Below are 57,671 nucleotides of genomic sequence, written 5' to 3'. Positions count from 1 at the left end.
CTGCCAGGGATTGGGCGACTGCGACGACACTCGGATGCAGCGCATCTACGAGTACCTCGACGGTGCCCTGACGCGCGACGACATCGCCGAGATCAAGGACCATCTGGACCAGTGCCCGGAGTGCCACGAGCAGTACGACCTCGAATGCGTCATCCGCGTTATGGTCAAACGCTCCTGCACGGAGGCCGCGCCGGAGAACCTCAAGAACTCCATCCTGGACCGGATCCACTCGGTCCGTCCGGTCGAGGCCGACGCCGGAGCGTAAGTACCGGCGCGGACGCGCCGCCACAAAGCGAAAGACCCCGGGAACCGTGAGGTTCCCGGGGTCTTCTGCTTAAAGCTGTCTATCCTAGCCGTGGCTTAGGTGTTGGGGCGCTTACCGTGGTTCGCGCCGCCACGCTTACGGTCACGACGTTTACGTGCACGCTTGCTCATAGCTGGCCTCCTTAATCTTGGTACTCAAAAGAGCTGCCCTCAAGTCTCCCACATCAGCGGGGCCGCCGCGAACCGAGACAGGGGTAGGGCCGGCTCAATCGCCCAGTGAGTTCCGGATGGAAATCCGGGCCTGGTCGAGGACCGTCTTGACGGTCTCCAGGGTGACGGGGGTGACGGGCTTGGCGCCGGCATGCCGGCGCAGTTCCACCCGGATATCGTCCCGGAAGGACTGCACCAGCATTTCGGCCTCCCTCAGCCTGCCGTCGCTTTCCTTGGAGTAACGCGCCGTGGCGGGGGACGCGGCGTTGCGGGCGGTGGAGCGGGCGGCTTCCGCCGTGGCTGCCAGGTCCGCGCGGAGCCCCTGCATGTTGACCCGGATGTCCTGGCGCAGCTTGTCCGCGAGGCGCCGGACGGAGGCGGAAATGTCGTCCTCCACCGTGGCCAGCTCCCCGCGCCGCCGGTCCAGTTCCACCAGGCCGGCAGCGGTGATGCTGTAGTTGGTGCGCCGGCCTTCGGTGTGGGTGGCCACGAGCCCTTCGTCCTCCAGCTTGGCGAGCCGCGGGTAGATGGTTCCGGCACTGGGGGAGTAGGTGCCGCCGAAGCGGTCGCTGAGGGCCTTGATCAGCTCGTAGCCGTGTTTGGGGCCGGATTCCAGCAGTGCCAGCAGGTACAGCCGCAGGGCGCCGTGGGCGAAGACCGGGGGCATCAGAGTCCCGCTTCGGTGTCCGTGCCCGGCTGGCTGTGGAAGATCGAGGTCTTGCCGGAGACCGAGTTGGTGCGCACCAGCATCAGCTTCGCGTCGGGCCCGGCGATGGTCTGCAGGGTTCCTCCGGGCTGCATGTACCGCTGGTCGTCAATGACCACAGCGCCGCTGGCCGACTTCGCGATGATGTCCACCCCGACGTCGTGCGGGAGCCGGATGGTGACGTCGCCGGAGACGGAGTTGGCGCCGAAGTCCTGCGTGAACCCGTGCAGGTCGAAGCTGAGGTCTCCGCTGACCGTGTTGGCGCGGATGTTGCTGAACTCGCCGGAGGCCGTGACCTCGCCGGAGACGCTCTTGGCAGTCAGGACGCCGTTGTGGTTGCGGGCGATCACCTCACCGCTGACGGTGCTGACACCCAGTTCGCCCTGGGTGCCGTCGGCCAAGACGGACCCGGAGACCGTGTTCAGCCGCGTGTGTCCGGTGAGGCCGGAGACCATCCCGTCGCCGCTGACCGTGCCCGCCTCGACGTCGACGCCGGCCGGAAGGGCGATGCTGATGACCACGGAGTTGCTTGAGTTGTTGTTCACCGTGCCCATGAGGTTCTTGAACCAGCCCTGCGCGCCGTGGAGCTGGTGGCGCACCTCAAGCCGGCCGTCGGTGAGGCTGACCGCCAGCGGATCGCCGTCGACCTCCGAGACCTCGATGCGCGCCACCGCCTCCTCGTGGGTGACGATGTCAAAGCGGCCGCGGACGATGCCGAGTTTGAGCGAGCGGACGCCGTCGACGTCGATCGTCTGGGGACCTGTTACGGTCCAGGAATTCTGTTCCATACTTCCTCCGGATGCGGACGGGTGCGATCTGGCGAGCCTCGTTGCTTGCGATATATCGCGACTATGGAAACACGATATATCGCGCTTTGGGCGCGGTCAAGATATATCGCGACAGAATTATGGCGGGCCTACTCCGGGGCGTCGATGCCCAGCCACTGGAACCAGCCGCGGTGCAGTACCAGCCAGGCCATCAGTCCGTATCCGGCCTGGCCGGGGGTTCCGCCGTTGGCCGCGAGGTCCTGGCGCCACTGTTCGTGGCTGAGCAACGGGGAGAAGGTGTCCACGTAAAGGTGCTTGCGGCGCGTCGTGACGTCGGCGAAAGCGGTGTTCAGCTCCCCGAGCCGGCGGTTCTGGATCGGGTCAAGTGTCGGCGGCGGCCCAACGACAAAGACCTCGATCTTGTTCTGCGACGCCGAGTCGAGGATGTTGGCGAGGTTAAGCCGGCTGCGCGCGGTGGAGAGCCCGAATTCGATGTCGCGGCCGGACAACCCGATGACCAGGCGGTTCTCGTGCTGCGGGCCGAAGCGCCGTCCGGCCTCGTCGAGCCAGCGCTCCGCCAGGCCTTCCGTGCCCTCCTGGGGGCAGGGCAGCGAATAGCTTTCGAGCGTCAACCCGTCATCCGGGGTGCGGGCGAGCACCCGTCCCAGCCAGCCCAGTGCCCGGGGGTCGCCCAGTCCGGCCAGCAGTTCGTCTCCTACGGCCGCGATCCGCAGCTTCCGATCTTCCACGACTACCTCATCATTCCCTGTGCAGGTGCCGGCTTTGGTCCGTGCCCGGCGGCTGCATTAAACGAAGCTGCCCGGCCGGAGTCGTGGGGTTCCACTTCCGGCCGGGCAGCCTGGGTTTACTTACGTGCGAATGCCTGCTTGAGCAGGGCGTCCTGCTCGGCTGCGTGGCGCTTCATCGATCCTGCCGCGGTGGATGCCGAGGCGGGCCGGGAAACGAGTCGCACGCGGCGGTCGAGGGCGTCCGGCAGGTTCAGGCCGATGAACGGCCACGGGCCCTGGTTCGCCGGCTCGTCCTGCGCCCAGACGACGTCGGCGTTCGGGTACTTGGCGAGCTCGGCGGCGATGTCCGCAGCGGGCAGCGGGTAGAGCTGCTCGACCCGGATGATCGCCGTCGTGGTGTCGCCGGTCTTCTGCCGGGTGGACAGGAGGTCGTAATAAAGCCGGCCGGAGACCAGCAGTACCCGTTCGACGGCGTCCGCCTGCAGCTGCTCGTGCTCGGGGATGACCGGGCGGAAGGCGCCGGTGGTGAAGTCTTCCACCGAGGACGCCGCTGCCTTGAGGCGCAGGAGCTGCTTCGGGGTGAAGATGATCAGCGGCTTGCGGGGCCTGCTGTATGCCTGGCGGCGGAGCAGGTGGAAGTGCGAGGCCGGGGTCGTGGGGTTGGCCACGATCATGTTCTCCTCGGCGCACATCTGCAGGAAGCGTTCGATCCGGGCGGAGGAGTGGTCCGGGCCCTGGCCCTCGTAGCCGTGCGGCAGCATCAGTACCAGCGAGGAGCGCTGGCCCCATTTCTGCTCGGCCGAGGAGATGAACTCGTCGATGATGGTCTGCGCGCCGTTGACGAAGTCACCGAACTGCGCTTCCCACAGCACCAGGGCGTCCGGGCGCTCGACGGAGTAGCCGTACTCGAAGCCCATGGCCGCGTATTCGGACAGCAGGGAATCGTAGATCCACAGCTTGGCCTGGTCGTCGGAGAGCTGGGACAGCGGCATCCACTCGTCGCCGTTGACGCGGTCGTGGAACACGGCGTGGCGCTGCACGAAGGTGCCGCGGCGGGAGTCCTGGCCGGCGAGCCGGACCGGGATGCCCTCCATGCTGAGCGAGCCGAAGGCGGCGAGCTCACCGAAGCCCCAGTCGATGCCGCCCTCGCGGGACATCTGCTCGCGCTTCTCCAGCAGCTGCTTGAGCTTCGCGTGGACCGTGAAGCCCTCGGGGAAGTCCACGTGTGCCTTGCCGATCCGGGCCAGCGTCTCGGCGGAGATCGCGGTGGATTCCGGGGCGCTGATCCCCGAGTCGGACTGCTGGGCGGAGGGCCGTTCCAGATCGGACACCGCGGCGGAATCGGCGGTGATGATCGGAATCGGGGAGGTCTGCGCGGCGTGCGTTTCGGCGAAGACCCGCTCGAGGCGTTCCTGGTAGTCGCGGAGCAGCTGCTCTGCTTCTTCCTCGGTGATGTCCCCGCGGCCGATCAGCGACTCGGTGTACAGTTTGCGGACCGAGCGCTTGGCCTCGATCAGGTTGTACATCAGCGGCTGCGTCATCGAGGGATCGTCGCCCTCGTTGTGGCCGCGGCGGCGGTAGCAGACCATGTCGATGACAACGTCCTTGTGGAACCGCTGGCGGAACTCGTAGGCGAGCTGTCCGATGCGGACCACGGCCTCCGGGTCGTCGCCGTTCACGTGGAACACCGGCGCCTGGATCATCTTGGCGACGTCCGTGGAGTAGGTCGAGGAGCGTGAGGAAGACGGCGCGGTGGTGAAGCCCACCTGGTTGTTGACCACCACGTGGATGGTGCCGCCGGTGCGGTAGCCGCGCAGCTGAGACAGGTTCAGCGTTTCCGCCACGACGCCCTGGCCCGCGAACGCCGCGTCGCCGTGCACCATGATCGGCAGCACGGGGAACGCTTCGCCCTGGTCCAGGCGGTCCTGCTTGGCGCGGACGATGCCTTCAAGGACAGAGTCCACGGCTTCGAGGTGGGACGGGTTGGCGGCGAGGTAGACCTTGGTCTCCTTGCCGTTGTCCGAGGTGAAGGTGCCTTCGGTGCCGAGGTGGTACTTCACGTCGCCGGAACCCTGCACGGAGCGCGGGTCCTGGGTGCCCTCGAATTCGCGGAAGACCTGGGCGTAGGTCTTGCCGGCGATGTTGGTGAGCACGTTCAGGCGTCCGCGGTGGGCCATGCCGATCGCTACCTCGTCGAGCTCGTCGTCGGCCGCGTCGGAAATGATGGCGTCCAGCAGCGGGATCAGCGACTCGCCGCCCTCAAGCGAGAAGCGCTTCTGCCCGACGAACTTGGTCTGCAGGAACGTCTCGAATGCCTCGGCGGCGTTGAGCTTGGAGACGATGCGGAGCTGTTCGTCACGGCTCGGCTTGGAGTAGGGGTGCTCCAGCTGGTCCTGGAACCATTTGCGCTCGGCCGGGTCCTGGATGTGCATGTATTCAATGCCGGTGGTGCGGCAGTAGGCATCTCGGAGGACGCCAAGGATGTCGCGGAACTTCAGCATCGGCTTGCCGCCGAAGCCGCCGGTGGGCCACTCGCGGTCCAGGTCCCACAGGGTCAGGCCGTAGGTCAGGACGTCGAGGTCCGGGTGCTTGCGCTGGACGTACTCGAGCGGGTCGGTGTCCGCCATCAGGTGGCCGCGGACGCGGTAGGAGTGGATCAGCTGCTGGATCCGGGCGACCTTGTTGATCTCGTCGGCCGGGTCAACCTGCAGGTCCGGGCTCCAGCGCACGGGCTCGTAGGGGATGCGCAGGGATTCGAAGATCTCGTCGTAGAAGTTCTGCGCACCGAGGAGGAGCTGGTGCACAAGCTTCAGGAACTCGCCGCTGCCGGCACCCTGGATGACGCGGTGGTCATAGGTGGAGGTCAGCGTCAGGACCTTGCTGATGGCGTTGTGCGCGATGATCTTCTCGCTGGCGCCCTGGAACTCTGCCGGGTAATCAAGGGCACCGACGCCGATGATCGCTGCCTGCCCCTTGGACAGGCGGGGAACCGAGTGCACGGTCCCGATGCCGCCCGGGTTGGTCAGCGAGACGGTGGTGCCGGAGTGGTCATCGGCCGTCAGCTTGCCGTTGCGGGCGCGCTTGATCAGGTCCTCGTAGGTGTGCCAGAACTCGGAGAAGTTGAGCGTCTCCGCCTTCTTGATGTTCGGGACCATCAGCAGGCGGGTGCCGTCCGGCTTGGGCATGTCGATGGCGATGCCGAAGTTCACGTGCGCGGGCTGCACGGCGACCGGCTTGCCGTCGACGACGTCGTAGTAGACGTTCATCGAGGGGAACTGGGCCAGGGCCCGGATCACGGCGTAGCCGATGAGGTGCGTGAAGGAGACCTTCCCGCCGCGGGCGCGGGCAAGGTTGGAGTTGATGACGACGCGGTTGTCGATCAGCAGCTTGGCGGGGATGGCCCGGACGCTGGTCGCGGTAGGCACCTCCAGGCTGGTCACCATGTTCGCGGCGATGGCCTTGGCCGGCCCGCGGAGGACGGAGACGACGTCTTCCTCCGGCGCCGTGGGGGCCTTGACGTTCTTGGGCAGCTGGGCCGGGATCGGCTGCGTGCCGGCGCCGGGTTCGGCGGTCTTGGAACCGTCGCGGGCAACCGTGGCCGGTGCCTTCTGGGCGGCGGCCGGTGCGGGGGCGACTGCAGGAGCCGGGGCCGCGGCGGGTGCCGGGGCGGCCGGTGCAGCAGCGGCGGCCGGAGCCGCGGGCGCGGCGGCCTGCGTTGCCGGGGCCTGGGCTACGACGGGAAGCTCACGGGTGGAGGGGTTGGCGACGGCCGCTGCCGAGGCGCCGTTGGTCGAGGAACCGTCGCTGGCATCGAAGGATTCGAAGAGCGGCCACCACTTGGCGTCCACCGTGTTCTTGTCCTGCTGGTACCGCTCGTACAGTTCGTCAACGAGCCACTCGTTTCCGCCAAATTCCTCGGGTAGACGGTGGCTAGGCTGCTCTGGCACTTGAAATACGCCTCTTCCATGAGTTTGATTCCCGCTGGTTTCCACGGTGCCGCAGCACGTCAATCGAACCAGTTCTCCGCGTCCAGTGAACCCAGACCTTTGCCAGTCTAGTGACGATTCCGGCCAAACCGCCAATAAGGGTGACTCAAATCATTCATGAGCCGCAAAGGCGTCCGGCCGGGCCCGCGGGACCCGTCACGCGGCCCGGGTCAGGCCCGTTGCCCGGGGTCACCTAGAATCGCACTGAGACCCTTCCTGAAGGAGCAGCCGTGCGTTTTTTGAGTGAGCCGACCACCGACCTGACCTACTCGGACATCTTCCTGGTGCCGTCCCGCTCGGACGTCACCTCCCGGCTGGACGTGGATCTCTCGGCCGACGACGGAACCGGTTCCACCATCCCGCTGGTGGTCGCGAACATGACGGCGGTGACCGGGAAGCGGATGGCTGAGACGATGGCCCGCCGCGGCGGCCTGGCCGTCCTGCCGCAGGACGTCCCGCTGGAGGTTCTCCGCAATGTCACCGCCTGGGTCAAGGCCCGCCACACGGTCTTTGAGACCCCGGTCAGCTTGAAGTCCTCCAACACGGTGATCGATGCCCTGCACCTGATGGGCAAGCGTCCGCACGGCGCGGTGGTGGTGGTGGACGACGCCGGGGCCGTGGCCGGGGTGGTCCGCGCAGCCGACTTCGAAGGCCAGGACCGTTTCGCCTCCCTTGCCTCGGTGATGCGCCACCAGCCCCTGGTGCTCGACGCGGCCGAGTTCGACGCCGGTGCGGACGCTGCCGCCGCCGCTGCCTCGCTCCGCCGGGCCTTCGATGCCATGGACGCCGCGGGGACTGACTTCGCCCCGGTGCAGCAGGCCGGAGGCCTCGCCGGCGTCCTGACCCGTAAAGGTGCCCTCCGCTCAACCCTCTACCGTCCGTCCCTGGACGGCGCCGGCGCCCTCAAGGTGGCGGCCGCCGTCGGCATCAACGGCGACGTCGCCGGCCGGGCCGCTGAGCTGCTCGCCGCCGGGGTCAATGTCCTGGTGCTGGACACCGCCCACGGCCACCAGCAGAAGATGTTCGATGCCCTGGCCGCCGTGCGGGGCCTGGATCCGGCCGTGCCGGTTGTGGCAGGGAACGTGGTCACCGCCGATGCCACCCGCGAGCTGATCCGGGCCGGTGCGGACATCGTCAAGGTCGGGGTCGGGCCCGGTGCCATGTGCACCACCCGGATGATGACCGCCGTCGGCCGGCCGCAGTTCTCCGCCGTCCTGGAATGCTCGGCCGCTGCCCGCGCCGCGGGCGGACGGGTCTGGGCCGACGGCGGCGTCCGGTACCCCCGCGACGTGGCCCTCGCCCTCGCGGCCGGGGCAAGCCAGGTCATGATCGGCTCTTGGTTCGCCGGAACCCACGAAAGCCCGGGGGACCTGCAGCAGGACGCCAGCGGGCGGCAGTACAAGGAGAGCTTCGGCATGGCCTCGGCCCGTGCGGTGCAAAACCGCAACCAGCGCGAAGGCGCCTTCGAAAAGGACCGTAAGGCTCTCTTTGAGGAAGGTATTTCAACGTCCCGGATGTACCTTGACTCCGCACGCCCCGGCGTCGAGGACCTGCTGGACATGATCACCGCCGGGCTGCGCAGTTCCATGAGCTACGCGGGCGCCGCTGATCTGGAAGCGTTCCGGGAGCGGGCGGTGGCCGGCATCCAGTCCTCGGCCGGCTACGAGGAAGGCCGCCCGGTCCCGCAAAGCTGGTGACCCCCGCAGCGTGCCGGACGTTACGGCGCCGGGCGTCACGGCGGAGGCCCGCTGTTGCTGCTCCTGTAGACTGAAATCCTTATGGACAGTAAATCTAGGTGCCGGCCTGGGGGCTGTCAGCGAGGAACCTCATACGTTCCCGCGCAGTCCACCCACAGAGCCGGCAAACCCCGTTCACGCGCCCATCACTCCTCCGCCGCCCATCGGCCATCTCTACGCGGACACAGTGCCCTACAGGAAACAGCGTCGGCCCCGGCTGACCATCCTCCGCCGGGACGTTTCCCCCGGCAGGCATCCTTACGCTCCGAAGCGGGCCGCTAAATGGAGTGGCTACTGCTTGGAGCCGGAGTGCTCCTCATTCTCGGCACCGGCTTCTTCGTCGCCGTCGAGTTCTCCCTGGTCGCCCTTGACCAGGCGACCGTCCAGCGCGCCGTGGATAACGGCGACACCGCCGCCGCGCCGCTGCTCAAATGCCTCAAATCCCTCTCCACGCAGCTCTCCAGCTGCCAGCTCGGCATCACCCTCACCACGCTGCTGACCGGCTACGTGATGGAACCGTCGGTCGGCAAGCTGCTGGAAGGCCCGCTGACTGCCCTCGGCCTGCCGGAGGCCGCCTCGACGTCGGTCTCCCTGGTGCTGGCCATGGCGCTGGCCACACTGCTCTCCATGCTGATCGGCGAACTCGTCCCGAAGAACATGGCGATCGCCCTGTCCTTCCGGGTCGGCAAAGCCCTGGCCCGCCCGCAACTGGTCTTTACTGCCATCTTCAAGCCGGCCATCGTGGTGCTCAACGGCTTCTCCAACAAGGTCCTTAACGTCTTTGGCCTCGAGGCCAAGGAAGAGATCTCGGGGGCCCGCACGCCCGCTGAGCTCGCTTCCCTGGTACGCCGCTCCGCCGCCATGGGAACGCTGGACGAGCGCACCGCCAACTTCATCTCCCGGACCCTGAAGTTCTCCGGACGGACCGCCGCGGACGTGATGACGCCCCGGATCCGGGTGGAGACCATCGACGGGCACCAGCCCGTCTCGGACATTGTGGAGGCGGCCAAGCGCACCGGATACTCGCGCTTTCCCGTCATCGGGGAGTCCTCGGACGACATCCGGGGTGTGGTGCACGTCAAGAAGGCCATCGCCGTTCCGGTGGACCGGCGCGCCAACCTGGAGGCCGGCGCCATCATGACCGAGGTGCTCCGCGTCCCCGAAACCATCCACCTGGACGGACTGCTCGCCGAACTGCGCGAGGGCAACCTGCAGCTCGCCGTCGTCCTGGACGAGTACGGCGGAACCGCCGGAATCGCCACCCTCGAGGACCTCGTGGAAGAAATTGTCGGGGAAGTGGCCGACGAGCACGACAAGGTCCGGCCCGGACTGCTGCAGAGCGCCTCGGGGGACTGGTACTTCCCCGGCCTACTGCGGCCCGACGAACTCTCCGAGCAGATACCGGGCCTGACGGTTCCGGATGAGGCTGCGTACGAAACTGTCGGCGGCTACGTCATGAGCCAACTCGGCCGCATTGCGGCCGTGGGGGACACGGTGGACGTCGTCGGCGGGAAGCTCAGTGTCACCCGCATGGACGGGCGCCGGATCGACCGGATCTGCTTCAAGCCGGCACCCGCGGAGCACGAAGCTCACGGTGACCACAACGGGCGGATCGACGCTGCCGGAAAGGCCGGTGCCGCATGAGCGACTGGCTGGGAATTCTCTGGCTCGCCTTGCTGCTGGTGGGCAACGCTTTCTTCGTCGCGGCCGAATTCGCCGTAATGTCGGCCCGCCGCAGCCAGATCGAGCCCCTCGCCGAGTCCGGGTCCAAGCGGGCACAGACCACGCTTAAGGCCATGGAAAACGTCTCGCTGATGCTCGCCTGCGCGCAGTTGGGCATCACCGTCTGCTCGCTGCTGATCCTGCAGGTGGCCGAGCCCGCCATCCACCATCTGCTGGCCGTCCCGCTGGAGGCAGCCGGTGTCCCGACCGAAATGGCCGACGTCGTGGCCTTCGCCATCGCGTTGCTGGCGGTCACGTTCCTGCACGTGACCTTCGGCGAAATGGTTCCGAAGAACATCTCGGTGTCCGTGGCGGACAAAGCGGCGCTGCTGCTGGCCCCGCCGCTGATGTTCATCGCCAGGGCGGTCAAGCCGGTTATCGTGGCCCTGAACTGGTCCGCGAACCACATCCTGAGGCTCATGCGGATTGAGCCCAAGGACGAGGTCACGTCCTCGTTCACGCTGGAAGAGGTCCAGTCGATCGTGCAGGAATCCACCCGGCACGGCCTGGTGGACGACGACGCCGGACTGATTACCGGCGCCCTCGAGTTCTCCGAATACACGGCCTCCCAGATTATGGTCCCGCTGGAAAAGCTCGTGATGCTCAAGGACGCCACGACGCCGGAGGAGTTTGAGAAGGCGGTCAGCCGCACCGGGTTCTCCCGCTTCCCCATGCTCGACGACGAGGGCATGCTCTCGGGCTACCTCCACATCAAGGACGTCCTGTCCATCCCGGAGGCCGGCTACCAGCACCCGATTGCCGAAAGCCGTATCCGGTCCCTGGCCAACCTGGCCATGGAGGACGAGATCGAGAAGGCAATGTCCGTGATGCAGCGCACCGGTTCGCACCTGGCGCGCGTGATCGGTCCGGACGGGCACACCCAGGGAGTGCTGTTCCTCGAGGATGTGATCGAGCAGCTGGTCGGTGAGATCCGCGACGCCACGCAGGCCACCGGGTACCGCAGGCTCGGCCAGGACTAGCGGCTCAGCCAACACGGCCTGCCCCTAAATAGGAATGATTCCTATTTAGGGGTAGGCTGGCTGTATTGCTAACGCTTCTCAATAACAGATCCGAGGTCCTTCTGTGCGCCGTTCCGCCGCCGCTATCCTCCTTGCCGGTGTCGGCAGTCTCCTGCTGACCGCCTGCGGGCCGACGTCGGGCGGTGACCGGGCAGGCGCCGGCGACGGCGTGGTTGACGTGGTCGCCTCCACCAGCGTGTACGGAGACCTGGTCCACGCTGTGGGCGGCGACAACGTCCGGGTCACGTCCATCATCAACCGGACCAGCCAGGACCCGCATTCCTACGAGGCCACAACGCAGGACAAGCTGGCCGTCTCCAAAGCCGAACTGGTGGTGGAGAACGGCGGGGGCTACGACGACTTCCTGCACAAACTGGCCGACGACACGGGTCTGGGCGGAGCGGACCTGGTCAACGTCGTCGACGCCTCGGGGCTCAATCCGGCGTCGTCATCAGCGTCGGCGGCGGCAGCGCCGGACGCGGACGGACACGACCACTCGCCCTCGGGTTTCAACGAACACGTCTGGTACAGCCCGGCCGCCATGACGCGGCTGGCCGATGTGCTGGCAGAGAAACTCGGCGCCCTTGAACCGTCCAAGGCCGCGGACTTCCGCACCAACGCGGCGGCCCTGAAGAAGAGCCTGGGCGGGCTGGAGACCCGGCTGTCGGAGCTGAAGGCCTCGGCCAGGCACGGCGGCGCCGCTGTCACGGAACCTGTTCCGCTGTACATGCTGGAGGCCGCGGGGCTGGAAAACCGGACACCGGCCGCCTACACCTCTGCCATCGAATCAGGTTCGGATGTGCCGCCCGCCATCCTGCGGTCCGCCGTCGACGTCGTGAAGTCCGGTGGCATCCGGCTGCTGGCCTACAACCCGCAGACTGAGGGACCGCAAACCCGCGCCCTCAAGGACGCGGCGGTGGCGGCAGGGGTCCCCGTGGTGGAATTCAGCGAGACGCTGCCGGAGGGCCAAAGCTACCTGCAGTGGATGTCCGCCAACGTGGACAGCCTGGCCAAGGCACTCGCCCGGGGCTAGCCCCGCCTAAGATAATCGCAACGGCGTGGCCGTCCGGCCCTGCAGAAATCGAGGAAAATCCAGTTGACACCCGTAGTGAGCCTTCGCGGAGCGTCCCTTAAGTTTGGCGACCGGACTCTCTGGGAGAACCTCGACCTCGACATCAACCCGGGCGAATTCCTCGCCGTCCTGGGCCCGAACGGCAGCGGCAAGACCACGTTCCTCAAGGTCATGCTGGGACTGCAGGAACTGAGCTCCGGGACGGCGGTCCTGGAGGGCCAGCCCATTGCCCGGGGGAGCCGCCGGATCGGGTACGTGCCCCAGCAGGAATCCTTCGATCCGGACACCCCGCTCCGGGCCCGAGACCTCGTGGGCCTGGGCGTCGACGGGCACCGGTGGGGCATCAGGCTGGGCGGGGCCACGGTCCGCCGCAGGGTGGATAACCTGCTGGCCGAAGTGGGCGCCCAGGACTACGCCAAGGTTCCCGTCGGCAAGCTCTCCGGCGGCGAACAACAGCGTTTGCGTGTGGCGCAGGCCCTCGCCACCGAGCCGCGCGTGTTGCTGTGCGACGAGCCGCTCCTGTCCCTGGACCTGCACCACCAGCAGGCCGTCAGCGCGCTGATCAACAAGCAGTGCCACGAGCACCACAGCGCGGTCATTTTCGTCACCCACGAGATCAACCCGATCATGGACTACGTGGACCGCGTCCTGTACCTGGCCGGCGGCCGGTTCCGGCTCGGTACCCCGGAGGAAGTCATGACCACCGAAGTCCTGTCCGACCTTTACGGCAGCCGCGTGGAAGTGGTCCACGCCAACGGCCGGATGATCGTGGTGGGCCTTCCGGATGCCACCACGCACCACCACGAGGACGCGCACGCGATCGCCGGGGAGGTTGGCTAGTGGACCTGGACAGCGTGATTCACTCCATCTTCAACTTCGAGAACTACGGCGAGCTCCTCGCCCTGGTGCAGAACTCCATCTGGGCCGGCGCGGTGCTGGGCCTGCTCGGCGGCCTCGTCGGGACCTTCGTTGTGAAGCGCGACCTCGCCTTTGCCGTGCACGGCATTTCCGAGTTGTCCTTCGCCGGGGCCGCTTTTGCGCTGCTGGTGGGCGCCGACGTCGTATTGGGCTCGCTCGCGGGGTCGGTGGTAGCAGCCCTGCTGCTGGGACTGATGGGCGTCCGGGCGCGGGACAAGAACTCCACCATCGGGGTCCTGATGCCGTTCGGCCTGGGCCTTGGCATCTTGTTCCTGTCCCTCTATGAAGGCCGCGCGGCGAACAAGTTCGGTCTGTTGACCGGCCAGATCGTGTCCGTCGGCACCGTACAGCTGCAGGTCCTGGCGGTCGCCGCCGTCGTGGTGATGCTGGCCCTGATCGCCATCTGGCGGCCGCTGACCTTCGCCAGTGTGGACCCCCGGGTGGCCGCAGCGCGCGGCGTTCCGGTGCGGGGGCTGGCGCTGGGGTTCATGCTGCTGCTCGGTGTGAGCGTGGCGTTGTCCATCCAGATTGTGGGCGCCCTGCTGGTACTGGCCCTGCTAATTACCCCGGCCGCCGCGGCCCTGCGGGTCAGTTCTTCGCCGCGCCTGGTGGTGGTCCTGAGCGTGGTCTTCGCGGTGACGGCAACTGTGGGCGGGATCCTGTTGGCGCTCGGCGGACGCCTTCCGATCAGCCCCTACGTCACCACGCTGTCCTTCCTGATCTACGTGGTGTGCCGGGTAATCGGCGGCATCCGGGACAAACGCGGCAACAGCGGGCGCCTGGTACGTCCGGCGCCGTCTGCGGCCTAGTTCACTCCGGAGGTGCGGCCCTGGATTGACCGGTGGCAGTACGATGCACGCATGGGGGATGACCGGGGGAATCGGGCAGGAATGCCGCTGTTGCGGCGCCTGCGGGCCGTTGCGCTGTTGCTGCTGTTGCTGACGTCTGTTTCGGCCTGCCTGGAGGAGCCGCCGCAGCCGGATCTGTCCCTCCGGGAAGACTTCGCCCGCAGCGTTGTGACGGCGGCGGCGTCCGGCTCCGTGGAACGCGTCCAGGCGCTGGTGGGCCCGGCCCTGACCAATACGCGGCCCGAAGCCCAGCAGCTGGTCGACGCCACCCGGGGCTGGATGCCGGGGTCCTGGCAGCTGGATATCAGCAGTGATTTCCCGTCGGCGGCCAACGTCACGGCCATGCGGGATGGCCGCGGCGCTGCGGTCCACTTCGGGATCGCGTGGCGTGACGGGCGCTGGACCCTGCAGCTGGGGGAGGCCAAGGACCGGCCGACCGGCTCCGCAAGCCTCGGGGCCAAGCCCTACGGGCCGGGCTCCAACCCCAAAATCCTGCCGGGTGAGACCAGTCCGCCGCCGCAGCCGGTCGTCACCCCAACGACGCTTGGCCGGCCGCCCGCGGCCTGCCCGCGTTCTGCAGCCGCCGGGGTGGCCCCTGCGCCCTGGCAGGGAGCCGCGGCCCTGACCTGCCGGAAGTTCACCTCGACGTGGGGCTACGCCCGCGGCCACAACATGTACTGGCTGACGTCTGCGCCGCTGCACCTGGGCTTCGACACGATGAACGGAACGATGGTCCTGGTGGTCCGGATGCCGTGTGGCGTACTCAATGTCCCTGCGACGGTCGATGATTTCGGGATAGTGCCCGACCCGGCGCGTACGGCGGAGTCGGCGGACGGCTGTGTGGATGCGGACGCGGAACACCGGGGCTGGACGAGCGCCTTCTTCAAGGCACCAATGGTGTACCAGCTGGATTCCACGGAGCTCGTGCTTACCAGCGACGCCGGCCAGATCCGGTTCAAGCAGGGCTAAGGCTGGGGCTTCTTTTCCGTAGCCAGGAGAACCGTGCACTCGGGGCATAGCCCAAAAATTTCCACGGTGTGCTCGACGGCGGTGTAGCCGTGCTCGCTGGCAATCCGCGCGGCCCACGCCTCAACCGCGGGTGCCTCGACCTCGACGGCCTTGCCGCAGTTCCGGCACAGTAGGTGATGGTGGTGGCCGGTCACGGCGCACCGACGGTACACCACCTCGCCGTCGGCGTTCCGCAGCACGTCCACCAGGCCGTCGTCGGCGAGCGACTGCAGGATCCGGTAGGCCGTGGCCAGCGAGACGGAGGTGCCTTGTTCCTGGAGGATGCGGTGCAGCTCCTGCGTGCTGACGAAGTCGGCCAGCTCGTCCAGGGCGGCGCTGACGGCCAGCCGCTGCTTGGTGACGCGCTGTTCCTTGCCCTGTTCCCGGCCCTGGTCCTTGCCTGCGGCGTGTTCCGTGGTTCCGGCAGCGGCGCGGGCCGGTGCCTGGCTGCCGCCGGTGGTGGCGCCCTGGGACATGGGGAAACTCGCTTCGCTGGGGGTGGTACTGCGGGGTGGGCAGGCTCCCAGATTACCAGCCGGGTCCCGTGGACACCGCCTCGGACCGCGCCATAGGCTGGCCGGATGAAGCTGACCAAATTCACCCATGCCTGCGTCCGCCTCGAGAAGGAAGGGCGCGTCCTGGTACTGGATCCGGGCACGTTCTCCGAGACGGCGGAGGCGCTGGACGGCGCGTCGGCCGTGCTCATCACCCACGAGCACGCGGACCACATCGACGTCGACGCCGTTACCGGCGCCCTGCTGGCCAACCCGGAGCTGGAGCTCTATGCCCCCGACGGCGTGGCCTCGGGGCTGCGGGAGAAAGCGTCGGCCGCAGCCGGGCGGATCCACACCGTCGCCGCGGATGAGGCGTTCGAGGCGGCCGGCTTCGACGTCCGGAGCTTTGGCGGCCAGCATGCGCTCATCCATCCGCAGATCCCGGTGGTGGCCAACGTCGGCTACCTGGTGGATTCCAACGTCTACCACCCCGGGGATTCCTTCGCGATTCCGGACGGGATCGACGTCCAGACGCTGCTGGTTCCGATCCACGCGCCCTGGAACAAGATCGGCGAGGTGGTCGATTTTGTCATCGGCGTCCGTGCTCCGCGAGCCTTCCCGGTCCACGACGCGCTGCTGAACGACCTCGGGCGGGGGCTTGTGGAGAACCATGTCACCCGGATCGGTGCCAGGTACGGCACCGAATACCGGCACCTTTCCAGCGGCGAGTCAGTGGAGGTCTAACCCTCCGGGGCCCCGCTCCCTACGCGGGCCAGGCACCGGTCGCGAAGAATTCCTCGATAACGGCCTCATATGGGGCCGGGTCCAGGCCCTGCGCCTGCAGCCAGTCCGGGTTGCAGTAATTGCCCGAGTAGCGGTCGCCGCCGTCGCACATCAACGACACCACGCTGCCCCGGCGGCCCTCGGCGACCATCTCCGCGATCAGCTGCCACACGCCCCAGAGATTGGTTCCGGTGGACGGGCCCGCGTGGAGCCCGACGTGCCGGCGCAGGTGGCGCATCGCGGCGACCGAGGCGGCATCGGGCACCTGGATCATGTGGTCGATGACAGCCGGAACAAAGCTCGGCTCCAGGCGCGGCCGCCCGATCCCCTCGATCCGGGACGGCAGCCCGGTGGCGTCCGTCGTGGTGCCGCCGTCCCGGCCGGCTAGCCAGCCCGGGAAGAAAGCCGAGTTCTCGGGATCGACGACGGCGAGTGACGTGTTGTGGCGCTGGTAGCGCAAGTAGCGGCCAATCGTGGCACTGGTCCCTCCGGTGCCGGCTCCCACGACGATCCAACGCGGGACCGGGTGCTCCTCCAGGGCGAGCTGGCCGAAGATGGATTCCGCGATGTTGTTGTTGCCCCGCCAGTCGGTGGCGCGCTCGGCGTAGGTGAACTGGTCCATGTAGTGGCCGCCGGTGCTGCGGGCCAGCTCCTCGGCGGCCGCGTACACCTCGGAGGCATGGTCCACAAGGTGGCAAGTACCGCCGAACTGCTCGATCAGGGCGATCTTTTCGCGGCTGGTGGTCCGGGTCATAACGGCAATGAACGGCAGTCCCAGCAGCTGGGCGAAATACGCTTCGGAGACGGCGGTGCTTCCGCTTGAGGCCTCGACGATGGTGGTGCCCTCGCGGATCCAGCCGTTGACCAGCCCGAAGAGGAACAGCGACCGGGCCAGCCGGTGTTTGAGGCTCCCGGTGCGGTGCGTCGATTCGTCCTTGAGGTACAGCTGAACACCCCAGTGCTCGGGCAGCGGCACCGAGTAGAGATGGGTGTCGGCCGACCTGTTGTTCTCCGCATTGATCCGGCGGATAGCCTCATCGGCCCAGGCCCGGTCCTGCTCGCGCTCGTTCGTCACCGCCCCAGCCTACCCGCGGGGGTGCCTACGCGGCGGTAGCAGTGGCACCGTTAGAGTGGGCGGATGAACACGCTGATGACTGTGGCCGACCTCAAGGACCGAATGGACTCCGGCGCCCGAACGGTGCTGCTGGATGTCCGCTGGGCCCTCGGCGACCCGCATGGCCGGGCCCACTACCGGGAGGCCCACATCCCCGGCGCGGTCTTTGTGGACCTTGCCTCCGAGCTTGCCGGTCCGGCCGACCCCGCCCGCGGCCGCCACCCGCTGCCGCCGCCCGCGCAGTTCCAGCAGTCCGCCCGCTCGTGGGGTATCCGTAACGGCGACGTGGTGGTGGCCTACGACAACACCGGTAACCTCGCAGCAGCCAGGCTCTGGTGGATGCTGCGCAACGCCGGATTCGAGTCCGTTTCCCTGCTCGACGGCGGCCTGGCCGCCTGGCGCGCCGCGGGCTTCGACGTCGAAAGCGGCGACGCCGGCGTGGAGCCGGGCGACGTCGCACTGACAGACGGTGCCATGCCGGCGATTGGCGCCAGCGAGGCGGCGGCCTGGTCCGGCCGGGGCCTGTTGCTCGATGCCCGGGCGGGGGAGCGCTACCGCGGCGAGATTGAGCCCGTGGACCCGCGCGCGGGACACATCCCGGGTGCCGTGAGCGCACCGACCACGGCCAACCTGGCGGCAGACGGCCGGTTCCTCCCGGGCGGCGACCTCCGTCAGCGTTTCCTCGACCTGGGGGTCCGCGAGGATGCGCCCACTGCCGTGTATTGCGGGTCCGGGGTGACAGCAGCCCACGAAGTGGCGGCACTGGAGATCGCCGGCTTCCCCGCGGTCCTGTACCCCGGGTCATTCTCGGAGTGGTCGAACAACCCGTCCAACAGCGTGGTCACCGGCGCCGACCCGGCTTAGGCAGCGGGCAGCCGCGCCGACCGGGAGCCCATCAGGGATCTTCGGGCAAGGTGTCGCTGCACCCTCCGCTGATGATGACGCGGATCAGGATGCGGATCGGGTCGGGGCGCTGCCGGACATCCGGGCAGACGGGGAGCGGCGGAGGCATACTTGTGGCCTGTCGGCGTCGTGACCTCAATGGTGTGCGTGGGGCCAGGCCGCGGCGTGGCGCTCCACCCGGGCGTCTCCTTGGTGTGGTTGCAGGCTTCGCAGAGCCCCGCGCCGTTGCTGGCGGAGGTGGTGCCACCGGCGTGCCACGGGACCACGTGGTCCAGGTGACGGATCGGTGCGTCACAGTAGGGGGAGCGGCAGGTGTCGTCGCGGGCGTGGATGAAGCGACGCAGTCCCGCGGGGAAGAGCCGGGCCCGCGAGTCCATTGCCAGGAGTTCACCGGTGGCCGGTGCGGTGTAGAGCCGGCGCAGCCAGGCGGCCATGGTCCGTCCGTCGCCCGGGCTGCGGGCGGGGCCGCTGGATAGGAGCTTCCGCGCCCACCCCGCAGGCACGATGCCGTAGCCGGGCACTCTCGCGGGCTCACTGTCTCGCTGCAACAGGGTGCGATCGGTCATAACAAGCTGAATTTCGGTCCCCGACAGGCCGCCGGCTTTCCCGGTGGCGCGCTCCACCAAGGCGTCGGCCATTATCTGGCCGCGCGAGCGGGGATCGCCGTCGGAGCGCAGCGCATCGGCGTGCCGGATCAGTGCGGCGTGCACTGCCACACCAGCGGCGACGGGCAGCAAGGCTGTCAGGTAACACATGGTGTCCGGGGCCGGACGGAGGCTGACGTGGCGCTCCCCTTCGGCGCGACTGGCACGGTCTGCCACGGACCGTGGGTCCCGGCGGTAGGCTGCCGCCCTCGCTGCGGCGGTAATGGCCCGGTCTCCTGAGCCCTCGAAGCTGCCTGCGTCGGCCGCCAACTCCTGATCCACGGCAGTGCGGTCTGCAGCGGACAGGCATGCTGTTTCTCGCACCACAAGGGTCGCGCGCCATTCGTTGAGCTGTCCGGTCTCCAGCGCGGCGAGGGTGCGAGGCATCTCCGTAACGAGCGCGGTGGCCAGTCCCAGGAGGCGGCCACCCCGAGCAGGCGATTCACGGCGGGCCAGGGCAATCTGGGCGCCAATGCCGGTGCCCAGCCTGTCCGCCGGTAGGCCGGCGTCGGCCTGCGCGCGGCGCTGAAGCATGTCAAAGGCAACCGCCAGCCTGGCCTGGCGGGCTGAAACGGCGGACCTCAGGTTCTCCAGGGCCCGTATTTCGTCAATGAGGGCAGCCGGACTGGCCGGCGTCGGGATGCCGGGCAGGAGCTTGGCAAAGTCCTCGACCGTCACACGGTGGGTCAGGGGCCGGCCGGCCGAAACCGCGCCGGAATGCCCCGCCGAAACCATTGCCGGATTGCTGTTGCCGTCCATAGTCATACTGTTCCAGCGACCTCTGACAATATAAGCAGCGGCAGAATCGGCCGTGCAGCAGGGCCGCTGGCTCCTGAGACCCCTGTGCCGCAACGGGGTGAGGCGGTCAATCTCCTGAAGCAGCGCTCAGGCCACGGCGCCCCCGCCGCAGAGCCAGATGTCCAGGGCCTGTGACCAGGCCTCCCTGCCCGGAGGACGCACTCCAACCCGGACCGCCGGCGTCGTAGCCGGCCAACCTTGGCAGGTTCCTAGTGCCCCGGCTCCAGGGCGAGCTTCAGGCCAAAGCCAACCAGGACCGTTCCTGTGATCCGGTCGATCACCCGGATGCTCCGGGCACTTTTGAGCCACTTGGAGGCAAAGCCGGTCGCGAAGATCAGCAGCGTGAACCAGAGCATGGAGAACGCGCAGTGCACCCCGGCCAGCAGCATTCCCATCAGCAGGGGAGAGGCCCCGGAAGGAATGAACTGCGGGATCGTGGCGATGTAGAAGACCCCGACCTTCGGATTCAGCAGGTTGGTGCCGGCCCCGGTGAGCCAGCCCCTGAGCAGCTGGCGTCCGCCGGCCGCAGGCAGGGACGCTTCGGCGTGCCCCGCCGTCGTCCCGTCACTGCTGCGCCAGCTTTTCCAGAGCAGCGACAGACCCAGCCAGATCATGTACGCCGCGCCGGCCAGTGTCAGGAGGCGGTATGCGAGTTCGGAGGCCGCGAGCAGCGCCGAAACCCCCACGGCCGCGGCAATGCCCCACACCATGGCGCCGGTGCTGATGCCTAGGGCGGTGGCAAAAGCGAAGCCGCGGGACCGCGAAATGGAAGAGCGGAGCACCAGTGCGGTGTCGATGCCGGGCACCAGGGTCAGCAGCCCGGCGACAACGGCGAAAGAGAGAACGGCTTGATAGACAGTCACCCTCCAAGGATAGGGCGGCTGAACTGCGGAAAAGCGCCAGAACGCCGGCTCCGCCCACCCCCGCCCGTGCGGGCAAACTGGCACCGAAAGCGCTCCCGGGGGTAGCGTCGAGCCATGACTCCAGGACGCCCCGTACCGCCGCCCCTCGCCAAGCCGCTTCCCGACCTCACCGCGGCCGGCGCTGACGCCAGCGCCACGCTCGCCGCCGCGTACGGCGCCACCGCCAGCGACAGCGGCCTCGTCCCGCTGACCGTCGCCCGGCGCGCGCCCAAGGCCGACGACGTCGAGATCGCCATTGAGTTCTGCGGCCTCTGCCACTCGGACGTGCACGCCACCCGCGGCGAATGGGGCACCCAGAACTACCCGCTCGTTCCCGGGCACGAAATCGTCGGCCGCGTCACCCGCGTCGGCTCCGCCGTCGACGACTTCACGGTCGGGGAACGCGTCGGCGTCGGCTGCATGGTTGATTCCTGCCGCGAATGCGACAGCTGCCTCGACGGCCTCGAGCAGTACTGCGAAAACGGCATGACCGGAACCTACGGCGCCAAGGATGCCCGCAACGGCGGCGCCATCACCCAGGGCGGCTACTCGACGTCGATCGTCGTCGACCGGAACTACGTCCTCCGGGTTCCGGAAGGACTGGACCCCGCCGCCGCGGCACCCCTGCTCTGCGCCGGTATCACCACCTATTCGCCGCTCAACCACTTCGAGGTTGAAGAGGGCGACGTTGTGGGTGTGGTGGGCCTGGGCGGACTCGGGCACATGGCGGTCAAGATCGCCAAAGCCATGGGGGCAGAGGTCACGGTCTTCACCACCTCGGAGCGCAAGTTTGAGGCCGCCCGCGAGCTCGGTGCCGACCACGTGGTCCTGTCCACGGACCCGGCGGCGATGGAGGCCACGGACCGCAGCATCGACGTCATCATCGACACCGTCGCCGCCCCGCACGACCTCAACCCCTTCTTCCGGACCCTGCGCGTGGACGGCGCCCTGTTCCAGCTCGGTCTGCCCTCCGAGGCGATGCCGCCGGTCAACCCCGGCGCCCTGATCCGCCGCCGTATCGCCTATGCCGGGTCTCTCATCGGCGGGATTGCAGAGACCCAGGAAATGCTGGACTTCTGTGCCGAGCACGGCGTGGTGTCCGACGTCGAAGTGGTCAGCGCGGACCAGCTGAACGAAGCCTACGACCGGATGGTGGCCGGCGACGTGAAGTACCGGTTTGTTCTGGACGCCAGCACCCTGGGGTCCCCGGCGGAAAAGGCGGACGCATGAGCACCCTGTTCACCAAGATCATCAACGGCGAGATCCCGGGCCGCTTCGTGTGGCGCGAGGACGACGTCGTCGCCTTCCTGACCGTGGGTCCGCTGGCCGACGGCCACACCCTGGTGGTCCCCACCGAGGAAGTCGACCGCTGGACCGATGCGTCGGCGGACACGGTGGGCAGGGTCATGGAGGTGGCCCGCAGGATCGGCGCCGTCCAGGTGAAGGTGTTCGACGCCGCCCGTGCGGGCCTGATCGTGGCCGGCTACGAGATCAACCACATGCACGTGCATGTTTGGCCCTCCAACTCGATGGCCGACTTCGACTTCGGCGCGGTGGATCAGCACCCGGACCCCGCCCGGCTGGACGCCAACGCGGAGAAGTTGCGGGCAGGGCTGCGCGACGCCGGCCACGGCGCGTACGTGCCGGACGCCTAGGGCCGCGAAGCCGCTAGGCCGGTGCCAGGGCCTTGTTCAGCACTGTCCGGATCCGCTTTTCGGAGACCGAATAGGCGGTGCCGAGTTCGACGGCGAAGAGGCTCACCCTGAGTTCTTCGATCATCCAGCGGACCTGGGTTAACTCGGTGCCCAGGCGCCGGCCCGGCAGCAGCGCCGAGACGGCGTCGTCGTAATCGTCCTCCAGGGCCTGGACGGCTGCCATGTGTTGGGCGTCGCGCTGGACGTTCCCGGGAAGCTTCTCCAGGCGCTTTTCGATGGCTGCGAGGTAGCGCGGCAGCTGGCTGAGCTGGGCGTAACCCGTGCGTGCCACAAAGCCGGGGAAGACCAGCTGTTCCAGCTGGCTTTTCACGTCATTGAGCGCGCTGATCAGGGCCAGGCTGGTGGTCCCCTTAAGCTGTTTTTCGATCCTCCGCGTGCTCGCCAGGACGCGTTCGACGACGACGGTCACCGTGAAGACCGTATCGATCAGCTCGGCCCGGACCAGTTCGTACAGGTCCTTGAATGACGCCTCGTCCCAGGGCAGGGCCTCCGGCGTGAGCTTGTCGATCGCTGCCAGGGAGCAGTCCGCGATGAGGGCGGACACGGAGCCATGCGGGTTTTGGCTGAACGTCAATTTCTCGGTGTTGTTCAGGTGCTCCAGGACATAGCGGTCCGGCGGCGGCACCTTCAGGGCGAGCAGCCGGATGACCCCGCCCCGCATGGCCTGTTCCTGCTCGGACGTGGTCTGGAACAGCCGCAACGCCACGGACGTACCCTCGTCCACCAGCGCCGGGTAGCCGGTGACTGTGTGACCCTTGACGGTGCCCTGTACCTGGCGCTGGACGGTCCCGAAGGTCCAGTCCTTCAGCCCGGACAGTTCAGTGAATCCGGCGGGGCCGGCAGCCTGGCGTGCCGGCGCGGCGTCAGGCGCAGCGTTCTTGCCGTCCCTCTGTCCATTGCCACGGTTACCGGACTTGGCCCCCACTGTGGAGGGCGTGGCGCCGAGGGACTCGGCAATGGCGCGGCGGGTGGCGGGGGCCAGCTTCTCCTGCAGGGCGGCGAGGTCTTTGCCTTCGTCCAGGACCTTGCCGCTGGAGTCGACCACGCGGAAGCTGACCCGCAGGTGGGCCGGCACGGCGTCCCAGTTCCAGGACCCCGCCGGGATGACCTGGCCGCGGATCCGGCGCAGCACCAGTTCCAGTGACGGCTCGAGTTCATCGGCGGCGGGATCGAAGTCGGCTTCGAGGGCTGCGACGGCCTGCCGTGCGACGTCGGGAGCCGGGACGAAGTTCTTCCGGACCTGCTTGGGCAGGGACTTGATCAGGGCCGTCACCAGCTCCACCCGCTGGCCGGGAATCAGCCAGCGGAATGCGGCGTCGTCCAGCTGGTTCAGGAACAGGACGGGGACTTCGGCTGTGACGCCGTCGGACGGATTCGGTGGCGAGCCCGGAGCCACCGGATGGAACTCGTAGCTCAGCGGCAGGTCGAAGCCCTTGTGCTGCCAGATCTTCGGGTAGGCCGAGTCATCCAGGGCGTCGGCGTCCTCGCTGATGAGCAGCGACTGGTCAAAGTCCAGCAGCGCGGGGTCCTGCTGGCGTGCTTCCTTCCACCACTTGTCGAAGTGGCGTTCGGACACTACGTCCTTGCCGACGCGGGCGTCGTAGAACCCGAACAGAGCCTCATCGTCCACGAGGATGTCCCGGCGGCGCATCCGGGCCTCAAGCTCCTCGACTTCCTGCAGCAGGGCACGGTTGCGGTGGAAGAACTTATGGTGGGTCTGCCAGTCACCCTCAACCAGGGCATGCCGGATGAATAACTCGCGGGACAGCTCCGGATCCACCCGCCCGTAGTTAACCCGCCTGCTGGGGATGATCGGCACGCCGTACAGCGTGACTTTCTCATGGGCCATCACCGAGCCCATCTTCTTGGACCAGTGCGGCTCGCTGTAGCTGCGTTTGACCAGGTCGGGCGCCACCTGCTCGGCCCAGAGGGGATCGAATTTCGCGGCTACCCGGGCCCAGAGCCTGCTCGTTTCCACCAGCTCGGCGGCCATCACAAAGGTGGGGGATTCCTTGAATAGGGCGGAGCCGGGGAAGATCGCGAACCGGCTGCCGCGGGCGCCGGCGTACTCGCGTTTGCGTTCGTCGAGGATACCGATGTGGCTCAGCAGGCCCGAGAGCAGGCTGATATGGATGCCTTCGTGGTTGCCCACGGGATCGGTGAGCCGTTTGTTGTCGAGGCTGATGCCCAGCGGCCGGGCGAGCTGGCGCAGCTGGGCAAAGAGGTCCTGCCACTCCCGGACGCGCAGGTAGTTGATGAACTCGGTGCGGCACAGCCGGCGGAAAGCGGTGGAGGAGAGCTCCTGCTGCTTCTCCTGCAGGTAGTTCCACAGGTTCAGGTAGCCCGTGAAATCGGAGTTCTCGTCCCGGAACCGCGCGTGTTTCTCCGCGGCGAGCTGCTGCTTGTCGGTCGGGCGCTCGCGCGGGTCCTGGATGGTCAGCGCAGCGGCCAGGATCATGACCTCGCGGACGCAGCCACGCTTCCCGGACTCGACGATCATCCGGCCCAGCCGCGGATCCACCGGGAGTTGGGCCAGCTGCTGTCCGACGGCGGTCAGCCCGCCGCCGTTGCGGTTGTTGCGGTTGGTCCCGCCGTTCCGGCCGCCGCGCGCGCCGGCGTCGCCCGCGGGCTCCTGGCTGCGGACGGCATTCAGGGCGCCGAGCTCGCGCAGGAGGGAGACGCCGTCGTTGATGGCGCGGGAATCCGGCGGCTCAACGAACGGGAAGTTCTCCACGTCCTTGGGTCCCCGGGCCACGCCCATGGCGGTCATCTGCAGGATGACGGCGGCGAGGTTGGTGCGGAGGATTTCCGGATCGGTGAACTGCGGGCGGGACTCGAAGTCTTCCTCGGAGTAGAGCCGGATGGCGATGCCGTCGGAGACGCGCCCGCACCGGCCGGAGCGCTGGTTGGCCGAGGCCTGGGAGACCCGTTCGATGGGCAGGCGCTGGACCTTGGTCCGGTGCGAGTACCGCGAAATGCGGGCGGTGCCGGTGTCGATGACGTACTTGATGCCGGGAACAGTGAGCGAGGTTTCGGCGACGTTGGTGGCCAGGACAATCCGGCGCTTGCTGCCGGGGTGAAACACCTTGTGCTGTTCCTGGAGGCTCAGGCGGGCGAAGAGCGGCAGCACTTCGGTGCCGGCGAGCCGCCGGTTGGCCTGGATCCGGGCGTTGAGCGCCTCCGCGGCGTCCCGGATCTCGCGCTCGCCGGAGAAGAAGATGAGGATGTCGCCGGGGGCCTCCGTGGCGAGCTCGTCGACGGCGTCGCACACGGCGTCCAGCGGGTCGCGGTCTTCCTCGAGTTCGTCGTCGGAACCCTCGCCGTCACCATCGGCGCCTGGACCACCGGCCGGCTGGGACAGCGGACGGTAGCGGATTTCCACCGGGAATGTCCGGCCGGACACTTCGATGATGGGGGAGGGGTCCTCCTCGCTGCCGAAGTGCTTGGCGAAGCGCTCCGGATCGATGGTGGCCGAGGTGATGATGATCTTCAGGTCCGGGCGCTGGGGCAGGATGCGCTTCAGGTAGCCGAGGATGAAGTCGATGTTGAGGCTGCGTTCGTGGGCCTCGTCGATGATGATCGCGTTGTATTTGCGCAGCAGCTTGTCGCGCTGGATCTCGGCCAGCAGGATGCCGTCGGTCATCAGCTTGACCTTGGTGGAGCGGCTGACCTCGCCGGTGAAGCGGACCTGGAAACCGACTTCCTGGCCGATCTCCACACCAAGTTCCTCGGCAATGCGCTCAGCCACGGTCCGGGCGGCGAGCCGCCGGGGCTGCGTGTGTCCGATCAGGCCGTTCTCGCCCAGTCCGAGCTCCAGGCACATCTTGGGGATCTGGGTGGTCTTACCGGAGCCCGTCTCGCCGGCGATGATGGTCACCTGGTTCGCGGCGATGGCGGCCATCAGGTCCTCGCGCCGTTCGGAGACCGGCAGATCGGCGGGGTAGGAGATATGCAGTGTCATGGCTGAAAACAGTCTACTGTCCGCCGCGCCGGGCAGAGAGTTGCCCGGTCCCTGGCGGGGCCGGGCAGCAGGTGGGGTTGGTGATTGGGGGTGCGGGGCGCCCTGCGGGCTAGAAGAACCGCAGGCTGTAGCTGGTGCTGGGAAGGTCGTGGGCCATCCAGTACTCTTCCGAACGGACAGGGGGATTGTGGCCGAGCCCGTCCTTCCGGAGGCTCCGGAGGGTGGCGGCCACGGCGGCGAGGACCAGGATGATGAGGGCAATTCCGATGAGTTCCATACCTCCATGGTTCTCCGGTACTGGATCCAAAAAAAGTGGCAGAAACGACCAAAAAACTATAATTTCTGCCACACTGGATACATGATCAAATCAGTGGCAATGATTGTGGTTCCCAACTTCTCGGTCTTCGAATTCGGGACCGCTTTCGAGGTGTTCGGCGTGGACCGGTCGGACCGCGGATCCGGGGTCCCCGCCTTTGATTTCCGGGTCTGCACGCCGGAGCCCGGGGATGTGCCCATGAAGTCGGGGCTGTCCATGCACGTGCCGCTCGGACTGGCGGCGGCCGCGGACGCGGACCTGGTCATCATGACTCCGTTCGGCAAGGACTCCGATGTGGCGGAGTCCGTGCTGGAGGCGCTGCGGGCCGCGCACGCACGCGGGGCCTGGGTCATGTCGATCTGCTCCGGGGCCTTTGCGCTGGCCCGGGCGGGCCTGCTGGATGGCCGCCGCTGCACCACCCACTGGCACTACTCGCAGGAGCTCGCCAGCCGGTACCCGGCGGCGCTTGTGGACGAAAACGTGCTCTACGTCCAGGACGGCCGAATCATCACCAGCGCCGGAACGGCCGCGGGAATCGACGCCAGCCTGCATCTGGTCCGGGTGGAACTGGGCGCCAACGTCGCAGCCAGCATCGCGCGCGACATGGTGGTTCCGCCGCACCGCGACGGAGGGCAGGCGCAGTTCATTGACCGCCCGATGCCGCGCTGCGGATCCCAGCCGATGGAGGAACTCCTGCGCTGGATGGTCCGGAACCTGGACGAGGACCACTCCGTCAATGAACTCGCCGCGCGCGTGCATATGTCCCCGCGGACGTTCGCCCGCCGTTTCCGTGCCGAGACCGGCGCCACGCCGGCCGCCTGGCTGAACTCCCAACGGGTCCTCCGCGCCCAGGAACTCCTGGAAACGACCGACCTCAATATTGACGAGATCGCCCGCGAATCCGGGTTCGGCCACTCAGTGCTGCTCCGCCACCACTTCGCCAAGGTGCTCGACACCAGCCCGCAGTCATACCGGCGCACCTTCCGCGGGCACCTGGCGGCGGTCTAGGTCCCTCTGACCTGGTGCTAGGCCTCTATCAAGCCTCGTCCGGCGGCACGTCGCCGGCGGAAGCCCGGGCACAGTCAACCAGGGCACGCCAGGGTCCGGTGACGTGCCGCTCGGGCAGGGTGGCGCGGCGCTGGCCGGCACGGATCCGGTAAACGAAGCGGTCGGGCTGTCCGGTGTCGTCCCCGGGCAGGTTGTCCCACGGGCAGGCTTCGATGAGGCCCTGCCACTGGTCCAGGGCGTCGGGAGTCTCCGGCTGCACGCTCCAGACACGCTGGATCCCGGCTACGCCGCCGCTGCGCTGAACCGTGATCTTCATGGGTGTCTCTCCACCGGGACTCGTCGTCGTGCTCGGTCGGCACGTGCCGCTTACAGCCTCACTTTCACAGTTTCCCACGCCTTCCGGACGGCGTCATGCTCTGCCGACTCCGCACCGAAGAGCTCCTGGGCGGAGGCCGCCGTGGCCTTGGCGAAGGCACTGAACGTGGCAGTGGGCTTCAGCGAACCTCCGGTCAGGGTCTCGTACCAGATCCGCCCGGGGGTTTCCCAGGCGTTTCCTCCGATAGCCGCCGCCACAAGGTAGAACGCGCGGTTCGGGATCCCGGAGTTAAGGTGCACCCCGCCGTTGTCCGAACTGGTGCGGACATAGGAATCCATCGAGTCCGGCTGCGGATCCTTGCCGAGCACGTCGTCGTCGTACGCGGTCCCGGGCGCCTTCATGGAGCGCAGGGCAACGCCCTGCACCTGGTCGGTGAAGAGGCCCTCGCCGATCAGCCAGCTGGCCTGATCGGCCGTCTGCTGTTTGACGAACTGCTCCACGAGCGCACCGAAGACGTCCGAGACGGACTCGTTCAGGGCGCCGGATTGATTGCGGTAGGTGAGTCCGGCGGAAAACTGTGTGACGCCGTGCGTGAGCTCATGGCCGATCACGCTCATGGAGGCCGTGAACCGGTTGAAGACCTGGCCGTCGCCGTCGCCAAAGACCATTTGCCGGCCGTCCCAGAAAGCGTTGTCATAGCGCTGGCCGAAGTGCACCGTCGCGTCCAGCGGCAGGCCGTTGCCGTCAATGGAATTGCGGCCGAAGGCATCCGCGTACAGCCGGTGCGTGTGGCCCAGGCCGTCGTAGGCCTCATCCGCCGCGGGGTCCCCGGTGGCGTTCTCGCCCTCCTTGCGGACCAGCACCCCCGGCAGGTTCTCCGAGGTCTTTGCGTCGTAGATGGTCCGCTGCGGCGGCCCCGGTGTGAGCTGCCGCAGGCCCGGGGGCGTTGCCGGCGAGGGCAGGGCCCGGGACGCCTGGAAGGTCCTGACGTGCTGCAGGGCTTCCTTGGCGGCGCGGGCGGCGATCAGCAGCCGTGGTTCATGCTGCTGGGCTGCCAGCCGGCGCAGCAGATAAGGCGGGATGATGGAGCAGTACATGTTGAGACCCCTTAACTTCAGCCGATGCGAACAGCCTACGAGCGGGCTCCGACAATTGGCAGGGGTCGGGCCGGTAGTCACCCGCACAAACCGGCTGCCGTTGGATACGGTAGGCCCATGGCGGAATCGGAAAAGCGGAAAAAGCCCGGCTCGACCCTGGTAACGGTGATCATCGCCTTCGCGGCGAATTTCCTCGTCGCAGCGGCAAAGACGGTCGCCGCGCTGCTGTCCGGGTCCGCATCGATGACGGCGGAGGCCGCGCACTCCTGGGCGGACACCGGCAACCAGATCTTCCTGTTCTTCGCCGAACGGCGGTCGGCCCGGCCACGGGACAAGAGCCACCCCATGGGGTACGGCCGGGAAGCCTACGTCTGGTCGATGTTCGCAGCCTTCGGGCTCTTCACCGCCGGGGCAGTGGTGTCCATCATGCACGGGATCCAGCAAATCATTGCCCCCGAGCCGGCAGCGGACTTCACCATCGCCTATGTGGTGCTGGCCGTTGCGTTCGTCTTTGAGGGAATCTCCTTCATCCAGGCGTTCCGGCAAACCCGGAAGGCGGCCCGGCAGCTGGACCGGCACACCCTGGAGCAGGTCCTGATCAGCTCGGACCCCACACTGCGTGCCGTCTTTGCGGAAGACGCCGCCGCGCTGATCGGCCTCGTGGTGGCCTTTGCCGGCATCTTCCTGCACCAGGTCACCGGCTCGCCGATTCCGGACGCCGTGGGCTCGATCGTCGTCGGGGTGCTGCTGGCCGTCGTCGCCGTCGTGCTGATCGACCGCAACCGGCGCTTCCTGGTGGGCCAGGGCGTCACCCGGGACATCGAACGCTCCATGGCCCAGCGGGTGCTCGAGCACCAGGAGATCGCCCGTCTGACCTACCTGCACCTGGAATTTGTGGGCCCCCGGCGGCTGTACCTTGTTGCCGCCGTCGATCTGCAGGGGGACCACCCGGAACACGAGGTGGCCGTGGCCCTGCGCCGCATCGAGCGGGAACTGGAGGACCACGAAACGGTGGAAGAAGCCGTCCTGACCCTGGCCACCCCGGACGAACCGGAGCTGGAGTTCAGCGCCGGGGCCAGCCACGACGCCAGCTGAGCGGACAACAAACACCCCGGACAGCAAAAACCCCGCCGTTTCACTGAAACGGCGGGGTTTTGTGTGTGCCCTCGATAGGATTCGAACCTACGACCTTCTGCTCCGGAGGCAGACGCTCTATCCCCTGAGCTACGAGGGCAATCAGGGATCCTGCCGTGACCGGCGGGACGTCCTAGAGCTTAGCAGGAAGGTGGGCTCCAAACGAAAATCCGCCGCCCGGGCACGGCGCCGCATCCAACAGCGCATCCATCAGGGGGAGCGGCAGCCCCGGATGATGGCGCCATAATTCCACCGGACTGCGGGCCTTCGGTAGGCTAGAACCGTGACCCCAGAAGAACTCTCCCTCGCCATATCCGCCTGCCTGAAGGACGCCGTCGCCGCTGGTGACATTGCCCTCGCCGCCACTGATATCCCGGAGGCGGTACGCGTGGAGCGGCCGAAGAACAGGGACCACGGCGACTGGGCCACCAACATCGCGCTGCAGCTGGCCAAAGCGGCGGGTACCAACCCGCGGCAGCTGGCCGGGCTGCTGAGTGAGCGGCTCGCCTCGATCGAGGGCGTCTCCGCTGTCGACATCGCCGGCCCGGGGTTCCTGAACATCACGGTCGATGCCGCGGCCGCCGGTGCCCTCGCCAAAGCCATCGTCGAGGCCGGAACCGCATACGGGACCAACACCGCGCTCGCGGGCCGCACGGTCAACATGGAGTTCGTCTCCGCCAACCCCACCGGTCCGCTGCACATTGGCCACACCCGCTGGGCCGCCCTGGGCGACTCCATCGCCCGGGTCCTGCGGGCTTCCGGTGCCGACGTCACTGCCGAGTACTACATCAACGACGCCGGCTCGCAGATGGACGTCTTCGCGCACTCGGTGCTGTCCCGGCTGCACGGCCGGGGCGTTCCGGAGGGCGGCTACCCGGGCGAATACATCGCCGACCTCGGCCACGAGGTCCTGACCCGGCACCCGGACATCCGCGAACTCACCGACGTCGCTGCCCTTCCCGTGATCCGCGGCGCGGCCTACAAGGCCCAGCTGCACGACATCAAGCAGACCCTCGCGGAGTTCGGCGTCGAGTTCGATGTCTACTTCTCCGAGCAGGAACTGCACGACGCCGGCGCCATTGCCGACGCCGTCGCCCGGCTCCGGGAACAGGGCCACGTGTACGACGACGGCGGCGCCGTCTGGCTGCGCACCACCGACTTCGGTGACGACAAGGACCGCGTGATGATCCGCGCGAACGGCGAGCCAACATACTTCGCCGCCGACGCCGCGTACTACCTGTCCAAAAAGGACCGTGGTTTCACCGAGAAAATCTACCTGCTCGGCGCCGACCACCACGGCTACATCAACCGGCTCAAGGCCATCGCGGCTGCGGCCGGCGACGATCCCGAGGTCAACATCGAGGTGCTGATCGGCCAGCTGGTCTCCGTCAACGGCGCCAAGCTGTCCAAGCGGGCCGGCAACATCATCGAACTCAAGGACCTGATCTCCTGGCTGGGCAAGGATGCCGTCCGCTACTCCCTGGCCCGCTTCCCGGCCGACTCCCCGCTGACCCTGGACCCGGAGCTGCTCAAAAAGCACAGCAACGAGAACCCGGTGTTCTACGTCCAGTACGCGCACGCCCGGTCCCGCGGCGCCGCACGCAACGCCGTGGCCGCCGGGGTCGAACGGAGTGTGGACGGCAAGGACAGTTTTGACGCGTCCCTGCTGGACCACCCGACCGAAAACGAGCTGCTCTCCCACCTGGGCAGCTACCCGTCGATTGTGGCCAAGGCGGCCGAGCTCCGCGAGCCGCACCGCGTGGCCCGCCACCTGGAAGTCATCGCGGGGGCCTACCACCGCTGGTACGACGCCTGCCGCGTGGCACCCTTGGGCGAGGAACCCATTACCGACCTGAACCGGACCCGGTTGTGGCTCAACGACGCCACCAGCCAGGTGCTGGCCAACGGACTGGAACTGCTGGGCGTTTCGGCGCCGGAACGGATGTGAACGCCATGACCGCGACACCGGATCAAAGCAACACCGCCTCCCCGCTCGCCCCGGACTGGCTCGCCGTCCCGGACGACCTGAACGCGCTGCACACCCCGATGTGGGCGGAGGGCGTGGCCAGGAACGACGGCGGCGAGCTGGCCATCGACGGCATCCCGGTCAGCGAACTGCAGCGGCAGTTCGGGACACCGCTGTTTGTTATGAGCGAGACCGATTTCCGGGCCCGGGCCCGGGCCTTCCAGGACGCCTTCAACGAGGCGTTCGCCGATATCTGCGGGGGAGTGGACGTCTACTACGCCGGTAAGTCGTTCCTGTGCACCGCCGTCGTCCGCTGGGTCGAGGAGGAAGGGCTCCGGCTGGACACCGCGTCCGGCGGGGAACTGGCCGTCGCGGCCAGTGCCGGCATTCCCGGTGCCGCCGTGGCCCTGCATGGGAACAACAAATCCGACGCCGAGATCCACCGGGCCCTCGACATGAAGCTCGGCCGGATCGTCATCGACAGCCTCGACGAGCTGCAGCGCGTGGCTGCGATCGCGGCCAATCGGGGCGAAACGGCCAAGGTGATGCTGCGGCTGACCCCCGGCGTGCACGCCCACACCCACGAATTCATTGCCACCGCGCACGAGGACCAGAAGTTCGGCCTCTCGATGGCCGGCGACTCTACGGACCAGGCCGGCCTGTCCGCCGCTGAAGAGGCTGTGGCGGCCGCGGCGGGCCATGACAGCATCGAGCTGCTGGGGCTGCACTGCCACATCGGGTCCCAGATCTTCGAGCCGGACGGCTTCGCCCTGGCCGCGGAAAAACTGCTGGACTTCCTCGCCGCCATGCAGGCCAAGTACTCGATCGTGCTGCCCGAACTGGACCTTGGCGGTGGCTACGGCATCGCCTACACCCCGGTGGACACCCCGCGGCCGCCGGCCGAAATCGCCCAGGCGATGGCCGTCGTCGTCCGCGCGAAAGTCGCCGAACTCGGCATCACCGCGCCGCGGATCTCGATTGAACCCGGACGCGCGATCGTCGGAACCAGCACTTTTACCCTGTACGAGGTGGGAACCCTCAAGACGGTCCGGGTGGATGCGCCGGAAAACGGCGCAGAAAACGTTACGTTCCCGCGCCGTTATGTGTCGGTCGACGGCGGCATGAGCGACAACGCCCGCCCGGTGCTCTACGACGCGGATTATTCAGCCGTGGTGGCGTCGCGCAGCACCGATTCGGCGGCGCAGCTGTCCCGAGTGGTGGGCAAACATTGCGAGAGCGGCGACATAGTTGTTAGAGATGTATATCTGCCCGAGGACGTGGCAGCCGGTGATCTGCTCGCTGTACCGGGGACCGGCGCCTACTGCTGGGCCCTGTCAAGCAATTACAACTATCTGGCCCGGCCGGGCGTTGTCGCGGTACGCGATGGATCAGTCCGGCTTATTGTCCGCGGCGAAACCGAACAAGATCTGCTGAACCGCGACATGGGAGTCTGAATGACGGAAATGCAAACCCTGAAAGTGGCCCTGCTGGGCTGTGGCAACGTCGGAGCCCAGGTTGCGCGGATCCTCATTGACGACGCCGAGGCCCTGGCGTCCCGCACCGGAGCCCGCCTCGAACTGAGCGGCGTCGCCGTGCGCAACCCGGATGCCCGGCGCGACGTCGAACTGCCCCAGGACCTCTTCACCACTGACGCCGAGGCTCTGGTCAAGGACGCTGACCTCGTCATCGAACTGATGGGCGGCATCGAGCCGGCGCGCGGCCTGATCCTGACCGCTATCCGGCATGGCGCGTCCGTCGTGACCGGCAACAAGGCACTGCTCGCCCAGGACGGCCCGACCCTCTACGAGGAGGCGGACAAGGCAGGCGTTCAGCTCTCCTACGAGGCCGCCGTCGCGGGTGCCATCCCGATCCTGCGCCCCATCCGGGACAGCCTTTCCGGCGACCGGATCACCCGGGTCCTGGGCATCGTCAACGGCACCACAAACTTCATCCTCGACCAGATGGACACCACGGGCGCACAGTTCGCGGACGCCCTCGCCGAGGCCCAGCGGCTGGGCTACGCCGAAGCGGACCCCACGGCCGACGTCGAGGGCCTGGACGCCGCCGCGAAGGCCGCGATCCTCGCGTCCCTGTCCTTCCACACGCGGTTCGCCCTCGAGGACGTCTACTGCGAGGGCATCACCTCGGTCACGGCGGCGGACATCGCCGCCGCCAAGGACGCCGGCTTTGTCATCAAGCTGCTGGCCATCGCCGAAAAGCTCACAGACGACGCCGGCGAGCCGGGCGTCTCGGTGCGGGTGCACCCCACCCTCCTTCCCCGTGAGCACCCGCTCGCCGCAGTGCACGGGGCGTTCAACGCGGTCTTCATCGAAGCCGAAAACGCCGGCGAGCTGATGTTCTACGGCCAGGGCGCCGGCGGCACGCCGACGGCGTCGGCCGTGCTGGGCGACCTGGTGTCTGCAGCCCGCCGGATCGTGCTGGGCGGCCCCGGACGCACCGAAACCACCACCGGACACGTTCCTGCGCTGCCCATCGACGCGGCCGTGACCAGCTACTACATCGGACTCGACGTCGCGGACCAGCCGGGCGTCCTCGCCAGGATTGCGCAGCTGTTCGCAGAACACGGCGTGTCCATCGAAATCATGCGCCAGACCATCCACCGCGACTCGGCCTCCAAGGCTGAGTCGGCGGAACTGCGGATCGTCACGCACCGCGCCAGCGAAGCCGCCCTGTCGGCAACTGTCCAGGCCGTCAAGGGCCTGGACATCATCAATTCCGTCACATCCGTACTGCGGGTAGAAGGGGTCTAAGTGGCTCACCAATGGCGCGGAGTCATCCGCGAATACGCCGAACGCCTGCCGGTCACCGAGGCCACCAAAGTCATCACCCTCGGTGAGGGCGGCACCCCGCTCGTCCACGCGCAGAAGCTCTCCGAACTCACCGGTTCCACGGTCTACCTCAAGGTCGAGGGCATGAACCCCACCGGTTCGTTCAAGGACCGCGGCATGACCATGGCCATGACGGCCGCCGTCGCCTCCGGGGCCAAGGCAGTGGTCTGCGCCTCCACCGGCAACACGTCGGCGTCCGCCGCCGCCTACGCAACCTCCGCCGGACTGCAGTGTGCCGTGCTGGTGCCCGAGGGCAAAATCTCGATGGGCAAGCTGAGCCAGGCCATTGCGCACGGCGCCACGCTCCTGCAGGTGGACGGGAACTTCGATGACTGCCTCGACATCGCCCGCAAGCTGGGGGAGTCGTACCCGGTGTTCCTGGTGAACTCGGTGAATCCGGCCCGGATTGAAGGACAAAAAACCGGTGCCTTCGAAGTGGTCGACGCCCTCGGCGACGCCCCGGACATCCACGTGCTCCCTGTCGGCAACGCCGGCAACATCAGCGCGTACTGGAAGGGCTACAAGGAATACGCGGCGCCCTTCGAATCCGCCACTGCAGGAAACCTGCCCGCCGTCGCAACAAAGACCCCGGTCATGTGGGGCTTCCAGGCCGCCGGCGCAGCCCCGTTCGTTGCGGGGCACCCCATCACGGAGCCGGACACCATCGCCACCGCCATTCGGATCGGCAACCCCGCCTCCTGGGACACCGCCGTCGCCGCGCGCGACGAATCCGGCGGTGTCATCGAGGCCGTCACGGATGAGGAAATCCTCTCCGCGCACCGCTGGCTCTCCGCCCGCGAAGGCGTCTTTGTCGAACCGGGTTCCGCTGCCGGCGTCGCCGGGCTGATCAAGAAGCACGCCGCGGGCCAGGTACCGTCCGGCAAGACCATCGTCATCACCGTCACCGGGCACGGCCTCAAGGATCCGCAGTGGGCCCTGCGCACCGAAGACGGCAGCGATGTGCAGCCGGTCAAGGTGGCCAACGACGTCGTCACGGTCGCGGCCGAACTGGGACTGGAAGAAAAATAGCCTTGGAAACAACCCTCACCGTCCCCGCCGAATCGGCCGCCGACACTCCGGCGGTCCCGGCGGGGCAAGTGGTCACCGTCCGGGTGCCGGCCACCAGCGCCAACCTCGGCCCCGGCTACGACAGCCTGGGCCTGGCGCTGTCCCTGCACGACACCCTGACGGTGGAAACCCTGGCGAGCGGCGAGCTCGAATTTGAACTCAGCGGCGAGGGCGCCGACACGCTGCCCCGCGACGCGAGCCACCTGGTGGCCAGAGCCCTCACCGAGGCGCTGCACGTACTGGGTTTCCGCCACGAGGGGCTGCGGATCACCGCGGACAACGTCAACCCGCACGGGCGCGGCCTGGGGTCCTCGGCGGCAGCCGTGGTGGCAGCCGCCACCGCCGCGAACGCCCTGGTCCCGGCTGAATCCCGCCGCGGCAAGGACTGGATCCTGCAGTTCACCAGCCGGCTTGAAGGGCATCCGGACAACGTCGCACCCGCCATTTTCGGCGGATTGGCGCTGTCATGGCAGGACAGTGACCAGTACAGCAGCACCTGCGCCACAGTGGACGCCGGCATCGTCCCGGTGGTCGCGGTGCCGGACTTCGAGCTCTCCACCGAAGCGGCTCGGGCTCTTTTGCCTGCCTCGGTGGGACACCACGCGGCCGCCATGAACTCGGGCAGGGCCGCCCTGCTGATCCATGCCCTGACGCAGAACCCCGAATTCCTGCTGGCAGGAACCGAGGACTACCTGCACCAGAGCTACCGCGCCCAGGCGATGCGGCCCAGCGCCGCGCTGATCGACGCGCTTCGGCAGCGCGGCCACGCAGCCGTGGTCTCGGGCGCCGGGCCCACCGTGCTGGTGCTGGCGTCCGGCGAAAAGGAAGCGGCCGACGTCGTCGACTTCATCGGAGCTTTCACCGCCGACAACACGCCGGACGTCGCTTGGCGTGTGATGAAGCTGGCTGTAGACACTGAGGGTGCTAAAGTGGAAGTGCACCGGCGGTAATCACGCAAGCTTTGTATAGACCGCGATGTTGGCCCAGTTGCCCTCTCTCATCTTTCACTGCGCAAACAATTTCCGGTGCCGCCTGCTTTCGGCCTGACGAAAGAAGCTGCAGAATTCCTCTGTACCCCTGAATCGTCAGCCGGCCGTTCCTTACTTTCGGGGCGTGTCTTGGTGTAGCAGTATCCGGCCCGCCGGCCGATATCCAACCGGCATGGCCGAAATCCCGGCTGCAGATCTGAACTGCAGCCCAGATCAAATCACCGCGTCCAGCTCCTAGCCTGGACGCCGTCGAGGGGGAAGGATCCTTCGTGACCGAAACCACTGAGCTGTCTCCAGCTGTGGACACATCATCTTCTGCTGCCGCTTCGGCAGCACCCGCCAAGAGCAGCGGCCTCGCAGGCCTCAAGCTCGCCCAGCTGCAGGCCCTGGCCAGCCAGCTGGGTATCTCCGGCGGCTCCCGGATGCGCAAGGGCGATCTGGTGACTGCCATTTCCGCCCACCGTGCCGGTACCCCGATCAGCAAGTCCGCCGACCGCGCCGCTGAGAAGGCGAGCGACAACGGCTCCATTGCCCACGCTGTTGCCCCGGCCGCCGCACCCGTAGCGGCCGAAACCGCTCCGGCCGAGAACCCGCGTGCCCGCACCCGGGGACGCAGCCGCCGCGCAGGCAGCGACGGTGTTGTCACCGCTCCCGCCGCCGAGGCCCCCGCCGCAGCACCTGAGGTCCAGGCCGCCCCGGAGCAGGCTCCGGCCGAGCAGGGCTCCGAAGGCAGCGACCGCACCCGCCAGCCGCGGACCCGTAACCGCCGCCGCGGCGAAGCAGCCGCCCAGGCCGAAGCTCCCGCCGCTGCAGCCACCGAAGCTCCCGCCGAGCAGACGGCCGGCGAACAGCGCCAGGACCGCCAGCCCGAGCAGGGCAACGACGACGGCCAGCGCCGCGAGAACACCCGCGGCCGTGGCGGCCGTGAGGACAACGCCGCCAACCGCGACAACAGCCGCGACAACAACCGCGACAACGACGACAACGACGGCGGCAGCCGCCGCAACCGCCGTAACCGTCGTGACCGCAACGACCGCTCGGGCGGCCAGGACAACCGCGACAACAACTCGCGCAACGACCGTTTCCGGGACCGCAACGAACGCCGCCGCGGCCGTTCCCAGGGCCCGGACGTCGACGACGTCGAGGTCACCGAGGACGATGTCCTGCTGCCCGTCGCCGGCATCCTGGACGTGCTGGAGAACTACGCGTTCATCCGCACCTCCGGTTACCTGCCGGGTTCGAACGACGTCTACGTATCCCTCGCCCAGGTCAAGAAGTACAACCTGCGCAAGGGCGACGCCGTCGTCGGTGCCATCCGCGCCCCGCGTGAAGGCGAAGCCCAGCACAACAACCAGCAGCAGTCGGCCCGGCAGAAGTTCAACGCCCTGGTCCGCGTCACCTCGGTCAACGGCAAGACCCCCGAGGAGCTGAAGGACCGCGTAGAGTTCGCGAAGCTTGTTCCGCTCTACCCCTCCGAGCGCCTGCGCCTCGAGACGGACCCCAAGAAGATCGGCCCCCGCGTCATCGACCTGGTTGCCCCGATCGGCAAGGGCCAGCGTGGCCTGATCGTCTCGCCGCCGAAGGCCGGCAAGACCCTCATCCTGCAGTCCATCGCGAACGCCATCACCACCAACAACCCTGAGGTCCACCTCATGATGGTGCTCGTTGACGAACGTCCCGAAGAAGTCACGGACATGCAGCGCACCGTCAAGGGTGAGGTCATTGCCTCCACCTTCGACCGGCCCGCCGATGACCACACCACCGTGGCCGAACTCTCCATCGAACGCGCCAAGCGGCTCGTGGAAATGGGCATGGACGTGGTGGTCCTGCTGGACTCGATGACCCGCCTGGGCCGTGCCTACAACCTGGCAGCACCGGCCTCCGGCCGCATCCTGTCCGGTGGTGTCGACTCGGCCGCGCTGTACCCGCCGAAGCGCTTCTTCGGTGCGGCACGCAACATCGAAAACGGCGGCTCGCTGACCATCCTGGCCACCGCCCTGGTTGAGACCGGCTCCAAGATGGACGAGGTCATCTTCGAGGAGTTCAAGGGCACCGGCAACATGGAACTGCGCCTGTCCCGCCAGCTCGCGGACAAGCGCATCTTCCCGGCCGTGGACGTCAACGCGTCCGGCACCCGCCGCGAGGAAAACCTGCTCTCTGCCGAGGAAGTCAAGATCGGCGTACTGCGTACGCCGGCCGCAACGCTCCGACAGGCCCGATGCCACTCCCGGGCCGGCAAAAAATATGCGACGCCGGCCGCCAGGTCACCGGCCGCTTCGTGCGTCATTAGACTTGGTACCAAGTCGAAAGAGGTTTGAAAATGTTTGAGTCCGTACAGGGGCTGTTGGATGAGCATGCTGCTATTCAGGCGCAGCTTGGGGATCCTGCCGTTTATGCTGACCAGAAGCTGGCCCGGAAGCTGGGGCGGCGGTCTGCTCAGCTGAACGGCATTGTGGAGGCTTACCACCGCTGGGAAGGCATCAGCGATGACCTCGCGGCCGCCAAGGAAATGGCCGACGAGGATCCTGAGTTCGCCGCCGAGGTGCCCGAGCTGGAGACTGCGCTGGAGACGGCCGCGGCCAAGCTTCGCCGGCTGCTGATCCCGCGCGACCCGGACGATGCCCGCAATGTGATCCTCGAGGTCAAGGGCGGCGAAGGCGGCGACGAGGCTGCCCTGTTCGCCGCGGACCTCCTGCGCATGTACAGCCGCTACGCCGAATCCCGCGGCTGGAAGACCGAACTGATCTCCGCCACGGAATCGGACCTCGGCGGCTACAAGGACGTCCAGATGGCCGTCAAGGGCAACTCCAACGACCCCGCCGAAGGCGTCTACGCCCGGCTGAAGTTCGAGGGCGGCGTGCACCGGGTGCAGCGTGTTCCCGTGACCGAATCCCAGGGCCGCATCCACACCTCGGCCGCCGGCGTGCTGGTGCTCCCCGAAGTGGACGAGCCCGAGGAACTCGAAATCAACCAGAACGATCTCAAGATCGACGTCTACCGCTCCTCCGGCCCCGGCGGGCAGTCGGTCAACACCACCGACTCCGCGGTGCGCATTACCCACCTTCCCACGGGCATTGTGGTGGCCATGCAGAACGAGAAGTCCCAGCTGCAGAACCGTGAGGCCGGCATGCGCGTGCTGCGTGCCCGCATCCTCGCGCACCAGCAGGAGCAGATCGACGCCGAGAACTCCGCGCAGCGCAAGTCGCAGATCCGCACCATGGACCGCTCGGAGCGCATCCGGACGTACAACTACCCGGAAAACCGGATCGCGGACCACCGCACCGGGTACAAGGCGTACAACCTGGACCAGGTCATGAACGGGGACCTGGAACCAGTCATCCAGTCCGCCATCGAGATGGACGAGCAGGCCCGCCTCGACGCCATCGGCGACTAGTAGCGACCCCGCCCCAGATGACACCTGATACCCGGCCGAGCCTCGCCGACGCTGTCCGCGAGGCGACGGCGGTGCTCGCCGCCGCCGGTGTGCCGAGCCCCAAAGTCGACGCCGAACTCCTGGCCGGCCACCTGCTGGGCGTCGGCCCCGGCCGGCTCCGCGCCATGGTCCTTGGGGACACGCCGGCGCCCGAGGGGTATGGCGAGCTTGTGGCCGAGCGCGCCCGGCGGATCCCGCTGCAGCACCTCACCGGTGTGGCGCGTTTCCGCTATCTGGAACTCGCCGTCGGACCCGGGGTGTTCATCCCGCGTCCGGAGACGGAGTCCGTGGTCCAGCTGGTAATCGACTGGCTCAAGACCTGGGCCGCCGCGGAGCCGTCCCGCGGACGCGGGCCCAAGGTTGTTGACCTCGGGACAGGCTCCGGCGCGATCGCGGGATCGATCGCGCACGAGGTTCCCAACGCTGAGGTGCACGCCGTCGAGTTCAGCGAATTCGCACACGCCTGGGCCGCGAAAAACCTCGCGCCGCTCGGGGTCCGGCTGGTCCGCGGGGACCTGCGGGACGCGCTGCCCGAACACAACGGCAGCTTCGACGTCGTGGTCTCCAACCCGCCGTACATTCCCGCCGAAGCGGTCCCCAACGAACCCGAAGTGGCGTTGCACGATCCCGCGGAGGCGCTTTATGGCGGGGGAGCGGACGGCATGGAACTGCCCACCGCAGCCGCAGCCTCCGCGGCGAGGCTCCTGGTGCCTGGCGGCTATTTTGTGATGGAACATGCCGAAGTCCAGTCGGGCTGGATTGCCACGATGCTGGAGCGCTCGGGTCACTGGACCGGGGTTGCCACGCATCTGGATCTCAACGGCCGGGAGCGCGCCACGAGTGCTGTCCGCAAGCCCGATGCCGGCAGTGATGAAAGGATAGGTCAGTGACCACCACTTACGATTGCGCGGACGCAGAGCAGCGTGCCGCAGGACTTGAACACGCCCAGCGGGCCATCCGGGAGCACAAATGTGTGGTCCTCCCCACCGATACCGTGTACGGAATCGGCGCGGACGCCTTCTCGCCGATGGCCGTGACACTGCTGCTCGCTGCCAAGGGCCGCGGCCGGCAGATGCCCCCGCCGGTGCTCATTCCCCGGCTGAACGCCCTCGACGGACTCGCCACCGACGTCCCCGCCGAGGCGCGGCAGCTCGCCGAGGCATTCTGGCCCGGCGGCCTGACCCTGATCCTGCACGCCCAGCCCAGCCTCGACTGGGATCTCGGCGACACCAAGGGCACCGTCGCCCTGCGCCTTCCGGCCGACGACGTCGCCCAGGACCTGCTGACCCTCACCGGGCCGCTGGCAGTCTCGTCCGCCAACCGGACCGGCCAGGCCGCGGCCCAGAACGCTGCGGAGGCAGAAGCGCAGCTGGCGGAATCCGTTGAGGTCTACCTCGAGGGCGGCCACCGGCCGGTTGAGGGAAGCGGGGCCGAGCCGTCCACGATCGTTGACGCCACCGCCACGCCCATGCGCGTGGTCCGCCAGGGTGCCATCAGCCTGGAGCGGCTGCGCGAAGTGGTTCCGGGTGTGCTTGGCGCCGGCGAAGAGCCGGCCGCCCCCGCGGATGCTGACACCGCCCACGCGGATGCTGATACCGCCACCGCTGTTGCGGAACCTGACGTTCCCTCCGACTCCGCCGACGACGCCCCCAGGAACTGACCATGCAGCCCAAAGTCGCCGTCGCGGCCGTAACCTTCGACCGCCATCAAGAGCTGGCGCTGCTCCTGAAGGGACTCGCGGACCAAACCGCCCCCATCCACTCGATCGCGCTGGTGGACTCAGGCACCGTGCCGGCCACCGACGTCGTTGCCGCCGGTGGTTCGAACATCAATTACCTGCGCTCCGAGGCTAACCTTGGCGGCGCCGGCGGGTTCGCGTACGCGATCCTGGCCGCCATGGCCAGCGGTGCCGAGTGGATCTGGCTGATGGACGACGACGGCCACCCCGAGGACGGCACCTGCCTCGCCGAGTTGCTGAAAACCGCGGAAGAACACCAGCTCGACATCGTGAGCCCGCTTGTTGCGGCCACGGCCGATCCCAACCGGCTGTCCTTCAACTTCCGGATCAACGGCCTGCTGACCAATGACCGGTCCAAGCTGGCCCCGATGGGCTACCTCCCGGGCATGGTGCACTTCTTCAACGGCGCCCTGATCCGCACTGAGGTCTTCCACACCATCGGCATCCCGGACGTGAAGTTCTTCATCCGCGGCGACGAGGTCGATTTCCTCTCCCGGGTCAAGAAAGCCGGCCTGAAATACGGCACCCTGGCGACGGTGGCAGTGCAGCACCCGGCCACCTGGACCGAAATGAAGCCCGTCTTCGGCGGATTCATCACCCCCGTCATCCCCGAGGGCGAATTCAAGCGCTACTGCTACTTCCGCAACCGGGGTTACCTGACCCGTAAGTACCGCAACCTGCGCTGGTTCAGCGCTGACATGGTCGGCTTCCCGTACTACTTCCTCAAGAGCGGTGACTTCAAAGGCCTCGCGCACTGGTTCAACGCCTACTCAACCGGTTTCCGCGGCAAGGGCTTCGGCTCGCCCGCGCGGCTGATGTCCGGCGACCGCTAGGCCGGCATGGAGAACCTGTACGCCGTCGTCGTCACCTACAACCGGGCAGACTTCCTGCAAAACCTGCTGGAATCCTTTGCCCGCCTCGACAACCGCCCCGCGCGGATCATTGTGGTGGACAACGCGAGCAGCGACCACACCCCGGAGGTCGTGGCCCGGGCCATCTCCGCAGGCGGGGCGCCGATTGAGTACGAACGGCTGCCGGAGAACATCGGCGGCGCCGGCGGCTTCTCCCGCGGCGTGGAGCTGGCGCTGCAGTTGGGCGCCGAATGGCTCTGGCTGATGGACGACGACGTCGAGGTGCTCCCCGGTGCGGTGGAGGCCCTGGCCCGGTTCACCCCCGACTACTCCTGCATAATTGGCCGCCGCTACGACGCCAACGGCAACCCCTTCTTCTGGCAGCACCACTTTGTCGGTGCACTGGGCGTCTTCCTGCCGGTCTCACGCGACGTCTTCCGGCACTCCGACGTTTTCCGCACCAATGTGGGCAACTTCGAAGGCATGCTGATCAACGCCGCAGTTGTCCGTGACATCGGGCTGCCGGATCCGCGCTTCTTCATCACCTGGGATGACACCATCTACGGGTGGCTCGCCGCCCAGCAGACCCCGGTGGTCTACGTCAACGCCTTTGTCATCAAGAAGGTGCGCGCCCAGCGCCAGGTGGACCTGGTTCTGCGCCACCTCAACGACTCCAGTGACCTTAGCCGCCGCTACGTGATGCGCAACCGCGGCCACGTGGGGCAGTACCTCCGGGCGCACGGCAAGTTCAGCAGGCCCGGTTTCGCGGCCGGGACCGCGCTGACGTTCCTGAAGGAAATGGTCCGCCTCATCCTCGTCGAACGCACCCTGAAAGGGACCGGCGCGCTGTGGCGGGGGTGGCGCGAATCACGGGCCATCCTGGCCGACGACGGCTGGCAGCCGATGCCGCCGCTGCCGCCCGCCGGGCACAACGACCCCGGAAACTGAGCCGGGAGAGATTAGTATCGTTCTAGGCTCCGCCGCTGTCCGACAGTTGTGCGGCGGGGTATTTTTTGAAAAAGGCGCATAACCGCCGTGGTAGTGGAAGTCGGTTGCAATTTCTCGTGAGTACCAAATCTGAAGCGCGCGAACCTGCCGCAGCACGGGACGACAAGCCCGCCCTCTGGATCTGGATCCAGCTGTTCCTCGACTCCATGTCCTGGATCGTGGCGATCGTCTTGGCGCTGCTGCTGCGCTATGAAATGGGAATCCGTGCGGAACAGTTCCCGGGCGCCTTCCTCATCGCGGGGATCGCCGTCGTCGTCCAGGTAGTCGCCGGCTATGCCCTGGCCCTCTACCGGGGCCGGTATCCGTTCGGCAGCTTCCAGGAAGCGCGCGCCCTGGTCTTCGTCACGGTCATTGTGGCCGCCTCCATCACCGCATCCCTCCTGGTCCTTTACGGCGCCATCAACATCGGCCGCAGCGTGGGCCTGATCGCGTTCCCCTTCGCCTGCCTCTTTATGGGGGCCGCGCGCTACGCCAAGCGGCTTTACGTCGAGGGTAAGACGCGGCCCGGTGACGAGGCCCAAAACACCCTGATCTACGGCGCCGGGTTCCTCGGCAACTCGCTGCTCACCCGGATGCTTCAGGACCCGGATTCGCCCTACTTCCCGGTTGGCCTGATCGACGATGATCCGACCAAGAAGCACCTCCGGCTTTCCGGCGTGCAGGTCCAGGGCAGGGGAGAGGACCTTCCCTCGATCATCCGCCGGACCCGGGCACGGGTGCTGGTCCTGGCCTTCGCCAACGTCGAGGCCGCCGTCGTCCGCCGCATCTCCGACGCCGTTGCGGGGCTGAATATCCGCGTTCTGGTACTTCCCCCGCTGCGTGACATGCTCGGCGGCGGTGCCCCCGAGGGGTTCTCGGATTTCCGCGACGTCGCCGTTGAGGACCTGATCGGCCGCCGGCCGGTGGACATCAAGGTCGAAGAAATCGCCGGCTACATCAAGGGCAAACGGGTGCTGGTAACAGGCGCCGGCGGCTCGATCGGCTCCGAGCTCTGCCGTCAGATCGTGCAGTTCTCGCCCGCGGAACTGATCATGCTGGACCACGACGAGACCGGCCTGCAGCAGACCCAGATTTCCATCACCGGCCGGGGCCTGCTGGCCGGACGCGACACTGTCCTGGCAAACATCCGCGACGGCGAAGCCCTGCTGGACATCTTCGAGGACCGCCGTCCCGAAGTGGTGTTCCACGCCGCGGCACTCAAACACGCCCCACTCCTCCAGCAGTACCCGGTGGAGGCCTGGAAGACCAACGTCTGCGGCACCCTGAATGTGCTGCGCGCCGCCCAGCGCGCCGGGGTCACCCACTTCGTGAACATCTCCACGGACAAGGCGGCCAACCCCACCACCGCCCTCGGCCACTCCAAGCGCGTCGCTGAAAAGCTCACGGCCTGGATGGCCGGCCAGACGGCTAGCCGTTTTGTCTCGGTCCGCTTCGGCAACGTGATGGGCAGCCGCGGCTCCATGCTGCCGCTCTTTACCGAACAGATCCGGGTGGGCGGACCGGTCACAGTCACCGACCCGGAGGTCACCCGCTTCTTTATGACCATTCCCGAAGCGTGCCAGCTGGTCATCCAGGCCGGAGCCATCGGTTCCGGCGGCGAGGTTATGATCCTCGACATGGGCGAGCCCGTGAAGATCCTCGACGTGGCACAACGGATGATCGCCATGTCCGGCAAGAAGGTCGAAATCATCTACACCGGACTGCGGCCGGGGGAGAAGTTGCACGAGGAACTCGTCGGTACGGGCGAACTCGACCAGCGGCCCCTGCACCCCAAGATCTCCCACACCCGGGCCACGCAGCAGGACCCCGAAAAACTGGACCTCAACGTCTGGCTGGCGCGCTGTGAGGCAGAACAGGGCGCCAACATCTCCGATATTCCCGATGACGAGGCCGACGAAGCCGGCGCCGTCCGGGTGGCATCGTGATGCCGCTGGTCCTGGTGGCCGGCATTACCCTGCTGGCGAGCCTGCTGCTGCCGTTCGCGGTCAAGCCGTGGCTGGTCCGGCTGGGCGTGGTCGATGTCCCCTCCGCCCGGTCCTCGCACCACAAGGCCACCATCCGCGGAATGGGCATGGCCGCCATGCTGGCCACCGCGATCGGGTACCTGGCCGCCGTCCTCCTCGGACTTGTCACGGGGGACAGGTCCCTCTTCGCCGTCGTGCTGGCCATTATCGCCGCGAGTGCGGCAGTGGGCTGGATCGAGGACCTGCGGGGCCTCTCCATCCAAGGGCGTGCGGCCGCCCAGCTGGGCATCGGCGCTGCCGGTTCGGCGGCGCTGATCGTACTGACCGGCCAGACCTTCTGGTGGCTGCCCCTGGCGGCCGTGGCGGTGGCGGCCTACATCAACATCGCGAACTTCATGGACGGCATCAACGGCATCTCCGGCCTGCACGGGGTGACCGCCGGCTCCGCGTACGCGGCCGCGGGCCTGTTCTCCGACCAGCCCTGGCTGACAGCCGGTGGCGCGGTGCTGGCCATGGCGTTCCTGGGCTTCCTGCCCTGGAACCTGGGCCGCGGATCGGTCTTCCTGGGCGACGTCGGCAGCTACCTGCTGGGTGCCTCGATCGCCGCCCTGGCCGTGGCCGGCTTCCTCAGCGGCGTCTACGTCGAATACGTCCTCTCGCCGATCCTGGTCTACGCCGCGGACACCGGCTACACCCTGCTGCGGCGGATCAAGGCGGGGGAGCGCTGGTACGCCTCGCACCGCGAACACGTCTACCAGCGCCTGACCGACGTCGGGTTCTCCCACCTGCAGTCCGCTGCCATGGTTACGGCCTGCACCGTCGCCGTCATTGTCCTGGGCTTCACCGCCGCCACGGCAACCCTGCCGGTGGTGGCCCTGTGCGTGGCCGGCAGCCTGGCGGTGCTGGTGCTGTACCTCGCCTCGCCCGATCTGATCCGCCGGTTCCGGCACCGGCCCAAGGTGACCCGGATGCCGGTGGCCTAGCCCTGTTCTATCTCGTGTAGAATTCAGGGGCGGCCTCTCGCCGCGCCTTGCCCTTACCCCCTGCGACGATTGGGATCCCATGACCTCCAACGCCGGCCCCGGACGCACGTCCGGCAACGGTTCAGTTGGCGGCTCCGGACCCACCACGTCCCTTTGGCTGCGGCTGCTGGCCCTCAGCTCGGCAGCAGCAGGAGCAGCCCTCCTGGTAACCGCCGGACTGGCCCTTGTTTTCAATGGAAGCTACGGGGCCCTCTCGAGCCTCTTCGGCGGGGCCGTGGTGATGGCGTTCTTCGCTATCAGCCTGGCGATCGGCCACTTCGTCGGCCGCAACAACCCCTCCGGAGCGATCGGAATGTTCGTCGCCACCTACTTCGTGAAGGTGGTGGGCTTCGCCGTGGTGCTCTTTGTGATCGGCGCGCCGGCGTGGCTGCATGAACGCTGGTTCCTGATCGGCGCCGTCGTGAGCGTGGTGGCCTGGCAGGCAGCCGAGATCGTCGGCTTCAGCAAAGCACGGCTCCAGATTTACAACGATCCCGAAACCCCGGAAGGCGGCAACAATGTCTAGCCGGAAAACCGCAGGCGATAGCCCGGACCGGCCCCGGACCCCCAAAACCACAGGCGGAGCGCCCGGTGTGTCGCCGGACGGCAACGACGGCGGATACAACGCCGGAATAGCCGTCTTCAGCTACATTGTTGGCGGAATCATCGTCTGGAGTTTGATAGGGTGGGGTCTGGATAATCTGTGGGGAACCCGCTGGATTGTGCTCGCAGGCGCCCTGCTTGGAGCTGCGGGTGGGTTCTATCTTTCCCATATGCACGGCCTCACCAGTCACCGGAATTCGGCTGGCGGAGACGGCGCTGCAAACGGCCCGTCCAAGGACGCGGAACAGTAATGCCAAAAAATTTCACAGGGGGAATGACTGACGCAAATGTCGCCGCTCCCCGCCCAACGCCCAATGATGGACACTGCAGAGAGGAAACGCGTTGATCGCGCTTGCGCTCCCGGCCCAAGATTCAGGAGAGTTCACTCCTCCTGGAATTGAACAATTGCACCTGCCGGCTATCCTGCCCTGGGGTGCAGCCGAAGGATTCTCCAAGCAGATGCTGCTGGTGATCCTCTCGGTCGTCATTATCGCTACATTCTTTGTGCTGGCTGCCCGTAAGCAGCAGCTCGTTCCCGGCAAACTGCAGTTCGCAGGCGAGGCCGCATACGGCTTCGTCCGTAACGGCATCGCGAAGGACATCATCGGCGGCAAAGACTTCATCAAGTACGTCCCGCTGCTGTTCAGCCTGTTCTTCTTCATCCTGGTGAACAACATCTACGGCGCCATCCCCGTGATTCAGCTCCCGAGCTTCTCGCACGTCGGCGGCGCCTATGTGCTCGCCGCGATCGTGTACGTCACCTGGATTGCCATCGGCATCAAGAAGAACGGCCTGAAGTACTTCAAGCTGGCCACCGTGCCGAGCGGCGTGCCCATCTACATCCTCCCGATCGTCATCCCGATCGAGATCATCTCCAACTTCCTGGTCCGGCCCGTCACGCACAGCCTCCGTCTATTCGCGACCATGCTGGCAGGCCACCTGATCGTGATGATCGCCGGTTCCGGTATCGAGTTCCTGGTCATGCAGGAGAACGTCCTGCTCAAGGGCGCCTCCGTACTGGTCCTGGCCGGCTCGCTGGCGATGTACATGCTGGAGGCGCTGATCATGGCGCTGCAGGCGTACGTCTTCACGCTGCTGACCGCGATCTACATCGAAGGCGCACTCCACGCCGACAGCCACTAAGGCACCCACAAACTTCCCCTCACGGGGATGAAGCAACCCAAACAACCTGCCACACGGGTGGCATCTTGAAAGGAAGAAAAATGGAAGGCTCCATCAACGGCTCCCTCAACCTCATCGGCTACGGCCTCTCCGCCATCGGCGGTGGTATCGGTGTGGGTCTCGTGTTCGCTGCTTACATCAACGGCGTAGCACGTCAGCCGGAAGCCCAGCGCGTCCTGCAGCCGATCGCATTCCTCGGCCTCGCGCTGACTGAAGCCCTCGCCATCCTCGGCCTGGTCTTCGCGTTCGTTCTCAAGTAAACCTTCAGAACCCAGCGAACATCCAGAACCGAGTAGATAAGGACGGGTGAAATATGAAGCAGCTGATCATCTCAGCCGCCACCGAGGGTTCCAACCCCCTCGTTCCCAACATCTGGGAAATGATTGTCGTCTTCTTGGGCTTTGCTGTTCTCCTCTTCATCGTGACGAAGTACGTTGTCCCGATGTTCGAGAAGAACTTCGCAGAGCGCGCCGAGGCGATTGAAGGCGGCATCGCCAAGGCCGAGAAGGCTCAGGCAGAAGCTTCTGCAGCACTCGAAGAGTACAAGCAGCAGCTCACCGACGCCCGCACCGAGGCCAACCGCATTCGCGAGGAAGCCCGTGCCGAAGGCGCCCAGATCCTCGCGGATCTGAAGGAGAAGGCAGCTGCTGAGTCTGCCCGCATCACTGCCCAGGCACACGCTCAGATCGAATCCGAGCGCCAGGCGGCCGTCGTGTCGCTGCGCGCCGAGGTCGGCACGCTGGCAACCACGCTGGCTGGCCGCATCGTGGGCGAATCGCTCAACGATGATGCGCGTTCGGCCCGGGTGGTTGACCGCTTCCTGGCGGATCTGGAGAACCAGAACGCAGGTGCAGCTAAGTAATGGCAGGTGTATCGAGCGAATCGCTGACCGCGGCACTCGTCGCGTTGGAAGCCAAGCTTCCCAACGCGTCGCTGCAGTTGGCTAAGGAACTCTTCGGAATCCTGGGAACGGTGGACAGCTCGGCCGGCTTGCGCCGCGCCCTGACGGACCCGTCCCGCAGCGGTGCCGAAAAGTCCGCCCTGGTCACGCAGCTGTTCAACGGAAAAGTTTCCGCTGACGCTGTGGAGATCGCCAGCGGACTGGCCGCCTCGCGCTGGGCGTCGGCTCGTGACATCGGCGATGCACTCGAGACTCTTGCCGCTTCGGTGGTAATTGCCGTTGCTGAAAACAAGTCGGCCGTCTCTGCCTCGGGAATCAGCGGACTGGAAGCGTTGGAGAACGATCTGTTCTCCTTCAACCAGGCCGTCGATTCCAGCCACGAGGTGCAGCGTGCTCTGTCCGAGCCGCAGGCGAGCCAGGCTGCCAAGGTTGCCCTTGCCGAAAAGCTCGTGCCCAGTGCCAGCGAGGAAGCGAAGGTCCTTATCGGACAGGCAGTGTCGCAGCCCCGCGGCCTCAAGGCCACCAAGCTCGTCAGCCGTTTTGCCGAGCTTGCGGCCAAGCGCCAGCAGCGCTGGATCGCCACGGTCAGCGTCACCCGTCCGCTGACGGAGACCCAGACCAGTCGGCTGCAGGCAGGGCTCAATGCCCTGTACGGCCGCGAGCTCAAGATCAACATGAACGTTGACCCGGCACTGATTGGTGGCCTCCGGATCCAGATTGGCGACGAAGTGGTTGACGCTTCGGTCCTCGCCCGCCTGGGCCAGCTCCAGCGTCAGATTGCTTAGTTAGCCGGACAAGCACAACTTACCGACATGAAACCCCGGTCATCGTGAGCAACGATGATCACGAAAACAGGAGAGCAGGGACTGCAGATGGCCGAATTGACCATCAACGCCGACGACGTCCGTAATGCGTTGAACGAGTTCGCGGCGTCCTACGAACCCGGAAACGCAGAGCGCGTAGAGGTTGGCCGTGTAACGACCGCAGGTGACGGCATCGCCCGTGTTGAGGGCCTTCCCTCGGTCATGGCGAACGAGCTGCTTCGCTTTGAAGACGGCACTCTGGGCCTGGCCCAGAACCTCGACGTCCGCGAGATCGGCGTCATCGTCCTCGGTGACTTCACCGGCATCGAAGAAGGCCAGGAAGTGCACCGCACCGGACAGGTTCTGTCCGTTCCGGTCGGCGACGCCTTCCTCGGCCGCGTGGTTGACCCCCTGGGCCAGCCCATCGACGACCTCGGCGAGATCAAGGCCGAAGCCACCCGAGCCCTGGAACTCCAGGCGCCCGGCGTGACCCAGCGCAAGTCGGTCCACGAACCGATGCAGACCGGCCTCAAGGCTATCGACGCCATGATCCCGATCGGCCGCGGCCAGCGCCAGCTGATCATCGGTGACCGCCAGACCGGCAAGTCGGCAATCGCCATCGACACGATCATCAACCAGAAGGCCAACTGGGCTTCGGGCGATGTGAAGAAGCAGGTGCGCTGCATCTACGTGGCCATCGGCCAGAAGGCGTCCACCATCGCGGCTGTCCGCCAGACGCTCGAGGACAACGGCGCACTGGAGTACACGACCATCGTGGCTTCCCCCGCGTCCGACCCCGCCGGCTTCAAGTACCTGGCACCGTACGCCGGCTCGGCCATCGGCCAGCACTGGATGTACGGCGGCAAGCACGTCCTCATCGTGTTCGATGACCTTTCCAAGCAGGCCGAGGCCTACCGTGCGGTGTCGCTGCTGCTGCGCCGCCCGCCGGGACGCGAAGCCTACCCGGGCGACGTCTTCTACTTGCACTCCCGCCTGCTGGAGCGTTGTGCCAAGCTCTCCGACGAGCTGGGTGCAGGTTCGATGACCGGCCTTCCGCTGATCGAGACCAAGGCGAACGACGTTTCCGCCTACATCCCGACCAACGTCATCTCCATCACCGACGGCCAGATCTTCCTGCAGTCGGACCTCTTCAACGCCAACCAGCGTCCCGCCGTCGACGTGGGTGTCTCCGTGTCCCGCGTTGGTGGCGCCGCGCAGGTGAAGTCCATGAAGAAGGTCTCCGGTACCTTGAAGCTGGAACTGGCGCAGTACCGCGACATGCAGGCTTTCGCAATGTTCGCGTCGGACCTCGACGCCGCATCGCGCCAGCAGCTGACCCGTGGTGCGCGCCTGATGGAACTGCTCAAGCAGGGCCAGTACTCGCCGTTCCCGGTCGAGGACCAGGTCGTCTCCATCTGGGCCGGCACCAACGGTTACCTCGACGACGTTCCGGTGGAAGACATCAACCGCTTCGAGACCGAGTTCCTGGAACACCTCAAGCACAAGTCCTCGATCCTCACGACGCTGGCTCAGACCAACGTTATGGACGATGACACGGCAGAGGCGCTGAAGACCGCGATCGTGGACTTCAAGAAGGGCTTCTTCGGCGAGGGCGACAGCTACCTCGTCGGTGCGGGGCACGAGGAGTACGCCCCCATCGATGAGGACGCGGTCGACCAGGAAAAAATCGTCAAGCAGAAGCGCTAGTTTCGCTGGCAGGGACTGCCGGAACCCCCTCGGGTTCCGGCAGTCCCGGCCACCGGGATCTTAGGAAAGGATAAGTATGGGAGCCCAGATCCGGGTCTACCGCCAGAAGATCAGCTCGACGACGTCGATGCGCAAGATCTTCAAGGCGATGGAACTGATCGCTACCTCGCGCATCGGCAAGGCCCGCGCACGCGTAGCGGCTTCACTGCCTTACGCAAACGCGATCACGCGTGCCGTTTCTGCTGTCGCAAGCCAGAGCGAAATCGACCACCCGCTGGTTACCGAGCCGGAGCAGATCCGCCGCGCCGCCGTCCTGGTCATCACCTCGGACCGCGGCCTTGCGGGGTCCTACTCGGCCACGGTGCTCAAGCAGGCAGAAGGCCTCGCCGAGCTGCTCCATGAGGAAGGCAAGGAAGTCAAGACGTACGTTATGGGCCGCAAGGCACAGGCATACTTCGACTTCCGCAACCGCCCCTATGAGCGCGTGTGGACCGGTAACACGGACGCACCCGAGTTCGAGACGGCGCGGGAAGTCGGCGAAGCACTGCTGGCAGACTTCGCCACCGCCTACGAAGAGGGCGGCGTCGACGAGATCCACGTCGTTTACACCCGCTTCAAGTCCATGGTGACGCAGGAGCCGACGGTCATCCGTCTGCTCCCGCTGGAGGTCGTCGAAGAGCAGGCTGCCTCCGAGTCGGAGCTTCTGCCGCTGTACGAATTCGAGCCGGAAGCTGAGCAGGTCCTCGACGCCTTGCTGCCGCGCTACATCGAGTCACGTATCTTCGCCGCCATGTTGCAGGCAGCAGCTTCGGAGCTCGCAGCCCGCCAGCGGGCAATGAAATCCGCCGGCGACAACGCGACGGATCTCATCAAGAAGTACACGCGTCTGCGCAACACTGCCCGCCAGGCTGAAATTACGCAGGAGCTTTCCGAAATCGTGGCAGGCGCCGACGCGTTGAACGCGTCCTAGCCGGCCCGCCAAGGACCCAGCTTTACCTGCACTAAAGAACAAACTTAACCGCCCACGCCATCTACTGAGTGAAGTGAGAGAGATGACTGCCACTGCTACCGAACACGTAGCCGCAACGTCCGGTGCCACCGGCCGTATTGCACGTGTTATTGGCCCGGTTGTCGACGTCGAATTCCCGGCTGACGCAATCCCCTCGATATACAACGCTCTCACCACGGAGATTACTCTCAACGGTGAGACCAAGACCATCACCTTTGAAGTTGCGCTGCACCTCGGCGACAACCTCATCCGCGCCATCTCCCTGCAGGCGACCGACGGCCTGGTCCGCGGCACCAACGTGGTTGACACCGGTGCCCCGATCTCCGTGCCGGTCGGCGACGGCGTCAAGGGTCACATCTTCAACGTCCTGGGCCAGCCCCTGGACGTGACCGAGTCCGAGCTGCAGATCAGCGAACGCTGGCCGATCCACCGCAAGGCTCCGGCCTTCGCGACGCTCGAAGGCTCCACCGAGATGCTGGAAACCGGCATCAAGGTGATCGACCTCCTCACCCCGTACATCAAGGGTGGCAAGATCGGCCTCTTCGGTGGCGCCGGCGTCGGCAAGACCGTGCTGATCCAGGAAATGATCACCCGTGTGGCCCGCAACTTCGGTGGCACCTCGGTGTTCGCCGGTGTCGGCGAGCGTACCCGTGAAGGCAACGACCTCTGGGTTGAAATGGAAGAAGCCGGCGTCCTCAAGGACACCGCTCTTGTATTCGGCCAGATGGATGAGCCGCCGGGAACGCGTCTGCGCGTGGCCCTGTCCGCCCTGACCATGGCGGAGTACTTCCGCGATGTGCAGAACCAGGACGTGCTGCTCTTCATCGACAACATCTTCCGCTTCACCCAGGCAGGTTCCGAGGTTTCCACCCTCCTCGGCCGTATGCCGTCCGCCGTGGGTTACCAGCCCAACCTGGCTGACGAGATGGGCCTCCTCCAGGAGCGCATCACGTCCACCAAGGGCCACTCCATCACCTCGATGCAGGCCATCTACGTTCCCGCAGATGACTACACCGACCCGGCCCCGGCCACGACCTTCGCACACCTCGACGCGACCACGGAACTGTCCCGTGAAATCGCTTCCCGTGGTCTGTACCCGGCCGTTGACCCGCTGACGTCGACCTCCCGCATCCTGGATCCGCAGTACATCGGACACGACCACTACAACACGGCCGTCCGCGTCAAGCAGATCCTGCAGAAGAACAAGGAACTCCAGGACATCATCGCCATCCTCGGTGTCGATGAGCTCTCCGAAGAGGACAAGATCGTCGTGTCGCGTGCACGCCGCATCCAGCAGTTCCTCTCGCAGAACACCTACACGGCGAAGCAGTTCACCGGCGTCGAAGGCTCCACCGTGTCCATCAAGGACACCGTGGAAGGCTTCACGGCCATCTGCGACGGCGACCTCGACCACATCGCAGAGCAGGCGTTCTTCAACGTCGGCGGCCTGGATGACGTTGAGCGCCAGTGGGCCAAGATCCAGGAGCAGACCAAGTAATATGGCTGAGCTTGAGGTTGAGATTGTCGCAGCGGACCAGTTCGTCTGGTCCGGAGCGGCCAAGATGGTCAAGGCCCGCACCAGCGATGGTGAAATCGGAATCCTGCCCGGCCACTCGCCCCTGCTGGCGATTCTGGCCGAAGGTGAGCTGGCGATCGAGCCGGTTTCCGGTGACCGTATTGCTGTAGTTGTCGACGGCGGATTCTTCTCCGTCGACAACAACAGGGTCGTCATTGTTGCTGACAACGCCCAAATGGGCGACGCGGCTACTGCGGGGATCCGCTAGCCCGACCTTGATGAACGTTACTGGTTTTCCGTTCATCATCCTGGCAACTGTTTTTGCGTTGCTGGTTTTTGCACTGTGTCTTTCCGGGGTGCGCCGCTTCAATTTGCGGCGCGCCCTGGGCACGGTGGACGCCTCCATTTGCGTAGCTGGAAACAGCTGGCAGATGGGGGTTTGTCGTTATCAGGACAACGACCTCGAGTGGTTCCGGCTTGCCTCCCTGAGCGTTCGTCCCAAGCATTCGTTCCGCCGCAGCTCGCTGGAACTGCTGGGCCGCCGCGAACCGACAGAATCCGAGCTCGTTAAAGTCCAGCCGGAGACGGTGATCGTAGAGCTTCGCTGTGAGGGCCAGGACGTCCTGCTCGCGATGAGGTTTGATGCCTACACAGGCCTTTCCTCCTGGCTCGAGGCCGGACCGGTCATCGGCGTCGGCACCTGGCGCTAACACCGGTGGGCTTCGCCGAAAGCATCCGGATCGCCGACGGTCCGGTCCTGTGGGCGGCGTGCGCCGCCGGGATCGCCGGCACGCTGTACCTGCTCAGGCCGATCGCCGGCTGGAAGCGTACCCCGGCGCTTCGTGCCGCGGCCGTTCCCGTAGCCGCGCTCGTCCTCGCTGTTGTGCTGGTGCTCGGTGTGCACTGGCTCCTCGTCTACGCCGTGCCCGTCTTCCCCGACGTGCTCCCGCCCGAGGTGCTCCTCTGGGCCGTGCCCGCGGTCGCAGCCCTGCTGTTGGCGGCCTACCGGGTCCGGACGCTGCTGCGAAGCAGCCCCCGGCCCGACCGCGCCCGGAAGGCCACCACGGTGGCGGCGGCCGCCTGCGCCGGCGTCCTCGCTCTGTCCGCCGTGCAGATCAATGCCTATTTCGGCCTGAACCACACCGTCAGCGACCTGACCGGAACGGCCGTCGCACGGATCCAGAACCTGGAGACGGACCTCAAACGGCAACCTGACGACCCTCCGGCCGTCGCACTGGCCGGCTGGAAAGCCCATGGAGCACTCCCGTCCTCCGGGCTGATCCGGAAGGCCACCATACCCGGCACCGCATCAGGCTTCGTCAGCCGTGAAGCCTATGTTTACCTGCCGCCGGCCTACCAGGCGGTCCCGCGTCCTGAGCTGCCGGTACTGGTCCTCTTCGCCGGCCAGCCCGGAGCTCCGGCGGACTGGGTCACCGGGGGAGCGCTGCGGAGCCGGATGGACCGGTTCGCCGCGGCCCACCACGGCGTAGCTCCTGTGGTGGTGGTTGTCGATCCCAACGGCAGCCCCAACGGCAACCTCCTGTGTATGGACAGCCATATCGCCCAGGCGGACACGTTCCTCTCCCGCGATGTCCCGGCCTGGATCCGCGCCACGTTCGCCGTCGCCCCCGAGCCGCGCTACTGGGCAGCCGGCGGATTCTCCTTCGGTGCCACCTGCGCCGTCCAGATGGTGACCAGGCACCCGGACATTTACAGCGCCTCCCTGGCCTTCGCCAGCGAAAAGGAACCCGCACTGGCCAAGGAGCGGCACAAAACCATCGAAGCCTCGTTTGGCGGGGACACCGTGGCGTTCGAGCGGCAGACACCCCTGCACCTGATGCAGTCACGGCGCTATGACGGCAACGCCATCTACTTCGGCGCGGGCGAGCGGGACACGCAGTTCGTTGAGTACATGGACGTCCTTGCCGACGCCGCCCGCGGGGCCGGTTTCACGGTCCAGGAGCGGCTGGTTCCCGGCACCGGCCATTCCTGGGAAGTGGCCGCCCGCGGTCTCCCGGCCGGCCTCGACTTCCTGGGCCGGCGCTGGGGGATCAACCCGTGAGAATAGGCCTTCGGCGCATCGGGCGGTACCTCCGTAAAACACCGTTCTCGCTGGCGTTCCTCGCGGCTTTCCTGGGCGCGGGCGTGGCAACCGGAAGTTTCCTGGCCGGGCCGCCGGTGTCCCTGCTGGGTGCCGCGTCCGTGAGCGCATCCGGGCTGGAAGGCGGGTTGTGGTGGAGCATGTTCACCTCTCTCTTTTTCGCCACCAACCCGCTGGCCTACCTGGCCGCGTCCGTGATGGTGCTGGGCTTGCTGGGCGCAGCGGAACGCAGGCTCGGATCAGTCCGGCTCGCGGTGTTCTTCTTCGCGGGGCAGTTTGCGGCCGTGTCACTGTTCCTGCTGTTGACCCAGCTCGCGCGGTTCGCCGGCGACAACTGGCTGGGCGGGATGGTCGACGCCCGGCTGATGGGGCCTTACGCGGCCATCCTCGCCGTCACCCTGGCCGCCGGGGCGCTCCTCCCGGCCCTGTGGCAGCGCCGGCTGCGGACCGCCGTCGTGGCCGGGTCCCTGCTCCTGGTTCTCTACATCGGCCACCCCGAAACTGTGGTGGGCCTGGCCGGAGCGCTGGTGGGGCTGATGGCCGGCTGGTGGATCCAGGGGGACAAAGGAACCCTGCACCGCCACCGCTCCACCTCGAGGGAGACCCGGAACCTCCTTGCGCTGACGGTGGCGATCTTCGCCGTGGGGCCGATGATCACCGCAACGGTCCGCAGCCCCACGGGTCCGCTGGCGCTGCTGCGGGAGATGGCGCTGAACCCGCTGCCGACCTTGGGGCAACTCGAACGCAGCTGCGGGTCCGGGGTGGACATCA

52 protein-coding genes and 1 tRNA gene (2 of these 53 cut by a window edge) are annotated in these 57,671 nt (G+C 67.0%); 39 read left to right on the top strand and 14 right to left on the bottom strand.

Annotated features, from left to right (window positions below; all coding sequences use genetic code 11):
* Positions 1-265: the 3' portion of a mycothiol system anti-sigma-R factor gene (gene rsrA, locus AC1DHY_RS00785; protein WP_476877725.1), read on the top strand. It extends 8 nt beyond the left edge of the window; 265 of the gene's 273 nt are visible here — the last part of the coding sequence; its start codon lies beyond the left edge, outside the window; it ends in the stop codon at positions 263-265.
* Between the two features lie 95 nt (positions 266-360).
* Here the strand turns inward: rsrA and AC1DHY_RS00780 are convergent, their stop codons facing one another.
* From AC1DHY_RS00780 to AC1DHY_RS00760, 5 genes are all read right to left on the bottom strand, one after another.
* Positions 361-435, bottom strand: coding sequence for a 50S ribosomal protein bL37 (locus tag AC1DHY_RS00780; RefSeq protein WP_369299106.1), 75 nt, complete (start codon positions 433-435; stop codon positions 361-363).
* A 94-nt stretch (positions 436-529) separates the two neighbouring features.
* Complete coding sequence (locus AC1DHY_RS00775; protein WP_476877726.1) at positions 530-1,141, bottom strand: PadR family transcriptional regulator; 612 nt, start codon at positions 1,139-1,141, stop codon at positions 530-532.
* Positions 1,141-1,968 (bottom strand): DUF4097 family beta strand repeat-containing protein, encoded by an 828-nt coding sequence (locus AC1DHY_RS00770; RefSeq protein WP_476903023.1) that lies wholly within the window; start codon positions 1,966-1,968, stop codon positions 1,141-1,143. The genes AC1DHY_RS00775 and AC1DHY_RS00770 overlap by 1 nt, the downstream gene beginning before the upstream one ends.
* Before the next feature lie 128 nt (positions 1,969-2,096).
* Positions 2,097-2,696, bottom strand: a complete 600-nt coding sequence (locus tag AC1DHY_RS00765; RefSeq protein WP_476877728.1) for a GDSL-type esterase/lipase family protein — start codon at positions 2,694-2,696, stop codon at positions 2,097-2,099.
* A gap of 116 nt (positions 2,697-2,812) precedes the next feature.
* Entirely contained in the window at positions 2,813-6,643 is a 3,831-nt protein-coding gene (locus tag AC1DHY_RS00760) for a multifunctional oxoglutarate decarboxylase/oxoglutarate dehydrogenase thiamine pyrophosphate-binding subunit/dihydrolipoyllysine-residue succinyltransferase subunit (RefSeq protein WP_476877729.1), read from the bottom strand.
* 269 nt (positions 6,644-6,912) lie between these two features.
* Between AC1DHY_RS00760 and AC1DHY_RS00755 the strand changes: the two genes are divergently transcribed.
* The 7 genes from AC1DHY_RS00755 (at position 6,913) to AC1DHY_RS00725 (ending at position 14,966) form a co-directional block, all read left to right on the top strand.
* On the top strand, positions 6,913-8,379 hold the full coding sequence (locus AC1DHY_RS00755) for a GuaB1 family IMP dehydrogenase-related protein (protein WP_476877730.1): 1,467 nt from the start codon (positions 6,913-6,915) through the stop codon (positions 8,377-8,379).
* Positions 8,380-8,700: 321 nt separating this feature from the next.
* Positions 8,701-10,062 (top strand): hemolysin family protein, encoded by a 1,362-nt coding sequence (locus AC1DHY_RS00750; RefSeq protein ID WP_476877731.1) that lies wholly within the window; start codon positions 8,701-8,703, stop codon positions 10,060-10,062.
* Entirely contained in the window at positions 10,059-11,120 is a 1,062-nt protein-coding gene (locus AC1DHY_RS00745) for a hemolysin family protein (RefSeq protein WP_476877732.1), read from the top strand. The genes AC1DHY_RS00750 and AC1DHY_RS00745 overlap by 4 nt, the downstream gene beginning before the upstream one ends.
* A gap of 103 nt (positions 11,121-11,223) precedes the next feature.
* Positions 11,224-12,192, top strand: coding sequence for a metal ABC transporter solute-binding protein, Zn/Mn family (locus AC1DHY_RS00740; RefSeq protein ID WP_476877733.1), 969 nt, complete (start codon positions 11,224-11,226; stop codon positions 12,190-12,192).
* Between the two features lie 75 nt (positions 12,193-12,267).
* Positions 12,268-13,071: a metal ABC transporter ATP-binding protein gene (locus AC1DHY_RS00735; RefSeq protein WP_476903022.1), complete on the top strand. Its 804-nt coding sequence runs from the start codon at positions 12,268-12,270 to the stop codon at positions 13,069-13,071.
* The gene (locus AC1DHY_RS00730; RefSeq protein WP_476877735.1) at positions 13,071-13,958 is read left to right on the top strand and encodes a metal ABC transporter permease; all 888 of its coding nucleotides are present in this window, start codon (positions 13,071-13,073) and stop codon (positions 13,956-13,958) included. The genes AC1DHY_RS00735 and AC1DHY_RS00730 overlap by 1 nt, the downstream gene beginning before the upstream one ends.
* A gap of 51 nt (positions 13,959-14,009) precedes the next feature.
* On the top strand, positions 14,010-14,966 hold the full coding sequence (locus AC1DHY_RS00725) for a hypothetical protein (RefSeq protein WP_476903021.1): 957 nt from the start codon (positions 14,010-14,012) through the stop codon (positions 14,964-14,966).
* Here AC1DHY_RS00725 and AC1DHY_RS00720 read toward each other — a convergent pair.
* On the bottom strand, positions 14,963-15,481 hold the full coding sequence (locus AC1DHY_RS00720; protein ID WP_476877737.1) for a Fur family transcriptional regulator: 519 nt from the start codon (positions 15,479-15,481) through the stop codon (positions 14,963-14,965). The genes AC1DHY_RS00725 and AC1DHY_RS00720 overlap by 4 nt on opposite strands.
* 105 nt (positions 15,482-15,586) lie before the next feature.
* On the opposite strand from AC1DHY_RS00720, the gene AC1DHY_RS00715 reads away from it, so the two are divergent.
* Positions 15,587-16,243 carry an MBL fold metallo-hydrolase gene (locus AC1DHY_RS00715; RefSeq protein WP_476877738.1) on the top strand — a complete coding sequence of 219 codons (657 nt, stop codon included), beginning with the start codon at positions 15,587-15,589 and terminating at the stop codon, positions 16,241-16,243.
* Positions 16,244-16,262: 19 nt separating this feature from the next.
* Here AC1DHY_RS00715 and cds1 read toward each other — a convergent pair whose 3' ends face one another.
* A complete protein-coding gene (gene cds1, locus AC1DHY_RS00710) occupies positions 16,263-17,357 on the bottom strand; it encodes an L-cysteine desulfhydrase Cds1 (RefSeq protein WP_476877739.1) in 1,095 nt (364 codons plus the stop codon).
* A 63-nt stretch (positions 17,358-17,420) separates the two neighbouring features.
* On the opposite strand from cds1, the gene AC1DHY_RS00705 reads away from it, so the two are divergent.
* Positions 17,421-18,260 carry a sulfurtransferase gene (locus AC1DHY_RS00705; RefSeq protein ID WP_476877740.1) on the top strand — a complete coding sequence of 280 codons (840 nt, stop codon included), beginning with the start codon at positions 17,421-17,423 and terminating at the stop codon, positions 18,258-18,260.
* Here the strand turns inward: AC1DHY_RS00705 and AC1DHY_RS00700 are convergent.
* Together AC1DHY_RS00700 and AC1DHY_RS00695 are read right to left on the bottom strand one after the other, a co-directional pair.
* The gene (locus AC1DHY_RS00700) at positions 18,257-19,702 is read right to left on the bottom strand and encodes an HNH endonuclease (protein ID WP_476877741.1); all 1,446 of its coding nucleotides are present in this window, start codon (positions 19,700-19,702) and stop codon (positions 18,257-18,259) included. The genes AC1DHY_RS00705 and AC1DHY_RS00700 overlap by 4 nt on opposite strands.
* A 248-nt stretch (positions 19,703-19,950) precedes the next feature.
* Positions 19,951-20,604, bottom strand: a complete 654-nt coding sequence (locus AC1DHY_RS00695) for a LysE family translocator (protein WP_476877742.1) — start codon at positions 20,602-20,604, stop codon at positions 19,951-19,953.
* A gap of 114 nt (positions 20,605-20,718) precedes the next feature.
* Here AC1DHY_RS00695 and AC1DHY_RS00690 point away from each other — a divergent pair, with 114 nt between their 5' ends.
* Complete coding sequence (locus AC1DHY_RS00690; protein WP_476903020.1) at positions 20,719-21,873, top strand: NAD(P)-dependent alcohol dehydrogenase; 1,155 nt, start codon at positions 20,719-20,721, stop codon at positions 21,871-21,873.
* The gene (locus AC1DHY_RS00685) at positions 21,870-22,298 is read left to right on the top strand and encodes an HIT family protein (RefSeq protein ID WP_476877744.1); all 429 of its coding nucleotides are present in this window, start codon (positions 21,870-21,872) and stop codon (positions 22,296-22,298) included. Before AC1DHY_RS00690 ends, AC1DHY_RS00685 begins: the two co-directional genes overlap by 4 nt.
* 13 nt (positions 22,299-22,311) lie before the next feature.
* On the opposite strand, the gene hrpA is transcribed toward AC1DHY_RS00685, so the two are convergent.
* Positions 22,312-26,319: an ATP-dependent RNA helicase HrpA gene (gene hrpA, locus AC1DHY_RS00680; protein WP_476903019.1), complete on the bottom strand. Its 4,008-nt coding sequence runs from the start codon at positions 26,317-26,319 to the stop codon at positions 22,312-22,314.
* Between the two features lie 109 nt (positions 26,320-26,428).
* Positions 26,429-26,596, bottom strand: a complete 168-nt coding sequence (locus AC1DHY_RS00675) for a hypothetical protein (protein ID WP_476877746.1) — start codon at positions 26,594-26,596, stop codon at positions 26,429-26,431.
* Between the two features lie 81 nt (positions 26,597-26,677).
* Here AC1DHY_RS00675 and AC1DHY_RS00670 point away from each other — a divergent pair, with 81 nt between their 5' ends.
* Entirely contained in the window at positions 26,678-27,643 is a 966-nt protein-coding gene (locus AC1DHY_RS00670; protein WP_476877747.1) for a GlxA family transcriptional regulator, read from the top strand.
* A gap of 28 nt (positions 27,644-27,671) precedes the next feature.
* Here the strand turns inward: AC1DHY_RS00670 and AC1DHY_RS00665 are convergent, their stop codons facing one another.
* Together AC1DHY_RS00665 and AC1DHY_RS00660 are read right to left on the bottom strand one after the other, a co-directional pair.
* Positions 27,672-27,959 (bottom strand): protealysin inhibitor emfourin, encoded by a 288-nt coding sequence (locus tag AC1DHY_RS00665; RefSeq protein ID WP_476877748.1) that lies wholly within the window; start codon positions 27,957-27,959, stop codon positions 27,672-27,674.
* 50 nt (positions 27,960-28,009) lie between these two features.
* Positions 28,010-29,056: a M4 family metallopeptidase gene (locus AC1DHY_RS00660; RefSeq protein ID WP_476903018.1), complete on the bottom strand. Its 1,047-nt coding sequence runs from the start codon at positions 29,054-29,056 to the stop codon at positions 28,010-28,012.
* A gap of 117 nt (positions 29,057-29,173) precedes the next feature.
* On the opposite strand from AC1DHY_RS00660, the gene AC1DHY_RS00655 reads away from it, so the two are divergent.
* A complete protein-coding gene (locus AC1DHY_RS00655; protein ID WP_476879384.1) occupies positions 29,174-30,151 on the top strand; it encodes a cation diffusion facilitator family transporter in 978 nt (325 codons plus the stop codon).
* Between the two features lie 66 nt (positions 30,152-30,217).
* Here AC1DHY_RS00655 and AC1DHY_RS00650 read toward each other — a convergent pair.
* Positions 30,218-30,290, bottom strand: a tRNA-Arg gene (locus AC1DHY_RS00650).
* 183 nt (positions 30,291-30,473) lie between these two features.
* Here AC1DHY_RS00650 and argS point away from each other — a divergent pair.
* From argS to AC1DHY_RS00525, 25 genes are all read left to right on the top strand, one after another.
* Complete coding sequence (gene argS / locus AC1DHY_RS00645) at positions 30,474-32,138, top strand: arginine--tRNA ligase (protein ID WP_476879385.1); 1,665 nt, start codon at positions 30,474-30,476, stop codon at positions 32,136-32,138.
* A gap of 5 nt (positions 32,139-32,143) precedes the next feature.
* Positions 32,144-33,610, top strand: coding sequence for a diaminopimelate decarboxylase (gene lysA, locus AC1DHY_RS00640; protein WP_476879386.1), 1,467 nt, complete (start codon positions 32,144-32,146; stop codon positions 33,608-33,610).
* Positions 33,611-34,927 (top strand): homoserine dehydrogenase, encoded by a 1,317-nt coding sequence (locus tag AC1DHY_RS00635; RefSeq protein WP_476879387.1) that lies wholly within the window; start codon positions 33,611-33,613, stop codon positions 34,925-34,927.
* Entirely contained in the window at positions 34,928-36,034 is a 1,107-nt protein-coding gene (gene thrC, locus AC1DHY_RS00630; RefSeq protein WP_476879388.1) for a threonine synthase, read from the top strand.
* A gap of 2 nt (positions 36,035-36,036) precedes the next feature.
* Positions 36,037-37,023 (top strand): homoserine kinase, encoded by a 987-nt coding sequence (gene thrB, locus AC1DHY_RS00625; protein ID WP_476903017.1) that lies wholly within the window; start codon positions 36,037-36,039, stop codon positions 37,021-37,023.
* Between the two features lie 308 nt (positions 37,024-37,331).
* The gene (gene rho / locus AC1DHY_RS00620) at positions 37,332-39,380 is read left to right on the top strand and encodes a transcription termination factor Rho (protein ID WP_476903016.1); all 2,049 of its coding nucleotides are present in this window, start codon (positions 37,332-37,334) and stop codon (positions 39,378-39,380) included.
* 2 nt (positions 39,381-39,382) lie between these two features.
* The gene (gene prfA, locus AC1DHY_RS00615; protein WP_476880370.1) at positions 39,383-40,456 is read left to right on the top strand and encodes a peptide chain release factor 1; all 1,074 of its coding nucleotides are present in this window, start codon (positions 39,383-39,385) and stop codon (positions 40,454-40,456) included.
* A gap of 17 nt (positions 40,457-40,473) precedes the next feature.
* A complete protein-coding gene (prmC, locus tag AC1DHY_RS00610; RefSeq protein ID WP_476880369.1) occupies positions 40,474-41,385 on the top strand; it encodes a peptide chain release factor N(5)-glutamine methyltransferase in 912 nt (303 codons plus the stop codon).
* Positions 41,382-42,155, top strand: a complete 774-nt coding sequence (locus tag AC1DHY_RS00605; RefSeq protein WP_476880368.1) for an L-threonylcarbamoyladenylate synthase — start codon at positions 41,382-41,384, stop codon at positions 42,153-42,155. Before prmC ends, AC1DHY_RS00605 begins: the two co-directional genes overlap by 4 nt.
* A 2-nt stretch (positions 42,156-42,157) precedes the next feature.
* Entirely contained in the window at positions 42,158-43,066 is a 909-nt protein-coding gene (locus tag AC1DHY_RS00600; RefSeq protein WP_476880367.1) for a glycosyltransferase, read from the top strand.
* 6 nt (positions 43,067-43,072) lie between these two features.
* Positions 43,073-44,032, top strand: coding sequence for a glycosyltransferase (locus tag AC1DHY_RS00595; protein WP_476880366.1), 960 nt, complete (start codon positions 43,073-43,075; stop codon positions 44,030-44,032).
* Between the two features lie 116 nt (positions 44,033-44,148).
* A complete protein-coding gene (locus AC1DHY_RS00590; RefSeq protein WP_476879438.1) occupies positions 44,149-46,017 on the top strand; it encodes a polysaccharide biosynthesis protein in 1,869 nt (622 codons plus the stop codon).
* Positions 46,017-47,039, top strand: coding sequence for an MraY family glycosyltransferase (locus AC1DHY_RS00585; RefSeq protein WP_476879440.1), 1,023 nt, complete (start codon positions 46,017-46,019; stop codon positions 47,037-47,039). Before AC1DHY_RS00590 ends, AC1DHY_RS00585 begins: the two co-directional genes overlap by 1 nt.
* A gap of 79 nt (positions 47,040-47,118) precedes the next feature.
* Complete coding sequence (locus AC1DHY_RS00580; protein WP_476879437.1) at positions 47,119-47,604, top strand: hypothetical protein; 486 nt, start codon at positions 47,119-47,121, stop codon at positions 47,602-47,604.
* Positions 47,605-48,023: 419 nt separating this feature from the next.
* A complete protein-coding gene (gene atpB, locus AC1DHY_RS00575; protein ID WP_476903015.1) occupies positions 48,024-48,824 on the top strand; it encodes a F0F1 ATP synthase subunit A in 801 nt (266 codons plus the stop codon).
* Between the two features lie 80 nt (positions 48,825-48,904).
* Positions 48,905-49,123 carry an ATP synthase F0 subunit C gene (atpE, locus tag AC1DHY_RS00570; RefSeq protein WP_003804776.1) on the top strand — a complete coding sequence of 73 codons (219 nt, stop codon included), beginning with the start codon at positions 48,905-48,907 and terminating at the stop codon, positions 49,121-49,123.
* A 53-nt stretch (positions 49,124-49,176) separates the two neighbouring features.
* Positions 49,177-49,725: a F0F1 ATP synthase subunit B gene (locus AC1DHY_RS00565; protein WP_476879435.1), complete on the top strand. Its 549-nt coding sequence runs from the start codon at positions 49,177-49,179 to the stop codon at positions 49,723-49,725.
* Positions 49,725-50,549: a F0F1 ATP synthase subunit delta gene (locus AC1DHY_RS00560; protein ID WP_476879434.1), complete on the top strand. Its 825-nt coding sequence runs from the start codon at positions 49,725-49,727 to the stop codon at positions 50,547-50,549. The genes AC1DHY_RS00565 and AC1DHY_RS00560 overlap by 1 nt, the downstream gene beginning before the upstream one ends.
* A gap of 87 nt (positions 50,550-50,636) precedes the next feature.
* The gene (gene atpA, locus AC1DHY_RS00555) at positions 50,637-52,274 is read left to right on the top strand and encodes a F0F1 ATP synthase subunit alpha (RefSeq protein WP_476903256.1); all 1,638 of its coding nucleotides are present in this window, start codon (positions 50,637-50,639) and stop codon (positions 52,272-52,274) included.
* A 76-nt stretch (positions 52,275-52,350) separates the two neighbouring features.
* Positions 52,351-53,244, top strand: a complete 894-nt coding sequence (locus AC1DHY_RS00550) for a F0F1 ATP synthase subunit gamma (RefSeq protein ID WP_476879433.1) — start codon at positions 52,351-52,353, stop codon at positions 53,242-53,244.
* A gap of 82 nt (positions 53,245-53,326) precedes the next feature.
* A complete protein-coding gene (gene atpD / locus AC1DHY_RS00545) occupies positions 53,327-54,781 on the top strand; it encodes a F0F1 ATP synthase subunit beta (RefSeq protein ID WP_138768903.1) in 1,455 nt (484 codons plus the stop codon).
* 1 nt (position 54,782) lies between these two features.
* Positions 54,783-55,067 carry a F0F1 ATP synthase subunit epsilon gene (locus AC1DHY_RS00540; protein ID WP_476903014.1) on the top strand — a complete coding sequence of 95 codons (285 nt, stop codon included), beginning with the start codon at positions 54,783-54,785 and terminating at the stop codon, positions 55,065-55,067.
* A gap of 10 nt (positions 55,068-55,077) precedes the next feature.
* A complete protein-coding gene (locus AC1DHY_RS00535; RefSeq protein ID WP_476879200.1) occupies positions 55,078-55,509 on the top strand; it encodes a DUF2550 domain-containing protein in 432 nt (143 codons plus the stop codon).
* A 5-nt stretch (positions 55,510-55,514) separates the two neighbouring features.
* A complete protein-coding gene (locus AC1DHY_RS00530; RefSeq protein ID WP_476879201.1) occupies positions 55,515-56,861 on the top strand; it encodes an alpha/beta hydrolase in 1,347 nt (448 codons plus the stop codon).
* On the top strand, positions 56,858-57,671 hold the 5' portion of the coding sequence (locus AC1DHY_RS00525) for a bifunctional lysylphosphatidylglycerol flippase/synthetase MprF (RefSeq protein ID WP_476903013.1). It continues 1,715 nt past the right edge of the window; 814 of the gene's 2,529 nt are visible here — the first part of the coding sequence; its start codon is at positions 56,858-56,860; its stop codon lies off the right edge, out of view. Before AC1DHY_RS00530 ends, AC1DHY_RS00525 begins: the two co-directional genes overlap by 4 nt.

Source organism: Arthrobacter sp. 05L44 (genome assembly GCF_056397605.1).
The sequence above is the reverse complement of the archived record's forward strand: the minus strand, read 5'-3'. Positions and strand labels throughout refer to the sequence as shown.

Coding starts and splice junctions, on each gene's coding strand:
- AC1DHY_RS00775 (WP_476877726.1), bottom strand. CDS start 1,141: ATGCCCCCGGTCTTCGCCCACGGCGCCCTGCGGCTGTACCTGCTGGCA.
- AC1DHY_RS00770 (WP_476903023.1), bottom strand. CDS start 1,968: ATGGAACAGAATTCCTGGACCGTAACAGGTCCCCAGACGATCGACGTC.
- AC1DHY_RS00750 (WP_476877731.1), top strand. CDS start 8,701: ATGGAGTGGCTACTGCTTGGAGCCGGAGTGCTCCTCATTCTCGGCACC.
- AC1DHY_RS00745 (WP_476877732.1), top strand. CDS start 10,059: ATGAGCGACTGGCTGGGAATTCTCTGGCTCGCCTTGCTGCTGGTGGGC.
- AC1DHY_RS00725 (WP_476903021.1), top strand. CDS start 14,010: ATGGGGGATGACCGGGGGAATCGGGCAGGAATGCCGCTGTTGCGGCGC.
- AC1DHY_RS00720 (WP_476877737.1), bottom strand. CDS start 15,481: ATGTCCCAGGGCGCCACCACCGGCGGCAGCCAGGCACCGGCCCGCGCC.
- AC1DHY_RS00715 (WP_476877738.1), top strand. CDS start 15,587: ATGAAGCTGACCAAATTCACCCATGCCTGCGTCCGCCTCGAGAAGGAA.
- AC1DHY_RS00705 (WP_476877740.1), top strand. CDS start 17,421: ATGAACACGCTGATGACTGTGGCCGACCTCAAGGACCGAATGGACTCC.
- AC1DHY_RS00700 (WP_476877741.1), bottom strand. CDS start 19,702: ATGGACGGCAACAGCAATCCGGCAATGGTTTCGGCGGGGCATTCCGGC.
- AC1DHY_RS00690 (WP_476903020.1), top strand. CDS start 20,719: ATGACTCCAGGACGCCCCGTACCGCCGCCCCTCGCCAAGCCGCTTCCC.
- AC1DHY_RS00685 (WP_476877744.1), top strand. CDS start 21,870: ATGAGCACCCTGTTCACCAAGATCATCAACGGCGAGATCCCGGGCCGC.
- hrpA (WP_476903019.1), bottom strand. CDS start 26,319: ATGACACTGCATATCTCCTACCCCGCCGATCTGCCGGTCTCCGAACGG.
- AC1DHY_RS00675 (WP_476877746.1), bottom strand. CDS start 26,596: ATGGAACTCATCGGAATTGCCCTCATCATCCTGGTCCTCGCCGCCGTG.
- AC1DHY_RS00670 (WP_476877747.1), top strand. CDS start 26,678: ATGATCAAATCAGTGGCAATGATTGTGGTTCCCAACTTCTCGGTCTTC.
- AC1DHY_RS00665 (WP_476877748.1), bottom strand. CDS start 27,959: ATGAAGATCACGGTTCAGCGCAGCGGCGGCGTAGCCGGGATCCAGCGT.
- AC1DHY_RS00660 (WP_476903018.1), bottom strand. CDS start 29,056: ATGTACTGCTCCATCATCCCGCCTTATCTGCTGCGCCGGCTGGCAGCC.
- AC1DHY_RS00655 (WP_476879384.1), top strand. CDS start 29,174: ATGGCGGAATCGGAAAAGCGGAAAAAGCCCGGCTCGACCCTGGTAACG.
- lysA (WP_476879386.1), top strand. CDS start 32,144: ATGACCGCGACACCGGATCAAAGCAACACCGCCTCCCCGCTCGCCCCG.
- AC1DHY_RS00635 (WP_476879387.1), top strand. CDS start 33,611: ATGACGGAAATGCAAACCCTGAAAGTGGCCCTGCTGGGCTGTGGCAAC.
- prfA (WP_476880370.1), top strand. CDS start 39,383: ATGTTTGAGTCCGTACAGGGGCTGTTGGATGAGCATGCTGCTATTCAG.
- prmC (WP_476880369.1), top strand. CDS start 40,474: ATGACACCTGATACCCGGCCGAGCCTCGCCGACGCTGTCCGCGAGGCG.
- AC1DHY_RS00600 (WP_476880367.1), top strand. CDS start 42,158: ATGCAGCCCAAAGTCGCCGTCGCGGCCGTAACCTTCGACCGCCATCAA.
- AC1DHY_RS00595 (WP_476880366.1), top strand. CDS start 43,073: ATGGAGAACCTGTACGCCGTCGTCGTCACCTACAACCGGGCAGACTTC.
- AC1DHY_RS00585 (WP_476879440.1), top strand. CDS start 46,017: ATGCCGCTGGTCCTGGTGGCCGGCATTACCCTGCTGGCGAGCCTGCTG.
- AC1DHY_RS00580 (WP_476879437.1), top strand. CDS start 47,119: ATGACCTCCAACGCCGGCCCCGGACGCACGTCCGGCAACGGTTCAGTT.
- atpE (WP_003804776.1), top strand. CDS start 48,905: ATGGAAGGCTCCATCAACGGCTCCCTCAACCTCATCGGCTACGGCCTC.
- AC1DHY_RS00565 (WP_476879435.1), top strand. CDS start 49,177: ATGAAGCAGCTGATCATCTCAGCCGCCACCGAGGGTTCCAACCCCCTC.
- AC1DHY_RS00560 (WP_476879434.1), top strand. CDS start 49,725: ATGGCAGGTGTATCGAGCGAATCGCTGACCGCGGCACTCGTCGCGTTG.
- atpA (WP_476903256.1), top strand. CDS start 50,637: ATGGCCGAATTGACCATCAACGCCGACGACGTCCGTAATGCGTTGAAC.
- AC1DHY_RS00550 (WP_476879433.1), top strand. CDS start 52,351: ATGGGAGCCCAGATCCGGGTCTACCGCCAGAAGATCAGCTCGACGACG.
- atpD (WP_138768903.1), top strand. CDS start 53,327: ATGACTGCCACTGCTACCGAACACGTAGCCGCAACGTCCGGTGCCACC.
- AC1DHY_RS00540 (WP_476903014.1), top strand. CDS start 54,783: ATGGCTGAGCTTGAGGTTGAGATTGTCGCAGCGGACCAGTTCGTCTGG.
- AC1DHY_RS00535 (WP_476879200.1), top strand. CDS start 55,078: ATGAACGTTACTGGTTTTCCGTTCATCATCCTGGCAACTGTTTTTGCG.